We start from the raw sequence: 45,695 nt of genomic DNA, 5'->3' as shown, positions 1-45,695 counted from the left end.
TAGCTATGGAGCAAAAAGCGGCATAAACACCGTAACCGGTGTCCGGGATTACTTGACCAGATCAGCCTCGCTCCTACTGGATTTGCGCAGATACATCGATCGCGATTGAAACTGTAGGAGCGAGGCTTGCCCGCGAAGGCGATCTAACGGTTAAAAGCCCACATTCATTGGCCGAAACCCTGTAACTAGGGGTTTTCCCTATACTGCGCCCCCCCTGCACCTACGGCATTTGCGCCTTGAACGCGGCACTTTAATCCTGCACCATTCCGCCCCTGCTTTTTCAAAGGACGGAACTCAAGGCATGCTGGACGCAAACGCAACCCATATCTCCCTTACGCTCGAAGGCGTTTCCGTCGACCTGCAGGTGCTCAGCTTCGTCGGCCGCGAAGCCCTCAACCAGCCGTTCTGTTTCGACATCGAACTGGTCAGCGCCCGTCCCGACCTGAAACTCGAAGAGCTGTTGCACAAGCCCGGTTGCCTGACCTTCGGCGCCACCGGCCAGGGCAAAATCCATGGCTTGGTCTATCGCATCGAGCAAGGCGATTCCGGCAAAAGCCTGACGCGCTACAGCATCAGCCTGGTGCCGCAACTGGCCTACCTGCGACACAACCACGACCAACAGATTTTCCAGCAGTTGAGCGTGCCGAAGATCATCGCCCAGGTGCTCGAAGCCCGGGGCATTCTGGCCGACGCCTACAGCTTCCAGCTCGGCGCGATCTATCCCGAGCGCGTGTACTGCGTGCAGTATGACGAATCCGACCTGCACTTCATCCAGCGCCTGTGCGAAGAGGAAGGCATTCACTTCCACTTCCAGCACTCGGCCAACGGCCACAAACTGGTGTTCGGCGATGACCAGACAGTGTTCCGCAAACTGGCGCCGGTGCCCTACCAGCAAGACTCCGGCATGGCCGCCGAGAAACCGGTGATCAAGCGCTTCAACCTGCGCCTGGAAACCCGCACCACCCGCGTCAGCCGCCGCGACTACGACTTCGAAAAACCACGGCTGCTGCCTGAAGGCGCGGCCAAAAGCGCATTCGCCCCGGACCTCGAAGACTACGACTACCCCGGCCGCTTCACCGACCGCGCGCGCGGCAAGCAACTGGCGACCCGTGCCCTGGAACGCCATCGCAGCGACTACCAACTCGCCGAAGGCAAAGGCGACGAACCGACCCTGGTCAGCGGCCACTTCATGGCCCTGAGCGAACACCCGCGCGCCGAATGGAACGACCTCTGGCTTCTGCTGGAAATCGTCCACGAAGGCAAACAGCCGCAAGTGCTCGGCGAGAACATCACCAGCGACGTCACCCATAACAAGGACGACTTTCACCAGGGCTACCGCAACCGCTTCCTCGCCACGCCGTGGGCCGCGCATTACCGGCCCGCCCTGGAACACCCGAAACCCAAAGTGCTGGGCAGCCAGACCGCCATCGTCACCGGCCCGCCGGGCGAAGAAATCCACTGCGACGAATACGGCCGGGTCAAGGTGCAGTTTTTCTGGGACCGCGAAGGTCAGTCCGATGACAAAACCAGCTGCTGGCTGCGCGTCGCCACCGGCTGGGCCGGCAACGCCTACGGCGGCATCGCCATCCCGCGGGTCGGCATGGAAGTACTCGTCACCTTCCTCGAAGGCGACCCCGACCAGCCACTGATCACCGGCTGCCTGTACCACAAGGAAAACGTCGTCCCTTACGACCTGCCGGCGAACAAGACCCGCAGCACCTTCAAAACCCTCAGTTCCCCGGGCGGCAAAGGCTACAACGAGTTTCGCATCGAAGACAAAAAAGGCGCGGAGCAAATCTACCTGCACGCCCAGCGCGACTGGGATGAAAACATCGAGCACGACCAGAAGATTCGCATCGGTAATGAGCGGCATGACACCGTTGAAGCGAATGTTTTTAGTGAGTTCAAGGTGGAAGAGCATCGCCTTACTCATCTCGATCGCAAGACCGAAGCGCGGGCGGATGATCACCTCACCGTTGGCGTGACTCAGCATTTGAAGGTGGGGACGGCGAAGTTTGTCGAGGCGGGGCAAGAGATTCACTACCACGCCGGGGAGAAGGTGGTGGTTGAGGGTGGGATGGAGCTGACGGCCAAGGCTGGTGGCAGCTTTGTGAAGATTGATGCGGGTGGTGTGACGATTAGTGGGGCGGAGGTCAAGACCAACTCGGGCGGTGGGCCGGGGGCCGGCACTGGGATTGGCATCCTCGACCCGCTGACTCCTGTCATTGCCGATCAAGCTCGTGCAGGTAGCTTGCTCAAGTCGAAAGTTAGTGAACGATACGACGAACAACTTAAATTCGTTACGCGCCGTGGGCAACCTGTGAAATCTGTAAAAACAGCTTTGATTGTGCCGTCCGAAACAGCACCGCAAATATCGAAAAGCGACGCTAACGGCCTCCACCCTCGCGTGCAAACAGACGCCGAAGAACCGGTAAAAGCCCACCTGGTGTGGGATGAATTGATTGTGCCTTCTGGTGCAGATGACTATGAGGCGAGCAGAAAGAAATGAGTGCTCAACCAATTACGACCTTTAAAACCAATGACAAAGAATGCTCTGTCCACGAAGTCGTCTTGGGCTGCGATAAGCTGTGGGCTATGGGGCAAGAAGAAGCCATACGCCGCTTAAGCAAAAAACGCTCATCGGGCTCGAACAAGTACGAACTGATTTCGGACTTTAGCGCTCGCGCCGCGAGGATTGCCGCCGCTTACGCCAGTTTCTATCTTGAACAGGGCGAAGATGGAAAACCGGAACTCAAGGGCCGTTTCTATTGGATGGGCCTTGCGGCATTTGCCAGCAAGCAAGTGAAATGCGGTCTGGACTTTATTCCGAATGATCCTTATCTGGCACTGACGCCCCCTGTAGTGCAACCACCACTACGCATTGGTAAAAGCGCACTGGGAAAAGGCAATTTTTGGTTGTTTCAGGACATCTTTGTCTGGCATTGGTTTTACAGTAAATATAAAGAACAGTTCGATGAGTGTGCGCCTGAGCGTAATGCGCGTAGTTGCGAGGGACAGATCAAGACCAACATTGATAGCTTGCCTTGGGCTGATGAGGCGCTTGCTACGCTTGGCAATTTGCATGTTACGGATGATGTAAAAAAAGGTTTTGAAGCCATCAGCTTATTCGAGGGCTTACCCGATAGCCCGGATCGAAGAGATGCGCAACTAGCTTCCCTCATAGCAATTGCAGATCACGAACAACGAAAAATCCTACAGCCGTTAATTTATGAAAACAAACCGTTTAGGGCAACATTAAAAGTCCAGGCGGGTTTCGAATGGGCTCCCTTTGTCCCGGTAAGAGTTGCAGCATTTAGCACGGCATGTGACGTAAAAAACCCAGAGCTCAGGGTGCAGATGTCGGAAGGCAATTTATATGACGAAAGTGATCGAATGAAATTCATCGGCGCCATCGCAAAGCAATACCATAAGCTGATGGGAACACGAAAAGGCTACATGGAAGCCGAGATACGCACTATCTCAACCTGGGCAAGCGCGCAATGAAACTTTACTGGATAGTCACCTCTTTCGTTATTCTTACTGCATGCAGTGACAGTGAATCAAATATGAAAAACAAAATAGCACCTATTGAAATAACCCTTCATGCTCCCATACAGAATATTTTAGATAGCAGCACGACTGAATTCTCCCAAGAGTGCATGAAGGACTTGGAACTATGCTGGTATAAAATAGACAGATCAGCAAATGACCAAAATCTCCCTGATGTCTTAGTAAAAAATGCTACCAGCACGATCGACATCGAAAAAGCGACAAATATTACAATAGCAATTGACGAAAGAGTCGGAAATAGCATAGAGAACATAGACATCACTCTAAGAGGCCTTCCGGATAACAGCACCCACGAACAATACAGAGACTTTATTTTTCAATTAATTAAAAACATAAAGTCATCTGGCTGGAAACGTTACTATTTTCCTAGTGCACCGCGCATCTCGGGATCACAAGCAGCAAAGATTGATACTCCCGACAAGGTACTGGGACATTACACATCGAGTCATCCTTGGTTAGATCCCGATTTCCTAACGGATATCGACCACTGGCTGAAAATTAGTCCCTTTTACAACTGGTACTTCTACAACGAAGGGGCATATCTGCATCTGAAGGCTTGGCGCCACGATTCCAAAGACAACCCGACTAAAACAGGCACCTATCTGATCACCATGGAATTCATGACCGAGAGGGAGTATTGGGTATCAGGATTTAGTGAAGATAAGGATAAAGCTCGATGGACAGAGCTGCTGCCAGCGCGCTTGAAAAGCTATCAAGAAACACGTCGCATCATAGAAGAAAAGGCTCGTGCCAAGGGCATAGAAATAGATGAATCCTATCAGGACCCACCCATTCACGCGCTGAAATGATAAATGATTCAGATACAGACGCGCCCCCACATCGCCCACACAAGTCTAATGAGATAACACTTTTTAATAAACAAACCAGCGGCTCACTGTCGCTGGTTTGTTTGTAAATATCTGGCGATAAACAGGCACTTTCCAGCCCATCATCCGCTGCTGCGCAACCTGCAACAGAGCCAACAAATAAAGCGCTTGAGCAAAGTTCGGCCCGCCCCAGCTCAATGCAAATATTAGGAATGAAATGAAATTCATTCATTTGGGCATAGTAGTCCTACTTGCAACCAGCCCTGTTTTTGCACAATCGCCCAAGCCAATTATTAGCTGTCTTTTGTCGGACGGAACACGGGCATCATTGGTAGCTGAATTATCTGCAGACGGTAAACGTCTATTTGTGAATCTCGACAAAAAGACACAGCCCGCGTTCACCGATATGCCCGACACTGATTTTTTCGGGGTAGTGATCATGGCGAAGTGCGCCCCCTCCAGTTTGATATTTGCGCTCAACTATGGCTCGCCATATTTGAAAGGTGTTGTTTTACGCAAAACCCTCTCAGTCATTCCATCGAACGAATCGATTTTGCAGAGAAGTCCCTGCCCCGCTGTCTTTATCGTGGGCAAGAGCAAATGCGGCTGGTGATTCCAAATATCGGGAACGAGGTCTCTGGAAAATTTCTGGTCTATGACTATTTCGCAGGAAAAGGGCAATCAGAGGAGGCAGGTAGTGTTGATGTTCGGCCAGACACCCATGGGTTCAAGGTTTTACGCCTGAAATGAACGTTTCATCCCATCGACTGCCGTCGGATATCTAGCTTCAAAGCCTACCCCACAGGAGGCAGGCTTGTTTTTGAAGGTGCAGCGTCAGATCGGCGCTTTCCACCCCATCATCCGCTGCTGAGCAACCGTCAACAGATCGCAACCATCCTGAGTCAGCAGATAAAGCGCATGGGTAATGTGCGGAATGTCCTGAACATCGCCATGCTTGAAGCATAGGCAGTGGAGCGTTTCAAGTAACTGGCTGGAGGCTCGGATGCGCTGCAACGCGGCTTCGAGAATATCTTGGGGATTGGCTTCTGTGTCGATCACCAAGGGATTTGAGTCGGTAATGCTGCTTTTAATTGAACGATAACGATCTGGAAACGGATCTAAAGTTTGCATAGTGATTACTCGATTGTTTGTAAGTAACCGCCAGCACCGTGACCAAACGATGGAGGCGGACTGTGTACAGGCTTGGTCAACCGATAACAACCAACCGGCTCGCCCGAAGGCGTCCCGCACACAGCCGCCATAGAACGCACTGCGAGGACAAAGATGTCCGCAGGGCGAATGATGGCACATATGTGCGTTGTTATCAGGTGACCAAACCTGTTCGCTGATTTTGCAGCGATGCCAAACAGTAATCGCTACAAGTCAAGCGCCGAAAGACGACAAGGCATCCAAGCGTGTAGGAACGAGCCGAAGCTCCCTCAGTTTTTTTACCTACATGAAACCTCTGTCAGAAACTCCTCACGACAGGCGGCATGCAACCGGGTTAACCATCGCTTAACCCCACGGTCCAAAGCTTTACTGGACCGCACGCCCTCAGCCCCGTCTGACGCCCAGTGCGGCAGGTTCGACGTTCTTCAGTCGAACTGACGTCCCTCTGCACTGGAGACCCACCATGAACATGCAAACACTACTGATAACCACCGCCCTCGCCTGCACCGCGTTCGCAGGTTTCGCTCAGGCCAACGAGACGCCGTCGTCCCAGGCCGTGCCCTATCGCTACGGCATGCCGCTGCATGTGGGCAAGGTGATTTCCATGACCGAGCCGTCGACGCTGGACTGCAAAGTGGTCACGGCCAACATGAAATACATCGATAGCGTCTCGGGCAAGCCTGCGGAAATCACCTACCAAAAATTTTCTGACGCGTGCAATTATCAGAACTGACAGAAGGTTCTGATTCGGCACTGGGCGGTAGGCCTGTGAGGGGGCCGACGCTATGCTTCGGCGTCTCCCTCACTGCCGAAAGTCATGCCGGGCCGGGTATTTTGCTGGCGATACTGGTGGAGTTGGCACTGGGCCTGGGGTTTATCCAGACCCGGCGTGTGTTGGTCGAACTGGGTGAAACGGCCGGTTAATGGGCTTTTGACGTCGGGTGCAACAGCTGGCTATGCCGGTTGTGCTCAAGGTCGGTGCGTAACTCGGCGATCAGATTGTTGATCTCCCTACATCCATTGAGGCGTTGAGCATCTATGCCGGTGACGCACAGGTCGAGATGGTCAGTCTCGACGTCTGAATACACCTTGACGGTCATCGACAGGTCCGGCGACAGCGTGCATTGGCAGCGTTTCGGGAGAAAACTGCTTTCAACGATATTGCGTAGTTCCAAGGCAGAAAGAAACATGGCCACCCTCTCGGTTTGTGAGATTGCCAATCAAAAATCAATGTCGGTCGGAGCTCGAATCGCCCGTTGTATTTCTTCCTTGGGGAACCTCATTGTTTCAGCGTCCCAACCGTCTTCTTGTTTCAGCGCTGACTCAGTAAGGATCGTGGCCAGCTCAAGACAGCTTTAGCATAAAACATGCCCGAGATTTCGCTCTGCGCCTCGTCGGCAAATCAAGGATTTGGGAGAAATGGCAATACATCGCGTCATGCAAAATGCAAGAAAGGGCTGTTTCAAGGCCTGCATTTTGCAAACACCCCGATGGCGGGTTTGCATTGGGTGAGGACGGCAGTGAGAATACGGCCCATTCATTCAGTATCCGCTGACCCCACACACACGCAAGGAGGCATTATGGGTGCTTTGCCGCTTAACAGGACCGTCGGGCTGATAATTGCCGTTTTGTCGTCCGTAGCCCACGCCGCAACCCTGGAAGACGTCGCGCCGTATCCCAAGCCTGAGAGCGGCTTTACCCGCCAGGTCATTCATCTCACCCCGCACCAACAGGAAGAGGGTTATGAAATCGAGATTCTGGCCGGCAAGACCCTGACCGTCGACTGCAACCGTCAGCGCCTGGGCGGCATGCTTGAGGAAAAGAACCTTGAAGGGTGGGGTTACCCGTATTACCGGCTGGAAAACGTCATCGGCCCAATGAGTACGCGGATGGCGTGCCCGGGCGGCAAGAGCAAAAAGGACTTCGTGCCGGTTGTCGGTGACGGTTTCAGGCTGCGTTACAACAGCAAGCTGCCGATCGTGCTCTACGTGCCCAAGGACGTCGAAGTGCGCTACCGGATCTGGTCGGCGTCGAGCCATGTCGAGAAAGCCGTTCAGGAATAACCGGCCCAGCCCTCACGCCGACACGCCGCTCAACGCGGCACGCTCGGCCACATGCCGCAAACTGTCGAAATTGATGTTCGCGCCGGAGTCGATGGCCACCAGGGTCCGCCCCCTGGCACCGGTGCGTGCCACGTATTGCTTGATCCCGGCCACGGCCAAGGCGCCCGAAGGTTCGGTGATCGAGCGGGTATCGTCGTAGATATTCTTGATGGCGGCGCAGAGTTCGTCGTTGCTGACGGTCATGACCTCATCGACGCAAAACCGGCAGACCTCAAAACCATGAGCGCCGATTTCAGCGACAGCCACGCCATCGGCGAAGGTGCCGACGGTTGGCAGCACGACCCGTTCGCCAGCCTGCAATGCAGCCTGTAAACAAGCGGAGTGTTCCGATTCAACGCCGATGATGCGGACTTCAGGACGCAGGTATTTGACATACGCGGCGATACCGGCGATCAAGCCACCGCCGCCCACCGGAACGAAGATCGCGTCCAGCGGCCCTTGGTGTTGGCGGAGGATTTCCATGGCGACGGTGCCCTGCCCCGCGATCACGTCCGGGTCGTCGAAGGGCGAGACAAAGGTGCGACCGGTTGTCCGTGCGAGGTTCAGCGCATATTCCAGGGCAAACGGAAAACTCTCGCCGTGCAACACCGCATCGGCACCCCGGCTGCGAACCCCGAGTACTTTCAATTCCGGTGTCGTGCAGGGCATGACAATGGTGGCGGCAATCCCCAACTCCCGGGCCGCCAACGCTACGCCTTGGGCATGATTGCCCGCCGAGGCGGTGATCACGCCACGGGCCTTCTGTTCGTCGTTCAGGTTCACCAGTTTGTTGTAGGCGCCACGAATCTTGAAGGAAAACGTCGGTTGCAAGTCTTCGCGCTTGAGCAGGATCTGATTGCCCAACGCCTCGGACAAGGCCGGAGCCGCTTGCAACGGCGTGCGCACGGCGAGTTCGTAAACCGGCGCGGCGAGGATTTTTTTCACGTAGTGCTCAAGCAAGCTCTGCTGGGCGGGGGTGCTGCTCATGGTCGTCTCCTTTACGGTATCCGGTTTATGCGGTCGGTGTAGGAGCTGCCGCAGGCTGCGATCTTTGCTTTTGAAGATCAAAAGATCGCAGCCTGCGGCAGCTCCTACGCGGGTTGCATGTGCCCGGTAAGCTCAGAACCCAAGAGACAGAAAGTAAAAACCCGCCTCTAGGGCGGGTTGGGTGCTGCAGTCATGAGCTAGCCCGCCAGATAAGGAATGGCGGTAATAATGCTTGGCTGGCAGCGCAATACGGTGGAAGTCATGGCTGGAAATTAGCCGGACGCTGATGGCAAGTCAATAGCCAATTTTCAACGACCGCTGTAGGCTGGCGATTCTGCTCATTGTCCCAAGGAAGGAAACCATGAACTCTGTCGCCCTGCCCCTCATTGCCCTGATCGCCTTCGCCGGTTACACCGTTTCGGTGATGCTGCACGCAGAGCAGTCGTTGCTCGACTTCGGCATCAGCCTGATGTCGCGGCCCGATACCGCGCAGGTGGTGATCGATTTGTACCTGTTGGCGACGCTTGCCGGTATCTGGATGTACAAGGATGCGCGCAAGCGTGGGCAGTCGGGTTTGTCGGTGGTTCCCTATCTGTTGGTGACGGCGATTTTTGTGTCTGTCGGGCCGTTGTTGTATCTGGTGGTGCGGGGTCTTCAGGAACGGAAAAACTCTGGCGAGGAAGCACAAGAGGCCTGATTCAGGAGTTGTTGTGCTATTGATATCGCCTTCGCGAGCAAGCCCGCTCCCACATGATCTTCTGTGAACACATAATTTGTGAACACCCGAGATTAAATGTGTGTGCGGGCTTGCTCGCGAAGGCGATCTGACGCGTGCCAACGGCGACTCACCAGGCTTGACCGCGACGCTTCAGTTCGAGCCGGCGGACGAATTCTTCCAGCACTAACGAATACAGATCGTCCTGCAAGTAGGCGTCTTCGATGCCGGCGTCCATGTTCGGGTTGTCGTTGACTTCGATCACCACCACTTTGTCGCCGGACTGTTTGAGGTCGACGCCGTAGAGGCCGTCGCCGATGAGGTTTGCGGTTTTCACCGCCAGATCAACCACCGCTCGCGGTGCTTCGTGAACCGCCAGGGTGCGGCATTCGCCGTTGATGTCCTGGCCTTTGGCCTTGTGGTTGTAGATCTGCCAGTGGCCCTTGGACATGAAGTACTGGCAGGCAAAAATCGGTTTGCGATTGAGCACACCAATGCGCCAGTCGTACTCGGTGTAGAAAAACTCCTGGGCGAGCAACAACACCGAGTGCTCAAACAGCTCGGCAGTCGCCTCGAGCAAGGCTTGCTGGCTTTCGACCTTGATGACGCCTCTGGAAAAGCAGCCGTCGGGAATCTTCAGCACCAGTGGAAACCCCAAACGCTCGCCCACCCGCTCAAAATCTTGCGGTCGTTCCTTGTAGAGGATTTCAGTGGCGGGCATGCCCAGTTGGTGGCTCTTGAGCAGGTCGGTCAGGTACACCTTGTTGGTGCAGCGCAAGATCGACGCCGGGTCGTCCATCACCACCAGACCTTCGCTCTCGGCTTTTTTCGCGAAACGGTAGGTGTGGTTGTCGACGCTCGTCGTCTCGCGGATCAGCAGCCCGTCGTATTCGGCGATTCGGGCGTAGTCCTTGCGTTCGATCAGCTCGACATCGATGCCTAACGTCTTGCCGACCCGGACGAAATTCTCCAGCGCCCTAGGGTTGGACGGCGGTAGCGCTTCTTGCGGGTCGTGCAATATTGCCAAGTCATAACGGGCTAGACGCCGGGAACGCGGCATGCGCCAGATCTTGCGACTGAAACTGTCCAGCGCATTAGCGAACTGATCTTCCTGATCTTCACGCAACTTATGCAAGGCGCCGGACTTTACCCCTTCAACGTGCCAACCGTTAGTTCGACGAAACTCAACTAATAATATCGGACAAGGAAACACTTCAAATAACTGCCGTGCCAGATCCTGCAACGGCTCGATAGGAGTCTTGCCGAAATACAGTGTCAGGGTAAAACCTTCGGTATCGCTGTAAAGATGATTGCTGAGGGCCTTTTCCAGGGTTTTATCCAGATCGTCCAGGGCCAGACCGTACAGGGATTTTCGAGTCAGTTCGCTGATGGTCCGCACCGACGGGATAACCTTGTGCCCTCGCGCTTCGGCCAGCAGCGAGCAGTAATAACCGTGCCCAAGATACTTGTAACTGCGGCACAGATTGATCACCTGGACCCGTTTGCCCTGCTCGTTGGCGCGGGTCTGTTCGAGGTACTCCTGGGCGGTGACGATGTCTTCGCTGGGAAAGTAGGAGGCCCAGTCTTCCTTGCGCTCGACGATGATCATCAACTGGCTGGAAGTTCTGATCGAGCCATTTAAATAGTTTGCAGAAGTTATTGCTGCCGGTAACTTTTGCTCAGATACTTCGCGCCAATGGCCTTGTACCGCTGACATAGTGATTGATCCGTTGGAGAACAAGACCTTTCCTATTAAGCACGAACTTTTTCGAAAGTCCCGTTTCATTACGCAACTTTTACGGCGGCCATATGAACCCTGTTTTTCGCTTGGCGGTAGTTGAAGACATACCGGCATTGCTGGCACTCGAACAGCAATGTTTCACCACGGATCGGCTCAATAGCCGCAGCTTTCAATGGATGATCACGCGGGCTCACGGGCAATTGCTGGTGGCCCAACGTGGCGAGCATTTGCTCGGTTATGCGGTGGTGCTGTTTCACCGGGGCACGTCACTGGCGCGCCTGTATTCGATTGCGATTGGCCTTGATGCTCGCGGCAGTGGACTGGGCAAACGATTGCTCGAACGTGTCGAGGCCTGCGCCCTTGAGCACGACTGCGCCTACCTGCGATTGGAGGTGCGTATCGACAATCGCGCAGCGATTGCCCTGTATGAACGCAACGGCTACCGACGTTTCGCATTGATTCATGACTATTACCAGGACCATGCTGACGCGCTACGACTGGAAAAACGGATCCTCCAGCACCGCGACTCACGCAGCATCAAGATGCCTTACTACCCGCAGACCACCGAGTTCACCTGCGGTCCGGCCTGCCTGTTGATGGCCATGGGCGCGCTGCAAGAGGATCGAGCACTGGAGCGCAGCGAAGAACTGCAAATCTGGCGCGAGGCGACCACGGTGTTCATGACGTCTGGCCATGGTGGCTGCAGCCCTCAAGGTCTGGCGCTGGCGGCGTGGAGGCGTGGCTTTCGGGTTCGGCTGCAACTGAGCATGGCTGGGCCGCTGTTTCTCGACGGTGTACGCGATGCGCATAAAAAAGACGTAATGCGCCTGGTACACGAGGAGTTCACGGCGCAATTGCAAGATACCGACGTGGAGCGAATGATTGGCGGACCACTGGATCTGCCACGGTTATTGCACGATGGTGGACAGCCGCTGGTATTGATCAGCAGCTATCGCCTGACCCGTTCCAAGGCGCCGCACTGGGTGTGCGTCACCGATTGCGATGAAGAGTTCGTCTTCCTGCACGATCCGGATGTGGACCACAGTCAGCATCGTCAGCCGATGGACTGCCAGCACTTGCCGGTCAGCCATGGAGAGTTCGACAAAATGTGCAGTTTCGGGCGGGGAAAGCTGCGGGCAGCGGTGATTCTGTATGCTCCACGGTGAAACTCCCTGTAGCAGCTGGCGAAGCCTGCGTTCGGCTGCGCAGCAGTCGTAAAATGATCCACCCCGGTGGCTCAGGTAGACCGAGGCGCCAAGATAGACGACTGCTGCGCAGCCGAACGCAGGCTTCGCCAGCTGCTACTGGGAGTTGGTTACTTCAAACCAACCTTGTACAGCACCCCGTCATCTTCATCGGTCAACACATACAAATACCCATCCGGCCCCTGCCGTACATCGCGAATACGTTTGTTGAGTTCACCGAGCAACCGCTCTTCGTGAACAACTTTGTCTCCATCGAACTGCAGGCGAATCAGCTCCTGGCTCACTAGCGCACCGATAAACACGTTGTGCTGCCAGGCCTTGAAGCGATCGCCGTCATAGAAGGCCATGCCGCTCAGGCCGGGGGAATTTTCCCAGACATGGTGCGGGCCCACAGTGCCTTCGGCGGTTTCGCCCTTGGCTTCCGGGACAGGCAGGCCGGAATAGTTGATGCCGTGGGTTGCCATCGGCCAGCCGTAATTTTTGCCTCGTTCAATGATGTTGATCTCGTCACCGCCCCGGGGGCCGTGCTCGTTTTCCCAGAGTGTGCCGCTCCAGGGGTTGAGGGCCGCGCCTTGCGGGTTGCGTTGGCCGTAGGACCAGATTTCCGGGCGAACGCCTTTTTGCCCGACAAAGGGATTGTCCTTCGGCACCTTGCCGTCCGGATAGAGCCGCACGATCTTGCCTTGCAGCTTGTCGAGGTCCTGCGCCGTGGGCCGGTCGTTATTCTCGCCCAGGGTGATGAACAGATAACCGTCGCGGTCGAACACCAATCGCGAGCCGAAGTGATTGCCAACCGAGAGCTTGGGCTCCTGACGGAAGATCACCCTGAAATCCTTGATCGCCGTCAGGTCATCCGACAACCGTCCGCGCCCGACCGCCGTGCCGGCCTTGCCGCCTTCACCGCCCCCTTCGGCGTAAGACAGATAGACCATGCGGTCTTGCTTGAAATCGGGCGACAACACCACATCGAGCAATCCGCCCTGCCCCTTGGCCCAGACCTGAGGCACGCCATTGAGCGGACCCGAGAGTTTGCCGTCAGCGCTGACCAGCCGCAGGTTGCCGGGTCGCTCGGTCACCAGCATCCCTTGGCGGTCGGGCAGAAACGCCAGCGCCCAGGGATGCTCCAGGCCTTTAACGATTGGCGTGAGCTCAAGGGTGCCCTGTTCGCTTTTAAAATCCTGTGTGGGCGCCGCGAGGGCGGGCGCCGTGACTGTCAACAACGCGCTGGCACAGAAAGTGGCCAAGAGGGTTTTACGCAACATGCACGATTCCTTTTGTCGTCAATAGGGCTGGCAAGACTTCTGTCCTGCCGTTCAACGGTAGTTGCGGTCCGAGTCCCGGGGCGGTGGATTGGGAATGAATTTCGGTTGGCCAGTGGGCGCCGGTCGATCTTGCGGATAGCGATTGCCGATACCGCCGTTATCGAGCGTTGGCGGTCGTGGCACAGGCACCGTGCTCGGCCCACGGATCACGGGAATGTTGGGTTGCGTGCCTTGCATGCTGTTGGGATTGGCCCGGCGAATCGGGTTGTTGTAGGGATTGTTATTGGTGCTGCCCGGCAGGTTCTGCGCCAGCAGCAAGGGCGAGGACAGCGATGCAGCGTCTGCCAGAGCCAAAGGGCTCAGTACGCCACTCAATGCCAGCGCGATGACGCCGAGCACACATCGGTTCATGGGGACCTCTCTAAATGAGCGTGCCATGCTTCATGGATGAATAGAGCCACGCTACGCCCAGGGTCCGGATTTGTTAACTAAAACCTCCGCCACAAGATGTAACACGAGGTTAATCGTACCGCCGATCCGCCCGCAGGACCGGGCCGCCGCCGACTGAAACTTTTGCTCTTGGCCACAGGTCACCTGAACATCAATCGACTGACGAGAGCACGACGATGGCACGGGCAATCTGGAAAGGCGCAATCAGTTTCGGTCTGGTGCACATCCCCGTGGCACTGGTCTCGGCGACGTCTTCCCACGGGGTGGATTTCGACTGGCTCGACAGCCGCAGCATGGAGCCGGTGGGCTATAAGCGCGTGAACAAAGTCACTGGCAAGGAAGTCACCAAGGAGCACATCGTCAAAGGGGTCCAGTACGAAAAGGGGCGCTACGTGGTGCTTAGCGAAGAGGAGATTCGTTCGGCCCATCCCGTGTCGACCCAGACCATCGACATTTTTGCCTTTGTCGATAGCGAGCAAATCCCCCTGCAAAACATCGATACGCCTTACTACCTGGCCCCGGATAAACGCGGCGGCAAGGTCTATGCGCTGTTACGCGAAACGCTCAGCAGAACCAACAAGGTCGCCCTGGCCCGCGTTGTTTTGCACACCCGCCAGTACCTGGCCGCCCTCATGCCGCTGGAATCAGCCATGGTGCTGGTGAAGCTGCGCTGGCCCGCCGAGGTGCGCAGCCTTGCTCAACTGGAACTGGGCAGTGAAGTGACCAAGCCGGATCTGGCCAAGGGTGAGCTCGATATGGCCAAACGGCTGGTGGAGGACATGAGCGCCGACTGGACGCCCGAGGAGTACCGCGACAGCTTCGAAGAAAAGATCATGGCGCTGGTCGAGACGAAGGCTCATGAAGGCAAGATCGAAACCGTCGAAACCGCTACGGGTGAAGAGGAACGCAAGACGGCCGATGTTATCGATTTGACTGAACTGCTCAAACGTAGTCTTGGTGGCAGGGGTGGCGGTAAAACGGCCAAAGCCAAATCTACTGCGGAGAAGAAACCTACGAAACGGTCTAGTGGCTGACCGATCATTAGGCGGTGAAAATACTGGCCTCTTCGCGGGCAAGCCCGCTCCCACAGGTTCGGCGACGTTCACAGAATTTGTATTCGACGCGGATACTGTGGGAGCGGGCTTGCCCGCGATGGCGTCATGCGCCACACCGCAAAACTCAGATCAAAACAAAAATCGCCAGCAACCCAGCAAAAACCGCCCACTTCTCCAGGTAGTAGCGAGTGCGGTTACGTTTCTTGAGCGCTTTGCCGCGCAGGCGAATCTTGTAGATTCTGGCGAACAATCGGTTGATGCCACCAACCTTGTCGCCCGCATCGTTCGGCGCGCCCGCCGCCGCCATCACCGTGCGGCTGAACCAACGATTGAACGCCGCCGCCCAGCGATACTTCATCGGCCGCTCGATGTCACAGAACAAGATGATGCGGTTCTGCGCGGTGGTGTTTTCGGCGTAATGAATGAAGGTCTCATCGAACATCACCGCTTCGCCGTCGCGCCAATGGTAGTTCTCACCGTCGACGTTGATGTAGCAGCCGGCATCGTTCGGCGTTTCCAACCCCAAGTGATAACGGTAGGAACCGGCATATGGATCGCGGTGACGGACCAGTTTCGAACCCGGTGGCAGTTCGGCGAACATCGCTGCCTTGATCGAGCCGATGCTTTGCACCAGTTCAGTCGTGCGCGGGCAAAGCTTCGCGGCCGACGGGTGACTGTCGCCATACCATTTGAGATAGAAACGCTTCCAGCCACTTTTGAAAAACGAATTGAAACCAACGTCGTCGTATTGATTGGAACGCTTGATCTGCCCGGCCTTGAGCAGATTCTGGCCTTCGGCGCGAATCTCTTCCCAATGAGCCTGCAAAGGGCTCAAGTCGGGAAAGTCTGCCGGGTCTAGATAAGGCTTGTTGGGCGTTTTGGAGAACAGATAAAGGAAGCAATTGATCGGCGCCAGAAACGTAGAGTGGTCGCTTAGTTGGCGGCCTAATTTGTGGCGCACTTTTCCACGCAAGTGAACATACGCGACGGAGATGACATAAATAGCGGTAATGATGAGTTTCACGAAAATCGTCACACGTCAGAAAGTGAACAAACTGCGTCCCGATGGCGCGTTCTTGAGCCATGCCGATGGTCGGCATGATGATGAAAGATGGCATTTTAGCCACACTTTGTAACTAATAGTTAACCTTCAACTGTGAAAATGTGTGCACGTCAGGAGCGCGGATCATCCAGTTAGTTGGAACCGTTCTCTCGATAGTAGCTTCATGCCATACCACCATTCGTCGCCTATGTAAACATGGCGTCCAATACGCGACAGTGTCTGGCTCAGGCTTTGCAGAAGCCGGACGTAGCAGCCCCAGAACGACGTAATTCTGACGCGACTGCAATTAAATTAACGCTTAGGACTCCAGCGAAACGCTTGGTCAGTCACCGGGAGATGTAACGTGTCAACTCTCAATGAAATCGCAGCGAACCACGCGAGAATGGCTAAGGCAAAAGAAGAAGAGTCGACCGGACTGAATGAGCGGCACCTGCAAATAGTGGGAAGTTTCGAAATCCCGTCCATTGATGAACAACAGCACATTCCACTGCACCTCATCACTGGAGGGCAGGACAACCACCTCGGACAAGCCACTGGCTACGTGCTCTGAGTCTCGACCTGGTTCAGTCGCTGGTTTTGTCGCACGCCGCTCAGCGTGCGACAAAGCAGAGTTTCAACGGCTGCCAGCCAGTCGATCTTTACCGGATCAGTTGCCTCGGCTGAGCTGCACATTCTGGCTTGTGCATTCGGAGGTGCTAACAGTACCCATGAAAGCATTCATCTTCACGGCACACTTCTCGATGTTCAAGCCATTACGCCCATCGCTCGATATGTTGGTGACATAGGGGCCAGCAGTTGTGCAGCCGGCCAAAACAGCAAGCAAGCCCAAAGCAATGATATTGAGTTTCATATGAGTCCTTTCGAGCAGTGGCCGGAGCCAATTGGTTCGCCGAAACGGCTCAGTAAGCAATAGTCGATAACTTCAGGAACGCCAGTATCCCGAGGTCTGGAGCGGATAGCGCGCAGGAAGCACTGCGCTTGGGAAATGTTATTGGTGCCCACCCTGACCAACTGCTGGCCATTCAGTAATCCATCTGAAACACACCTGGCCGGGCAAGCGGAGCTGACTTTACCCACAGCAGCGCCCAGTGTCCCGAACACAACGCTGAACAAAAATAACATTCGCCAGACCCCGGTTCTGCACGAACCCAGGGCCGAACCTTGAAGAAGCCTGCGACACGTTATCGCCCACCGTACAACTGCCGTCACACTTATGCGACAATATGCGCAACGTCTGGCATGAATCCCGCCTTTTTTGCCCAACAGCTTGGACACAGCGTCCAGATGCTGCTCTCGACTTATGCGCGCTGGTTGAACGCTAGCGGTGACTGGGGAGAGATGGAGAGAAACTCCAGAATGTCCCAGGTATGGCCCAAGCGCCAAATGCGCAGCTCGCAACCCATTGATAGGTAAAGTAATTGATCTCCACAGCTAACATCACGATGCAGTTCGGCGCCAAGCCGCTATTCGAAAACGTTTCGGTCAAATTCGGCGCCGGCAACCGCTACGGCCTGATCGGCGCCAACGGTTGCGGCAAGTCGACCTTCATGAAAATCCTCGGTGGCGACCTCGAGCCGTCCGGTGGCCAGGTCATGCTCGAGCCGAACGTGCGTCTGGGTAAGTTGCGCCAGGATCAGTTCGCCTACGAAGAATTCACCGTGATCGACACCGTGATCATGGGTCACGAAGAGCTGTGGAAGGTCAAGGCCGAGCGCGACCGCATCTACTCGCTGCCGGAAATGACCGAAGAAGACGGCATGGCCGTGGCCGAGCTGGAAACCGAATTCGCCGAAATGGACGGCTACACCGCCGAATCCCGTGCCGGTGAATTGCTGTTGGGTCTGGGTATCGGCATCGAGCAGCACTTTGGCCCGATGAGCGAAGTGTCGCCGGGCTGGAAACTGCGCGTGTTGCTGGCGCAGGCACTGTTCTCCGATCCTGAAGTGCTGTTGCTCGACGAACCGACCAACCACCTGGACATCAACACCATCCGCTGGCTGGAAAACATTCTGACCCAGCGCTCCAGCCTGATGATCATCATCTCCCACGACCGTCACTTCCTGAACAGCGTGTGCACCCACATGGCTGACCTGGACTACGGCGAGTTGCGCCTGTTCCCGGGCAACTACGACGAGTACATGACCGTGGCGACCCAGTCCCGCGAGCAACTGCTGTCGGACAACGCTAAGAAGAAAGCGCAGATTTCCGAGCTGCAATCGTTCGTCAGCCGCTTCTCGGCCAACGCCTCGAAAGCCAAGCAAGCGACCTCCCGCGCCAAGGCGATTGACAAGATCCAGCTGGCCGAAGTCAAGCCTTCGAGCCGTGTGAGCCCGTTCATCCGTTTCGAACAAACCAAGAAGCTGCACCGTCAGGCGGTCATCGTCGAGCGCATGGCCAAAGGCTTCGACGGCAAGACCCTGTTCAAGGACTTCAGCTTCCAGGTTGAGGCCGGCGAGCGCGTGGCGATCATCGGCCCGAACGGTATCGGTAAAACCACCCTGCTGCGCACCCTGGTCAACGAACTGACCCCGGATGCCGGTACCGTGAAGTGGACCGACGCCGCGGAATTGGGCTACTACGCCCAGGACCACGCTCACGACTTCGAAGACGACTGCAACCTGTTCGACTGGATGGGCCAGTGGACCCAGGGCGGCGAGCAAATCGTTCGCGGCACCCTCGGTCGCATGCTGTTCTCCAACGACGAGATCCTCAAGTCGGTCAAGGTCATCTCCGGTGGTGAGCAAGGTCGCATGCTGTTCGGCAAGCTGATCCTGCAAAAGCCGAACGTGCTGATCATGGACGAGCCGACCAACCACTTGGACATGGAATCCATCGAGGCGCTGAACCTGGCGCTGGAGAACTACCCGGGCACGCTGATCTTCGTCAGCCACGACCGTGAGTTCGTATCGTCTCTGGCTACCCGCATCATCGAACTCAGCCCTAGCGGCGTGATCGATTTCAGCGGCACCTATGACGACTACCTGCGTAGCCAGGGCGTTGTGTTCTAAATAGCTGCTGAAACAGAAAAGCCCTGTCCTGGTGACAGGGCTTTTTGCATTTCAGGGCCAAGGGATGATTGGGTGCTGACACCTTCGCGGGCAAGCCTCGCTCCTACAGGTCCCGAGTTGTTCACATTACGCGTGAACGACACAAAACCGTAGGAGCGAGGCTCGCCCGCGAAGAGGCCCTCGATAACGCTGAAAAATTCAAAGGCCAATATAGTTAGCCTGCTTCCTTTTATTCCCCACCCACGCCATGATGCTGTTCTCCTGCCGCCGCCCGCGAACGAGCGCTCATGTCTGTGCAGCAACTGCCCCCGCAAAGCTCCGTTGCGATCACTCTGCAGATCGTCTCCATCGTTTTCTATACCTTTGTTGCCTTCCTCTGCATCGGCTTGCCGATTGCGGTATTGCCGGCGTATGTGCATGAACAGTTGGGGTTCAGCGCCATCGTGGCGGGGCTGACTATTGGCTCGCAGTACCTGGCCACTCTGCTCAGCCGGCCCATGGCCGGACGGCTGTCGGACAGCATCGGAACTAAACGGGCGATTGTTTACGGGTTGTCGGGGATTGCGTTGAGCGGCGTGCTGACACTGCTGTCGACCCTGCTGCAAAGTCTGCCGTTGTTGAGCCTGATCATCTTGATCGCTGGCCGCTTGTTGCTGGGGATCGCTCAAGGGTTGATCGGGGTCGGCACGATCAGTTGGTGCATGGGCAAGGTCGGTGCCGAACACACGGCACGTTCGATTTCCTGGAACGGAATTGCCTCATACGGCGCTATCGCCATCGGCGCGCCGCTGGGCGTGGTGATGGTCGCCGAACTGGGGTTCGCCAGCCTCGGGATCGCGCTGTCGTTACTGGCCTTGATGGCGCTACTGTTGATCCGCAACAAACCTTCGGTGCCGGTGATTCGCGGCGAGCGCCTGCCGTTCTGGGCGGTGTTCGGGCGTATTGCCCCCTTCGGCGCGAGCCTGAGTCTGGCGTCCATCGGTTACGGCACACTCACCACTTTTATTACCCTGTATTACGTCAGCCTTGGCTGGAGCGGCGCGGCTTATTGCCTGACGGTATTCGGGGTCTGTTTCATTCTGGCGCGGCTGTTGTTCATATCCAGCATCAACCGTTTCGGCGGCTTCACCTCGGCCATCGCCTGCATGACCATTGAAACTGTGGGGCTGGTCCTGCTGTGGCTGGCGCCTTCGACGGGTTATGCCTTGATCGGCGCCGGCCTGACCGGGTTCGGCTTGTCCCTGGTGTATCCGGCGCTGGGGGTGGAAGCGATCAAGCAAGTGCCCAATTCCAGTCGCGGAGCAGGATTGGGTGCTTATGCGGTGTTTTTCGATCTGGCGCTGGCGATTGCCGGGCCGCTGATGGGTGCCGTGGCGTTGAACCTGGGGTATTCGTGGATTTTCTTTAGTGCGGCGTTATTGTCGATAACCGGACTCAGTTTGACCTTATTACTGAAACACCGCGCGATGGATTAACCCCACCGCCCTGTAGCAGCTGGCGAAGCCTGCGTTCGGCTGCGAAGCAGTCGTAAATTCAGTCTTCGCAGTATTTCAGGAAGACCGTGTAAAAGCTTCACGACTGCTTCGCAGCCGAACGCAGGCTTCGCCAGCTGCTACAAAGGTTTGTATTGTTTACTGATCCGCGGTCTGCATACCGGCGCGGGTGGGTTTGCCCAAGGCATGGGCGAAGAACCGTCCGGCTTCGGAAATCATGTTGCGGTGAATGTCCTTGCGGTCGACGCCGTCGGCATCGGTGCACAGCGCCGGCATGGCGGCAATCTGTTCTTCGTTGCACGGTGCCATGAACACGAAATGCCCTGCCCCGGCCAGCAATTTGAAGTCCGGTGCGGTCGGCAATTTGCGTGCAAGCGCCGCAGCGTTTTTGTCGAACGCCACCAGTTTGTCGCCATCGCCGCTGTACAGCAGCACCGGCACATGCACGTCGGCCAGGGTATGGCGGCCGAACTTCAGACTCAGCGGCGCCATCAGCAACAAGGCATGCACGCGCGAGTCCGCCACTGGCTGCAAGTCATCGCGGTCGACAATCAGTTCGCCTTGCGTGTTGCAGGCATCGTGATCATCCGGGCGCTCCTGGCAATAACGGCGCAGGCGATCCAGATCCGGAGTGGCGCCGGACAGGATCAGCGCAGTCTCACCGCCCGCCGAATAGCCAATCACCCCGACCTGCCGGGCATTGACGAAAGGCGCGAGCATCCGGTCGCTCAAGGTCGCGGTAATGGCTTCGGAGATCTGGATCGGCCGCCCATACAGGTTGCTCAAGGTGCCGAGACGGCTGTGGTCTTTGGAGTTGTCGCCAGGATGGATCACCGCCACCACCACAAAGCCCTTGCGTGCCAATGAGGTGGCGAGGTCGTGCAGGGCCAGCGGGGTTCCGGTGTTGCCGTGGGACAGCATCAGCATCGGAAAACGTCCGATGGCGACTTTGATGTTTTCACCCGCTTCGACCGTGTAGCCCTCGAGCGTGCTGGAATGTTCCTTTTCACTGGACGGGTAAAAAGCGATGGCACGCATCGGCTGCAAGTCCAGCGGATCGAGGAACGTCATCTCATGGAAACCGACGCTCCAGTGAGGATGTGGCGCAGACGCGGCGTGCACCAAACTCAGACTGCCGAGCAGGCAAATCAGCAGCGTTGCACAAAGACGCACCATGGGATGCCCCACCTTGTTACTGACCGCGGATGTCAGCCCTCGATCGCATAACCCGGGCCAGAAACTGATAACCGCCAGAAACAAAAAACTCCGTACCTGGCCATCACGATGACCAGAATACAGAGTTTCAGGGGTATTGCCCGAGCTGTTTGACGTCTTTACGCACGCCTTACGCGGCGGCGAACATTTGCTCGCGGATGTGCGCTTGAGCGTCGCTCATGGCTTTGGTGCGCACTTCATCACCGTAGGCCAGGCCATGGGCGCGGACGAACTCGATGTCGGTGATGCCGATGAAGCCGAACAGCACTTTCAGATAATCTTCGTGCGCAACACCGGTCGCTTGACCGGCATGCAGACCACCGGCAGTCGAGACGATGACGACTTTCTTGCCGCCGCACAGGCCTTCAGGGCCGGCTTCGGTGTAGCGGAACGTCTGACCGGCTACGGCGATGCGGTCGATCCAGGCCTTGAGTTGGGTCGGGATGGAGAAGTTGTACATCGGCGCGGCAATCACCACAGCATCGGCGGCGAGGAATTCGGCCAGAGTCGAGGCACTCAGATCCGCTTCGTGCTGTTGCGCGGCGTTGCGCAGTTCAGCGGCGGTGCCAGCGGCGACCAGGGTGGTGGCGGAGAAATGGCTGATGGCATCGGCGGCCAGATCGCGGTAAGTCACCACAACGCCAGGCTCGGCGGCTTGCCAGGTTTTGACGACTTCGCCGCTCAGCTGACGGGAAGCCGAGTTGTCACCCAGAATGCTCGAATCGATATGCAGTAATTTCATGTGGGATCTCCAAGGTGAGGATCGCCACCGGGCGATCTGATGGAGACAATCCTACCGACGAAACCAATGGCTGATTAGTCGGCAACAATGCGATAGTTCGTCCCATTGATAGAACAGTCGAGTTTAAATCATGCAGGACCTTAACGACCTCTACTACTTCGCCAAGGTGGTCGAAGCCGGTGGCTTCGCGGCAGCCGGGCGTTTGCTGGGCATTCCCAAGTCGCGGTTGTCGCGACGTATCGCCGAGCTGGAAGAACGCCTGGGCGCGCGCCTGCTGCAACGCACCACCCGCCAACTCAACTTGACCGCCGTGGGCGAGCGTTACTTGCGCCATTGTCAGGCGATGTTGCTGGAGGCCGAGATGGCCGATGAAGCGGTGGCCAGTATGTCCAGCGAACCCCGAGGGCGCTTGCGAGTGTCCTGCCCCGTGGGGTTGGCTCACCAAATGCTGCCTGGGGTGATCAGTCACTTCCTGGAGAAATTCCCTCAGGTTCAGCTGGAGGTCATGTTGCTCAACCGTCGGGTTGACCTGATCAACGAAGGCGTCGATGTCGCCTTGAGGGTGCGGGATCTGGGTGATGAAGATCCATTGCTGGTCACCCGCCGCCTGCGTCAGGCCCAAATGCTGATGGTTGCCAGCCCGGCATTTATGCTCGGCCGTCAAATCAATCATCCCGAAGACCTGAAAAACCTGCCCGTGCTCGGCGCTCTGGAAACCGATCGCATGGTGCACATTCGCATACTTGATCAACAGGGCAAAAGCTACGACCTGAGTCTCGAAGCGCGATTGGGCTGCGAAGATTTCATCGTGCGCAAAGCCTGCACTCTCAACGGTCAGGGCTTTACCATGCTGCCCATGATGTATTGCGAGCAAGAGCTGGAAAACGGTTCGCTGGTGCAACTGCTGCCCGACTGGTCATTGCCGGGCGGCTGGCTGCAAGCCGTCTACCCTCATCGACGCGGGGTGATGCCGGCGGTGCGTGCCTGGATCGACCATTTGGTCGAATCATTCAATGTTTGCGGGGACAGACTGTTATGAAAGCGGGACGAATGAGCGAAGAGGACGTCGCGCAATATTGCCTGGCGCTGCCCGGCGCGCGGGAGGATTACAAGTGGGGTGGCGTGCGGGTGTTTTCGATTGCCGGGAACAAGATGTTCGCCTTGCAGAACCTGCGGGGACAGTCCCTGGCGTTCAAGGTCGACAAGGACCTTTTCCTGGGCCATTGCGACCGGCCGGGCATTCACCCGGCGCCGTATCTGGCCCGGGCCCAGTGGGTCATCATGGAAACGCCCTACCCACTGGGCACCGAGGAACTGCAAGGCTTGCTGCAACGTTCCCACCAATTGGTGGTGAGCAAATTGCCCAAACGCACGCAGGTCGGCTTGCTGCTTTAAAGCGCTTTAAAACAGCGCAAACAGGTTAGCGCCCAGAAACAGCTGGTCGATCCAGAACACCTGATGCATCAGCACGATGAGCCAGAACACCAACTGAAACGAGACTTTGCGGGTCTTGTGCCGAAACGCTTGCTGGGCCAGCAAGGCGCCCGGCCAACCGCCCGCCAGCTCCACCGCGTGCAAGACGTTCTCCGGCGTGCGCCAGCTGTCGGCGCGGGCCTTGTGCTTGTCGCTCCAGTACAGAAAAAACGCCAGCACGCTGACGATGCCGTAGGCCGCGAGGGGAATCATCGACACCCCGCGCAGCCACAGCGACACCGAGCCAAACAATGGCACTGCGCACAGCGCAACGAATACCAGCAGTTTCAGCCGCAGGTTCTGAATGGCGCCCCCGGACTTGCGCCCGGCGTTGTTGCGCGAGCTGGAGTCATTCATGGCTTGACTGCTGTCCAGTCGACCCAACCGAATTGCCAGGTGGCCAGGATCACCAGACCGAACACAATGCGATACCAGGCGAATGTCGCGTAGCTGTGACTGGCAATGAATATCAGCAAACCACGGACGGCGATCATCGCAAAGATGAAGGCCGTGATGAAGCCAATGGCAAACACCGGAAAATCAGCCGGCACAAACAGATCGCGGTATTTATAGCCGGAGTACACCGCCGCGCCGACCATGGTTGGCATGGCGAGGAAGAACGAGAACTCGGTGGCCGTCTTTCGCGATAACCCGAACAGCAAACCGCCAATGATTGTCGAGCCGGAACGCGAGGTCCCCGGGATCATCGCCAGGCATTGGGCGAAGCCGACTTTCAGGGCATCTTTCCAGGTGATGTCATCAACGCTTTCAGCATGCACTTCATGCTGGCGGCGTTCGGCCCACAACATGACGATCCCGCCCACGACCAATGCGGTGGCCACGGTAATCGGGTTGAACAGATACTCGTGGATCAGATCGGCGAAAATCACCCCCAATACCACGGCCGGCAGGAAAGCAATCAACAGGTTCGCGGTAAAGCGTCGAGCGCTGGGCTGCGTCGGCAAACCGATGACCACGTCGAAGATCTTGCGGCGGAACTGCCAGACCACAGCGAGGATCGCGCCGAGCTGAATGATGATGTTGAAGGCCATGGCCCGCTCACCGCCGAAGTTGAGCAAGTCCGCCACAATGATCTGGTGCCCGGTACTGGAAATGGGCAAGAACTCCGTCAGCCCTTCTACCACGCCTAAAATCAATGCCTGAAAGGCCGTCCAAAGATCCATCAATCCCCCAAGAAGCCATGCCCCCAGGCATGCTTCGTCAATAATTTATAAGCGCTGACTGCGATCAACCCTGGCTGAATCCCCGCGCGCAAGATCCACACAAAACCGTAAAAATGGCGTGAAAAGAGACTTGGGCTCAGGTTTTTCCGTGCGGGGCCGAAATCCTATCAGACACGCCTCATTTACGCTGCCGCGTAATACGGCCTGAGTCGGATAGGCCCGATCGGCAAAGTGTGGTTGGATGCTGGCGATCGTTTATGACAAGAACAAGAAAACCGGAGTAACAGCGTTATGAACAGCTTGCGCAGTGTGTCGATCAGCCGACGCTTGTGGCTCATCTTGATCGTGGCCGTGGTGATGCTATTGACGTTGGGCGTGTTGATGCTCAAGCAGATTCACGAGGACCTCTATCAGGCCAAGGTCCAAAAGACTCAGCACGTGGTGCAGACCGCCAGTGGCATCCTCACCTATTTCCACGGCCTGGAAACCACCGGCACCCTCACCCGCGACGCCGCGCAAAAACAGGCACTGAACGCCGTGCGCGGTTTGCGCTACGACCAGAATGACTATTTCTGGATCAACGATCTGACGCCAGTCATGATCATGCACCCGACCAATCCGAAACTTGATGGCCAGAATCTCTCGACGATCCGCGACCCGGACGGTTTCGCGTTATTCAACGAGATGGTCGCCATCGCCAAGGCCAAGGGCGCCGGCATGGTCGACTACCGCTGGCCAAAACCGGGCGCCAGCGCGCCGGTGGAAAAAACCTCCTACGTGAAACTGTTCGAGCCCTGGGGTTGGGTGATCGGTTCGGGCGTGTACATCGATGACATGCAGGCCGAGTTTTATGCGCAGGTCTGGAAGGCCTCTTTCGTGGGCCTGGTGATTGCCCTGATCATGGCGCTGCTGGTGATCATGATTGCCCGCAGCATCGTGCGCCCGCTACAGGAAACCGTGAACGCCATGGCCAACATCGCCAGCGGTGAAAGCGACCTGACCCGCAGCCTCGATACCCATGGCCAGGACGAAGTCACGCAATTAGCCCGGCACTTCAACGCCTTCACCGCCAAACTGCGCCTGGTGATCAGTCAGCTGCAAGTGTCCGCCGGTGCGCTGGGCCAGTCTTCCAATGAACTGGGCAACGATGCCGCGCAGGCCCAGCAACGCAGCCAGCAGCAGTCGCAGCAAATGGAACTGGTGGCGACCGCGATCAACGAAGTGACCTACGGTGTGCAGGATGTGGCCAAAAACGCCGAGCACGCGGCCAGCGAAATGCGCGATGCCGAGTCTCAGGCGCAGCAGGGGCAGGTGAATATCGACGGTAGCTTGCAGCAGATCGACAAGCTGTCGTCGACCATCGATCAAGCCGTCGAAGTGATTCGTACGCTGGCCGCCGAAAGCACGCAAATCGGCAGCGTTCTGGAAGTGATCCGCTCCATCGCCGAGCAAACCAACCTGCTGGCCCTCAACGCCGCCATCGAAGCCGCCCGGGCCGGTGAGCAAGGTCGCGGGTTTGCGGTGGTTGCCGATGAAGTGCGCCTGCTGGCCCAGCGCACTCAGAAGTCGACGGCGGAAATCCAGTCGATGATCGAACGCCTGCAAAGTCATTCCGAAGCGGCGGTCAAGGTGATCGGCGACAGCAGCCGTGCGTCGCAACTGACCATCGAGCAGGCCGGCCTGGCGGGCGCCAGCCTGAATGCCATCGGCCAGGCCTTGCGCAACCTCAACGGGTTGAACGCATCGATTGCCAGTGCGACCTTGCAACAGGCCCACGTGGTGGAAGACATCAATCAGAACGTCACCCAGGCCGCCGGGTTGTCCCACAGCACCGCACTGGCGGCCGAACAGTCGAGCGTGGCGAGCGTTCACCTCAAGGAACTGAGTGAGCAGTTGAACGGGTTGCTCAAGCAATTTCGGGTGTAACTTTTCTCTATACCCAACGCGGTCCTCCCTGTAGGAGCGAGGCTTGCCCGCGAAGGCGGTGTGTCAGGCGACATCCATATTGACTGTGCCGCCGTCTTCGCGGGCAAGCCTCGCTCCTACAGGGATTGGCAAGCCCAATCCCCCTCAATCCGGGTACAATTCGCCCCCCTCTTTTTTACAACACCAAGGAACCTCCATGTCCGGGCTTGAACTGTTTGCTGCCGCCCTCGGCGTGATTGCCGTCTGGTTGACGGTCAGACAGAACCCTTGGTGCTGGCCGATCGGTCTGGTCATGGTGCTGCTGTATAGCTGGGTCTTTTTCGAGGTGAAGCTGTATTCGGACATGCTGCTGCAAGTGATCTACGCCGGTTTGCAGATCTACGGCTGGTGGCAGTGGACTCAGGGGAGCGCGACTCATGGCAAGCGGCATGTCACCCTGCTCGATGGCAAATCCATTGCGCTCGGGCTGGCCGTCGGCGCCGTCGGCAGTTTGCTGCTCGGCGCCGCGATGGCCCACTGGACCGATGCCGCCCAGCCCTGGCTCGATGCGGCACTGACCGGCTTCAGTTTGGTGGCGCAGTTATGGATGGCGCAAAAACGTCTGCAATGCTGGCCGCTGTGGATCGCGCTGGACATCATCTTTGTTGGCCTGTTTATCTATAAAGCGATGTACCTCACCGCCGGCCTCTACGGTTTATTCGCAGTGTTGGCTGTGTACGGCTGGCGGACGTGGCGCGTCGATCCGGCGTTGCGCACATGAAAGTACTGGTGCTCACGGGGCCTGAATCCAGTGGCAAGAGCTGGCTGGCGGCCGAACTGCAACAGCAATTCGGCGGTGTTCTGGTGGGCGAATACGTGCGCTGGTTCATTGAGCAGGAAGCGCGAGACACCTGCCTGGCCGATATCCCCGACATCGCTCGCGGTCAGCTGCAATGGGAAGACGACGCCCGTGCCCTTGGGCCGCCGTTGCTGATTCTCGACACTCACTTGCTGAGCAACATGCTCTGGAGCCAAACCCTGTTTGGCGATTGCCCGGCCTGGCTTGAGCAGGCCTTGCTGGCTCGGCACTATGACTTGCACTTGCTGCTGTCGCCCGAACAGGTCGACTGGACCGATGACGGGCAGCGTTGTCAGCCCGAGCTGGAGGAACGCCGGGCTTTTTTCAACGCGACTCAAGCATGGCTGGAGCAGCATCGACAGCCTGTTCAAGTGCTTCAGGGCGATTGGGCCGAACGCCGGCTTCAGGCATTACACGCCGTCGCGTTACTGCTCGATCGCTGACGGGGCCGAGACACCAATCTGTAGCAGCTGCCGAGCCCGCGAGGCTGCGTTCGGCTGCGTAGCCCGCGAGGCTGCGTTCGGCTGCGTAGCAGTCGTGAATCCGGCTAACTCGGCTTACCTGACAAACCGCATTCTCTGATTTTACGACTGCTACGCAGCCGAACGCAGCCTCGCGGGCTCGGCAGCTGCTACAAAGAGTGCGTCCCTGCTGAAATTGCTTAACCGATTGGCACTGGCCAAATAACCCCAGCACTAGTTGCGTAATTTTTGCAAATACGTCCGCTTCTGAAACACCCCTCCCCCTCGAACAGCCCGTTCCAACGCTGGTCATCGTTTTGTCACGCGAGATGTTAAAGCGTTGATACATCCCGGACAAAGCGTGGATCCATTGCGATTGCGATCTCAAATCACATTGCCGTCCCGGCGCTCGTCTCAGCCCTGAAACACCGCACTTCATCGATCCACTGGCCTTGATCGATAACCCTCTGAATCAAAACAACAATCAAAAACCGGCACAGCTTTCGCTCGCTCCTTCACAAGGCTGACTAGAGCCAGCCCACAATAAAGAAGGAATTGCCGCCGTGGGGACATTTGATAACAGCATCTATAGCCTCCTGCTGATTGGATGCGCACTGGGCTCAAGCCTGCCCGTACAGGCTGACAACGGCATCATTATTATCAAGCGTGATGTCCAACCGCGCATGGCAACGCGTGCGCCGGTGATTCCCGACCCTAGCCCCACGACCGCCAATGCCAACCCGTCCAGACAAATTCTCCAGCAAACGAACGAGTTGAGCGACGGCGACTTTGCCAACGTCGCCACGGGTGCAGGCATCTCCCGCCTGGTCACTCAAGGCACCCACAACAACCTGGGCGGCAATTTCACTAACCAGACTCAGCTTTCCAATCTCCCCGCTGGACGTTCGGGAAACTCGGGCAACGGTATTGCCAATATGGTCAATTCAAATATCCAGCAAGGCCTGGGTGCTCTGAAAGTCGTAACGGGAGACCGTTAAGATGAATCGTACGCTGCTGATGATTGTCATGTTTTGCAGTGCATCGACCTTTGCCCAGCCTCCCGTCATCAATAACGCCGAAATCGACGGTTCGGGCATGCAGCACCAGGGCAACCTCTCGGTTAACCAAGCGGCGGGCGATCATCTGCAACAGGCCAACGCCCGGGCCATTGCGATTGGCAACAACGCCAGCGCCACCACCCAGATTCGCCAACGGCTGCGTACGCAGGTCGACCCCGGCATCGATGCTCGATCCAGTATTCAAGGCGACTCCTTCAGCCACGGCAACGGCGTACTGGGCGTCAACCAGAGCGCGGGCGCCAGCAACCAGCAAGCCAATGCCCTGCGGATAAGCATCAGTAAACAACCGCAAAGTATCGACGACAGCGTCCTCATGCAGCAGAACGTGACGCTGATCAACAACTCCGATCCAACTGACTCTGCGCCAGGCAACCGCCAGGTCGCTACCAGCGATCAGGCCTTCACCGGTAGTCGTGGGGTGATCCAGTTGAATCAGAGCTCCGGGGTGGGAAACCGAACGGCCAACACCCTGAGCGTACGGGTCATGGATTGACCCAAAAAGGTAGATACAACACTTAACCTAAAATAAGTACGGAGAATCACCATGAAACCTTCGATGGCACTCAAGCCTCTGGTTTTCGCAATTGCTGCGGTCATGGCTGTTGCTGTACAAGCTGGGCAAAACGATCGGCATCGTCCCCCTCCTCCAACAAAAATCCCTGTGTATGCGACTGCGGATGCGTGGGATAACCAAAGCAGTACCGACAACAGCATCCGTAACGAAGGGACGATCAACGAAGCTGAAATGAACAGCTCTGCCACAGGCGCCAGCGGCAACGTCGGCGTCAACGTGGCTGCAGGTAGCGGCAACCAACAAGACAACGCGTCCGCCATTGCAAATGCTGCCTCAAACTCCAGTCTGGACAACAGCTTCGTGTTCGGCACTGCGACAGCCACCGCCGACGTCACGCAGTACAGCAACAATAACACCGTCAACAACTTCGGCAGCACCGCCTCCGCCGTGATGAACGGATCGGGTAATGGCGGCAGCGGTAATATGGGTATCAACATTGCTGGTGGCGACCTTAACCAGCAGAAAAATACCATGGCCATTGCCAACACCAATGCCCCGCTCGGTAACGCAACAGCCACCGCCTCTGCCGATCAACAAGGTCCTGGCCTGGTAGTGAATAACTACGCCGATCGGACGACCCGCCTGGATACGATAACCGTTACCACAACGGCCAGCGGCAATTTCTCTCGCGATAAGGCTTCCAATTTGAGCGTTGATAGAAGCGCTTCTTCGAGCTTTGATGTGAGTGGTTCCAGGAGTTCTGATGCCAGTGGTTCCAGGAGCTCTGATGTAAGCGGCTCCAGGAGCTCGGAGAGCAGCTCTACTCGCAGTGCTTCTTTGAGCGCTAATCTGGATGCTGCCGCGAATGCCACCAGAACTGTTACCTGGAACAATGGCAATGGCGATCGCACCCGCACTCGGAGTGTCGACGTATCGGTTGACGCATCGGTCGATGCAGATTTCGACGCATCGCGCGAAAGATCGAGCAGTTCCTCGTTCGAAAGATCGTTCGATAAATCGTGGGCAAGATCGTCCGACTCCTCGTTCGAAAAATCGGGCAGTAAAGAGTCCGAATCTTCGTTCGACAAATCGAAAACGTTCAGTGAAAGCAGTTCGTTTGATTTGAGCAACACCTACTCCTATCAAGTGCTGACTCCAACTGGCTGGGCAAACCCTGTGACCAACACTGCAACCCTGAACGGTTCGGTGAATGGTGGCAGTGGCAACCTGGGCGTCAACGTGGCTGCTGGTGTGGGTAACCAACAAAGCAACTCGCTGGCCATTTCCAACAACTCGTTCTGATTGCTGTCTCTGAAGGCCCCCTCACGGGGGCCTGTTTCAACACAACCAGAAGGCGTCTTTCCATGCGCATTATCGTCTTGGCAATTTTGCTTTGCGTGGCCAGTGTGATCGAGGCTGCACAAATGCCGCTTTCCGTCCTCCCCGGTGGCGCGGTGGTGTACAAGCCGATCCAGAGCATGCGCGAGCGTAAATTTGCCGACCTGGTGCAACAGAAAACCGACTTCAGTTGTGGCGCGGCTGCGCTGGCGACCATCTTGCGCCAAGCCTATTGGCTGGATGTGAATGAAGAACAGATCATCGAAGGCATGCTGGCACACTCCGATCAAGATCTTGTCCGCGTCCAGGGCTTCTCCATGCTCGACATGAAGCGTTACGTGGAAAGTATCGGCATGCGAGCCCGTGGCTATCGGGTAGCGCCGGAAACGTTGAGCGAAATCAGAATTCCGGTGGTGGTGCTCCTTGATATCCGAGGCTACAAACATTTTGTGGTCATGCAAAAAGTCCATAAGGGCTGGGTATACATCGGAGATCCGGTACTTGGTCATAAACGCTACAAGGTCGACGACTTTGTAAAAGGCTGGAACGGCATCATCTTTGCCGTCATCGGTCAGGGCTACGACAAAACCAATGCGTTGCTCGACCCACCCATGCCACTGACCGCCAAGAACCGCATCAATACCTTCACTCCGGTGCGAGACGCAGAGTTGATGGACTTCGGATTCATCCAAAGCGACTTCTTCTAATAACAAGGAGCACGACGCTCCGGGAGCATCCAATGAAGACTCCAATCTGGCTGGTCGTGGTTTGCCTGGCCGCCAGCCTCCCCACCCAGGCACAGACATTCAAACCCATTGAACTGAAGGATCATGAATTGGCGACCCTGCGCGGCCGTTATGTCATGCCGGGGCGGATCATCAGTTTCGGCATTGTCATGACCAGCACTTGGCAAAATGCCAACGGTGAAGTGATCGGGGCAACTTCCTCGATGCAAATTCAACAATCGACCATCAAGCCACAGTTCTATGTGTCGATGATCGACGAACGAGGGGATGGCTTGGCGCGTTCGCAAGGTACCGGCACCGTCACGGGCGGCAACGGTCTCAACAGCACCGAAGGCGTCACTCAAGTCGTGCGTGCTGCCGGCGACCATAACGCTGCCTACAACAACGTTCATATCAACGTCACAAAGGCTAGCCAAGCTCCAGCAACGCAACAGCAGGGCCAGGCGTTAGCCCCAGGCTCGACGTTGGTCGGCGCCAATGGCGCGGGCTCGTTGAGCGTTTCCTCGACCGGTACGGGTGTGCAACTGAACATCGTGGCCACCAACAACCAGGGCAGCACCGTACAACGCCTGGGCCAGGGTGGGCTGATGCAGAATACGACTTTGCTCGGCGGTGGTAATCAGGTCAACAACCTCACCTCTCTCAATGTCGTGCTGCGTGACAACGTATCGACAGCCGGGTCGCTGAACGGCAACCTGGACCAGCTCAAAGGTCTTCGCACTCAAGGATTCTGATCTACGCTCAGTCTCATCAGATGTAGTCAGAAAGGGACGGCTAACCCATGCACCGATCGTTGACGTTCAGAGCTATCATTTGTTTGAGTAGCCTGGCGCCGGCAACACTGCTGTACGCAGCCCCGGACCCCCAGGTCGAAGCACTAAAACAAGAACTCATGGAGTTGAAACAGCGTTACGAAGCACAACAGAACGCGCTGATGGTACTTGAGCAACGCGTTCGCCAAGTCGAAGAAGCACCTGCGACCCCTGCGCCCAAACGCCTGACCAAATCCCCCGCGGAGACGCCCAGGAGTGGTCAGACAGTGGCTGCCGGTGCGCCGGGAACCACGGGCAGTTCATACGGCCAATCGCTCAAGGATGATTCGCAGCCCGCGCAGAGCGTTTCCAACCTGTATGACGAAGCCAGCGGCTTCTTCGGTGGCGGCAAGTTCAGCCTCGAAACCGGCCTGACCTATACGCACTACGATACCCGTGCATTGGTACTCAATGGCTTCCTGGCACTGGACGCGATTTTCCTCGGTAACATCAACCTCGACCGTATCAAGGCGGATAACTGGACTCTGGACCTGACCGCCCGCTACAACACGGGAGAACGCTGGCAGTTCGACATTAACGTCCCCGTGGTGTATCGCGAATCAACGTATTCCTCCGGTGGCGCAGGCGGCGCAGGGCCGGTGACGTCGGACGCAACCGTGACCCGCGACCCGACCATCGGCGATGTGAACGTTGGGGTTGCCTACAAGTTTCTGGATGAGTCGGCCAATCTGCCCGACGCGGTCTTTACACTGCGCGTCAAGGCGCCGACCGGTGAAGACCCTTACGGCATCAAACTGGTCAATGACCCGAACAACGATAACCTCTCAGTACCCGAGGAGTTGCCTACCGGCAATGGTGTCTGGTCGATCACCCCGGGTCTATCGCTAGTCAAGAGTTTCGACCCGGCCGTGCTGTTCGGCAGCCTGTCCTACACCTACAACATGGAAGACTCTTTCAGCGACATCAGCCCTCAGGTCAACTCCAAGGTGCCCGGGGACGTGAAACTGGGCGATTCCTGGCAGATCGGCGCCGGTATTGCATTCGCCTTGAACGAGAAGATGAGTATGTCGTTCTCGTTCACCGATCAGTTCGCCAGCAAGAGCAAGATCAAGCCGGATGGTGGCGACTGGCAATCGATTTCCAACAGCGATTACAACTCGGCCAACTTCAACATCGGCATGACCCTGGCAGCAACCGATAACCTGACGATCGTTCCCAACCTGTCCATCGGACTGACCGACGATTCGCCAGACTTTTCCTTCAGCCTGAAATTCCCGTACTACTTTTAAGCACAGACCTGTAGGAGCGAGGCTTGCCCGCGAAGAACGATGACGCGTAATACCTGAAAAACCGCGGTGCATTCTTCGCGGGCAAGCCTCGCTCCTACAGAAATTTCGCTTAACTGACTGGCATTGGGCTTGCCCGCTCCCACAAAGTCTGTAGTGCCTGGTTAAAATGGAAAAGGCCCGCTGCGATGGATGTCGCAGCGGGCCTCTTCGTTTCACCGCGCCCTAGCGGATTTGGTGCTTGTGCAGCAATCGGTAAAAAGTCGGTCGCGATACGCCCAGGACTCTGGCGGCGACGCTCAGGTTGTCGCTGTGCCGGTTCAACACATCGCACAGCGCCTGACGTTCGGCGCGGGTCTTGTAGTCTTCAAGGGTGCCCATCGGCGTAGCGGTGGCGTGTTGACTGATCAACCCCAGGTCTCGCGCCTCGATCTGTCGTCCTTCGGCCAGCACCAGTCCGCGCCGTACCCGGTTGGCTAACTCGCGGACATTGCCGGGCCAGTCGTGCTTGCCCATGGCGATCAGCGCGTCTTCGCTGAAGCTTCGAGGACGACGGCCGGTTTCCTGGCTGTAGAAATGAGAAAAGTGGTTGGCCAACATCGAGAGATCACCATGGCGTTCGCGTAGCGGTACGGTGATGACTTGCAGGACGTTCAAGCGGTAGTACAGATCTTCGCGAAAGCGTTTCTTCTCAATGGCCGCTTCAAGGTCGACATTCGTCGCCGCCAATACCCGCACATCCACCGGAATAGGCTGGTGGCCCCCTACGCGCTCAATGTGTTTTTCCTGCAGGAAGCGCAGCAGATTGGCTTGCAGTTCCAGGGGTAGATCACCGATTTCATCGAGAAATAGCGTTCCGCCGTTGGCCGCCTCTATCCGCCCGACCTTGCGCTGATGAGCGCCGGTAAAGGCGCCCTTCTCGTGGCCAAACAGTTCGGACTGGATCAAGTGTTCGGGAATCGCGCCGCAGTTGATCGCCACGAACGGTTTGCTGTGACGCTGGGATTGTCGATGCAGGGTGCGAGCGACCAGTTCCTTGCCAGTTCCGCTTTCGCCGCGGATCAGCACCGGGGATTCAGTGGGTGCCAACTTGCTGAGCAATTTGCGCAGTTCGCGAATCGGTTTGCTGTCGCCGAGCAATTCATGTTCAGGCTGATCGATATGGATCGTGCCCTGGCCGCGCAGGCGTGCCATGCCAAACGCGCGACCCAAAGTGACCTGAACCCGTGAGACATCGAACGGCAGAGTATGAAAGTCAAAAAACCATTCGCAGACGAAGTCCCCGACATTTTGCAAGCGCAGGACCTCTTGATTCAGCACCGCAATCCACTCGGTACCGCTATGGGTGATCAATTCCTTGACGGCTTCCGGGCGTTCCAGATGGAATGGCTGCAAACGCAACAGGCCGACATCGCAAGTTCGCTCAATGGCGTTTTTCAGGGTACAGCTGTCAACATCCCAACCCACGGCGCGTAAACCTGGCAACAATCGGTGGCAATCATCGCAAGGATCCACTATTAACAGACGTCGTAAGACAGGCGGTTCTATCATGACTGTTCCTTGACGCCAAATTTAGGAAATATTAGTAAAAACAGTCATTTGGCGGGCTTCGATGTAACACTAGCAAGAATTTGACGCGAGCTTGTATCGATTGCTTATAGGGTTGTTTGCTTATTAGTTATAAGAAGTCACTTGGTTAGTGGCCTAACGAGTTGAACCTTTCATTCAGCTTTCAGAAAGGGCCTGAATATCAAATCAATGAAAGAAAGTTGAGATTTCTTTTGATTGTGTGTGACCTAAACCCCGGTTGCGGGCATCAGTACTAGTAACCAGCCGAACGGTAAGCCCAACCGACGGCACATCACTTGTTTGGGCATACAGAGAGAAGATCCCATGAACGCCCCGCTCCGTTTCAACGAAGCACTTTTGATTGCCGACCGCGCATTCCAACCCTTTCAATGCGTGGCTTGGGCACCACAAGATGGTAATGGCGAGCTCAGCCTCACTATCATCGATCGCACTAATACGTGCATCAGCCGTAAACAAATCCCCAGCAGTGCCTATTCCGATCCAGAGCAACTCGAACACGTGCTGGAAGAAGCTCGTGCCGAGTTGAGCCAGGAAGGTTACACACTGCAATCATGGTCGATGCCGCACTAAGCGTTTTCGCGGATTGCCGCCCGGCAATCCGCGCCCCCCTTCTTTTTAGTTGACGATTTTCTACAGTCAGCTGCGCAATACCCTCCCCTGTTTTCAACTTCTAGCCGCCGGATTACTTGGCAGGCTTTTCAGTGGTTCGAAAAGACATTGTTCTGGCACAAAACGCTCCACTTCCAGCCCATGAAAACAGTTGTGCGCCGAGTCATTCAGGGATTGAATGTTTTGCTCATGTAGTCACGCTCCGGGCATCCGGATAAGGACGACTGGCAAGGAGATGCATGCATGTCACCCCAGACTGCTTTTGCCTTACCTGCAACCGTGAATGGCGCCGAACGACTCGATACGCGTTTCGCTGGCACCGGCAAGACTCAAGTGTATTTCGCCAGCAGTATGTTCAGCATCGCCAATGACGTTGCGATTGACCCTCTCGGCCGGTTGCTGGTGGCGGCAAAGGTCGGTACGCCGGGCGGCCACCGCTTTGGCCTGGCCCGCCTGCTTGCAGACGGTTCGGCGGATCTGGCATTCGGCAAACAAGGCAGCATCAGCGGGCAGTTCGCACTCGGCTTCGAGGCCATGGCCGGCAAGGTGCGGGTGTTGGCCAACGGGCACATTCTGGTGGCCGGCCTGCACTACGAAAATGCTCACCGTACGCTGCCCGCCCTGGCGATGTTTGATCAGCAAGGCTGCCCGGTCCAGGGTTTTGGCGACAATGGACGCTGCGTGGTGCGCCTGCCGGGTGATCTTTCCCGAGGCGCTCGCGATGCCTGGTTACCGCCCGGCGTGCCGGGCGCCGAAGCCTGCGATGTCTGCGTGCAGGACGACGGTCGAATCCTGCTGCTGGCCAATCATCACTTCGAACTGGCCGATCACGTCGGCATGCTGATACGACTCAACGCCGACGGTTCGCTGGACAGCAGCTTCAACGGTCGCGGTTTCGTCATGGTCCGGCACCTGTTGATGAACACCTGGCTCAGCAGCTTGATGGTGCAGCGCGATGGTCGGATTCTGGTGAGCGGATCAATCAATGTTCCCGAGGAAGGCCTGCTGGCGCGTTATCACCCGGATGGCCAACTGGACGACAGCTTCGCCGTGGATGGTTTCATGACCTTCAAGGCACGCGAGCGCAGTGCTCAGGTCTGCCAGATCGTCCAGCATGACAACGGCGACTTGCATTGCTTTGGCAGCAGTCGCGACCCTATGCACTGCCTGTCTCTGAAACTACACAGTAATGGCCGACCGGATTTTCATTGTAACGGTGGCCAGCCAAAGCTATTGGGCGTCGGCCGTAGCAACTGCTACTGGACCGCCGCCAAGACTCAGCCGGACGGGCGTGTACTGACAGTCGGAGCGACGGTTGGCGGGGTCGAAGTCGACCTCATTTTTGCCCGATATTTACCCAGTGGGCAACCGGATCGCAGTTTTGCCAAGGGCATCGGCTGGTTTCGCACACGCCTGAGTCCCGCTCCGTTTACCGCAACTTCACTGGCCATTCAGGCCGACGGCTGCATCGTCATCGGCGGCTATTCACTGGACGGAAGCTGCCGCGCGGTCGTCGCGCGTTATCAGTGTTAGGCCAACGTCATTCCTGCACTTGATCTTCTGTTGTTCTTACGGCAAGTTGCGCGCTTCTTAATACAAGGAGTAGCCGATGTCCGGCTCAATGGCCCAGGCCTTCGCGCACAACTTTCTAGGGCACTCACCCCGCTGGTACAAGGCGAGCATTGTCGGCTTCCTGATTCTCAACGCCTTGGTGTTATGGACGGTCGGGCCGGTGGTGGCCGGCTGGCTGTTGGTGCTGGAGTTCATCTTCACCTTGGCCATGGCGCTCAAGTGTTACCCGTTGATGCCCGGCGGGTTGCTCCTGGTCGAAGCACTGCTGCTGAAAATGACCACCCCCCAAGCGCTCTATGACGAACTGGTGCACAACTTCCCGGTGATCCTGCTGCTGATGTTCATGGTGGCAGGCATCTACTTCATGAAAGACCTGCTGCTGTTTCTCTTTTCGCGCCTGTTGTTGGGGGTTCGCTCCAAGGCGCTACTGGCATTGATGTTCTGTTTCCTGTCCGCGTTTCTGTCGGCATTTCTTGATGCGTTGACCGTGACTGCGGTGATTATCAGTGCGGCAGTAGGTTTCTATTCGGTGTATCACCGTGTCGCCTCGGGCGGCGATCCGCGTCAGGACAGTGAGATCAGCGATGACCGCCACTTGCCCACGCTCCATCATGGCGACCTTGAACAGTTCCGCGCCTTCCTGCGCAGTCTGCTGATGCACGGCGCCGTCGGTACCGCGTTGGGAGGTGTGTGTACGCTGGTTGGCGAGCCGCAGAACCTGCTGATCGGCCATGAAATGGGTTGGCACTTCGCCGAATTCTTTTTGAAGGTCGCACCGGTGTCGTTGCCGGTATTGGCCGCCGGCCTGGTGACCTGCGTGCTGCTGGAGAAACTGCGCTGGTTCGGCTATGGCACGCTGCTGCCGGACAACGTGCGTGCAGTGCTGGCCAATTACGCCGACGAAGACAACGCCGCACGCACTGCACGTCAGCGCGCTGCGTTGCTGGTTCAGGGCGCGGCGGCGCTGATTCTGATTGTCGGGCTGGCGTTTCACGTCGCCGAAGTCGGCCTGATCGGTTTGATGGTGATCGTGCTGATCACCGCGTTCACGGGCATTACCGATGAGCATCGCATTGGCAACGCCTTCAAGGATGCCATGCCGTTCACGGCGCTGCTGGTGGTGTTTTTCGCAGTGGTGGCAGTGATTCACGATCAGCAATTGTTCACGCCGCTGATCCAGTGGGTGCTGGCGCTGCCGGCAGATCAACAGCCGGGCATGTTGTTTATTGCCAATGGCTTGCTGTCGGCCATCAGCGACAATGTGTTCGTGGCGACCATCTACATCACCGAAGTGAAGCAGGCGTTTCTCTCCGGCCACATGAGCCGCGAACAGTTTGAAACCCTGGCGATTGCGATCAATACCGGCACCAACCTGCCGAGCGTGGCAACGCCCAATGGTCAGGCGGCGTTCCTGTTCCTGCTGACCTCGGCGATTGCACCGCTGATTCGCCTGTCGTACGGGCGGATGGTGTGGATGGCACTGCCTTACACGGTGGTGATGGGCGTGTTGGGCTGGTATGCGGTGAGCTTTTGGCTTTGAGGTGATCGGTCTGACGCCTTCGCGGGCAAGCCTCGCTCCTACAGGGTTAGCGTCGATCATTTGATTGTGAGCCGACACAAACCTGTAGGAGCGAGGCTTGCCCGCGAAGAACGATAACGCGGTTCAGACCGGATTCAGGATAAACCGCTCGATCGCCTGGGCCGCGCCGTCTTCGGTATTGGCCCCGGTCACCACGTCGGCCTGACGCTTCACCGCCTCTTCCGCCTGCCCCATGGCGATCGATAACCCGGCCCGGTGAAACATCGCCGGGTCATTGCCGCCGTCACCGAGGGCGGCGGTCTGTTCCAGCGGCACACCGAGAAACTCGGCCAGTGTCGCCAATGCCTCGCCCTTGTTAGCCAGCATCGCCGTCACGTCCAGATAGATCGGCTGTGAACGCGAAACCTGCGCCTGCCCTTCGACCTTGGGCAGTAACTGCGCTTCCAGTTCGATCAACAGTTCGGCGTTGTTGCTGGCCGCGACGATTTTGTCGATGCGTGCCAGGTAAGGCTCGAAATTCTCGACCACCACCGGCGGATAACCCAAACCATGCTGCTCGCGTGGAACCATCGGGCCGTACGGGTCCTTCAACAGCCAGTCGCCACCACTGAACACCCACACTTCGATGTCCGGCTGATCGGCAAACAGCGTCAGCGCCGTCAGCGCTGCCGTCGCTGGCAAATAATGCGCAACCAGTATGCTGCCGTCCGGGTTGACGATGGTACCGCCATTGAAAGCCGCCGTCGGCAGATCGACACCCAGGGCTTCGATCTGCTGCAACATGGCTTTGGGCGGACGCCCGGTGGCCAGGCTGAACAGCACGCCTGCCTCGCGCAAGGCGCGGACAGCTTCAATCGTACGCTGACTGAGGCTGTGATCGGGAAGCAGTAAAGTGCCGTCCATGTCGCTGAGCAGAAAGCGGATGGGCTGTTGCGTGACGTCACTCATCCGACGCTGTGCCAGACACGACCATCGCGGGTCAGCAGCTCGTCAGCGATCTGAGGCCCGTCTTCGCCGGCCGCGTAATTCTCAACTGTTGCGTCCTGCTGCCAGGCGTCGAGGAATGGCTGCACCGCGCGCCAGCCGTTCTCGATGTTATCGGCGCGCTGGAACAGCGTCTGATCGCCGGTCAGGCAGTCGTAGATCAGGGTTTCATAGCCGGTCGATGGCTGCATCTCAAAGAAATCCTTGTAGGCGAAACCGAGTTCGATGTTGGCCATGTTCAACGCCGGCCCCGGCCGCTTGGCCAGCAGGTCGAACCACATGCCTTCGTTGGGTTGAATCTGGATCCGCAGGTAAGTCGGCTGCAACTCGTCGACCTCGGTGTCGCGGAACTGCGCATACGGTGCCGGTTTGAAGCAAATGACAATCTCGGTGTCGCGCGCGCTCATGCGTTTGCCGGTGCGCAGGTAGAACGGCACGCCGACCCAGCGCCAGTTGTCGATCATGACTTTGAGCGCGACATAGGTTTCGGTCGTGCTGTCGGGCGCCACGTTGGCTTCCTGGCGATAACCGGGCAGCGGCTCGCCACCAATCTCGCCGGCGGTGTATTGGCCGCGCACCGAGTTGGCTCGCGCTTCCTCGGTCGTCCAAGGGCGGATCGCGCCGACGACTTTGGCTTTTTCGCCGCGTACCGCATCGGCGCCAAAAGCGGCCGGTGGTTCCATGGCCACCATCGCCAATAATTGGAACAGGTGATTGGGCACCATGTCCCGCAGGGCGCCGGTGACTTCATAAAAACTGCCACGGGTTTCCACGCCGACGGTTTCGGCGGCGGTGATTTGCACGTGGTCGATGTAATGGTTGTTCCAGAAGGCTTCGAACAGGCTGTTGGAGAACCGGCTGACCAGAATGTTCTGCACGGTTTCCTTGCCCAGATAGTGATCGATCCGGTAGATCTGCTTTTCCGTCATCACTTTGAGCAAGCACGCGTTCAACGCTTCGGCGGTGTGCAAGTCGGAGCCGAAAGGCTTTTCGATCACCACCCTTCTGAACGCTTCAGGGGTTTCCTGCAGCAATCCGGCAGCACCGAGACGCCGCACCACTTCGCTGAAAAAACGCGGCGCGGTGGCCAGGTAGAAAATCGCATTGCCAGTGCCGCTGGCGTCGATTTTCGCCGCCAGCGCTTGATAGGTGCGTTCGTCCAGGAAGTCGCCCTGGACGTAGCTGATGTGCTTGGCCAGTTTGGCCCACAACGCCGGATCAAGGGCGTGATTGCCCTTGCCGACCTTGGTCGCCACTTCCGCCCGAATGAAATCTTCGAGTTTTTTGGCGAAGGCTTCGTCACTGATGGCGTTGTGATCAACGCCGATGATCCGCAGTCCATTCCCCAGCAAACCGTCGCGACTCAGGTTGTACAGCGCCGGCATCAGCAGGCGCTTGACCAGATCACCATGGGCACCGAACAGAAACAGCGTGGTAGGCGGTGCGGGTTCTGCCTTGGATTTCCTGCGGATCACATGAGTCATTTTTTTGAAGTCTCCACGTGGCCGCCGAAGCCGAAGCGCTGGGCCGAGAGAATCTTGTCGCCAAAGGTGCCTTGCCCGCGCGAACGGTAGCGCGAGAACAGCGAGTTCGACAGCACCGGTACCGGGACCGATTGCTCCATGGCCGCTTCGATGGTCCAGCGACCTTCACCGCTGTCAGCCACCGAGCCTGAGTAACCGTCGAGTTTCGGGTCGCTGGCCAGGGCGTCGGCGGTCAGGTCGAGCAGCCAGGACGACACCACGCTACCACGACGCCAGACTTCGGCGATGTCAGCGACGTTCAGGTCAAAGCGCTGATCTTCCGGCAGGTTGGTGCTGGCCTTGGTCTTGAGGATGTCGAAGCCTTCGGCGAAGGCCTGCATCATTCCGTATTCGATGCCGTTGTGGATCATTTTCACGAAGTGGCCAGAACCGGCCGGGCCCGCGTGGATGTAACCGCGCTCGGCGCGATCGTCATCGGACTGGCGATCCTTGGTGCGTGGGATGTCGCCCATGCCCGGGGCCAGGGTTTCAAACAGCGGATCGAGGCGCTTAACGGTCTCGGCGTCGCCGCCGATCATCATGCAATAACCACGCTCCAGGCCCCAGACACCGCCGGAAGTGCCGACGTCGATGTAATGCAGGCCTTTTTCCGACAGGGTTTTGGCCCGGCGGATGTCGTCCTTATAGAAGGTGTTGCCACCGTCGATGATGGTATCGCCCGCTTCAAGCAAGGTGCTCAGGGTGTCGATGGTGTCTTCGGTCGGTGCGCCGGCGGGCAGCATGACCCACACCGCGCGTGGTTTGGCCAGGCCAGCGACCAGGGCTGGCAAGTCGGCAACTCCGGTGGCGCCTTCTTCAGCCAGGGTCTCGACAAAGGCAGTATTGCGGTCGTAAACAACGGTGGTATGCCCGTTGAGCATCAGGCGCCGCGCAATATTGCCGCCCATGCGGCCCAGTCCAATAATCCCGAGTTGCATGTACTGATGCTCCCTACTACAAATAAAGTATGTCAAAGGTTATAGCCCAACGCGACTCATTCGAGTTAGTCCAGCGTATGGGGATGAAGTTTCCGGGCATTGTGCCCGATCCAGACTGATAACGTCTGGAATCGTGCCGAAGACACAACGACCATGAAAAATAAAAAAGTTCCCTTCAGGGGCAAAAGAAATCAAAATTGGCGCCGATAGTAAGTGAGCACCCGAACTCGGGAGCCAACTTACAGTTGAGACAGCCATTTGCGAGGTGAGCAATGGGCACCGTACACACAGCACTGCCAGCACAAACCCTTTACGTCACGATCCGTCGCGATGAACTGCGCCAGTTGAAAGACGAGCGCGACCAGTTGAAACGGGAAGTCGCGCAATTGCGCCTGCTGTCCCAAGGCAATCAGGCTCAGCCCTTGCCTGTCACCCAACGTGCTCCCCACGCCTGACCCCCGGCCCCTCAAGCTGTAATGCGATCTGTAGCAGCTGCCGAGCCCGCGAGGCTGCGTTCGCCTGTAGCAGCTGTCGAGCCCGCGAGGCTGCGTTCGGCTGCGAAGCAGTCGCGAGTCCGGCTGACGCGGCCTACCTGACGTATTGCAAGTTCTGATTCAACGACTGCTTCGCAGCCGAACGCAGCCTCGCAGGCTCGGCAGCTGCTACAAAAAAGCGTTTCGTGCCCGTTGTTTCCGACTCGCTGCAACCCAGCCCGCTGCTACAACTCACAAAGTTTTCACACCTTCTTGTCGATACTCCGGCCCATTGTGGCCGCTCGGTGGTATCCGCGCGGCGTCCGTTCGTCTGTGACAGGGAGAGTGCCGACGGCCGAAGTAATTATCAGGCTGGAGTGGTGAATGGCTTTGTTTAAACGCAGCAAAACGTCTGCGAAAGGTTTTGATTGGGCAGGATTTCTCTGGTTATTTCTGTTCTTCTGGTATTTTTCGGGCATTACCCAACTGCTGATTCAACTGACGGGCACCTCTGGTTTTACCGGGTTCCGCCAGGCCTTTGTGATGAGCGCTATCTGGCTCGCCCCGATGTTGCTGTTTCCCAAACAGACACGTGTGATGGCCGCGCTGATCGGCGTGGTGCTGTGGGCCTGTTCGATGGCCAGCCTCGGCTATTTCTTCATCTATCAGCAGGAATTTTCCCAGAGCGTCATCTTCATCATGTTCGAATCGAACGTGTCTGAAGCCGGCGAGTACATGACCCAGTATTTTGCCTGGTGGATGGTGCCGGCGTTCCTCGCCCACACCGCGTTCGCGTATTTCCTCTGGACCCGCTTGCGTCCGGTGTACCTGCCACGTGGACAGGCGCTGGTCGCGGCGACGGCGATTCTGCTGGCGGTGGTCGGTTACCCGATGATCAAGCAGACGTTACGCACCGGCAGCTTGGCCGGCGGCTTCGAGAAATTCGAAACCCGCATCGAGCCCGCGGTGCCGTGGCAGATGGCCGTGGCCTATCACCGTTACCTCGATACCCTGGCCGGCATGCAAGCCATGCTCGACAGCGCCAGCAAAATTGCCCCGCTCAAGAACCTCACCGATTCGATGGCCAATCAGCCGGCGACCCTGGTGCTGGTGATCGGCGAGTCCACCAACCGGCAGCGCATGAGCCTGTACGGCTACCCTCGGGAAACCACCCCGGAACTGGACAAGCTGAAGGATCAACTGGCGGTTTTCGATAATGTCATTACCCCGCGCCCTTACACCATCGAGGCGTTGCAGCAGGTACTGACGTTCGCCGACGAAGAAAACCCCGACCTTTACCTGACGACACCGTCGGTGGTGAGCATGATGAAACAGGCGGGTTACAAAACCTTCTGGATCACCAACCAGCAGACCATGACCAAGCGCAACACCATGCTCACGACCTTCTCCCAGCAGGCCGACGAGCAGGTGTACCTGAACAACAACCGCAACCAGAATACCGCCCAGTACGATGGCGACGTGATCGAGCCGTTCAACAAGGCTTTGGCTGACGCGGCGCCACGCAAGCTGATCGTTGTGCATTTGCTCGGCACGCACATGAGCTACCAGTACCGCTACCCGCCGACCTTCAACAAGTTCACCGACCGCAACGGTGTTCCGGAGGGCGTGCGTGACGATCAGGTGCCGACATACAACAGCTATGACAACGCGGTGCTGTACAACGACTTTGTGGTGTCGAGCCTGATCAAGGACTACGCCAAGTCTGATCCGAACGGCTTCCTGCTGTACCTCTCCGACCATGGCGAAGACGTCTTCGACTCCGTTGGCCATAAAACCCTGGGCCGCAACGAGAGCAAACCGACCGCGCCGATGTACACCATTCCGTTCATGGCCTGGGCTTCACCGAAATGGCGCGAAACCCATGACTGGAGTTTTGCCGAAGATCTGAGCCGGCCGTACAGCAGTTCTCAGCTGATTCACACCTGGGCGGATCTGGCAGGCCTGAGTTTCGATGAGCTGGACCGCAGCAAAAGCCTGGTCAGCGATAGTTTCAAGCCTCGGCCATTGATGATCGGCAATCCTTATGAGCGTCAGCAGCGGCCGTTGATCGACTTCAGCCTGATGAAACCCAAGGGTGCGCCTGTCGCTCCGGCGGTCGTTCAGCAGTAATGCTTTTGTAGGAGCCAGCGGTGCGGCGATCCGACTTGCCTGTCAGTTAAGGCGGAATCTGTAGGAGCGAGGCTTGCCCGCGAAGAATGCACCGCGGTTTTTCAGGTATTACG

The 45,695-nt window shown here is 57.3% G+C and carries 45 protein-coding genes and 2 pseudogenes; 30 read left to right on the top strand and 17 right to left on the bottom strand.

All coding sequences use genetic code 11. The features are described from left to right. Window positions 1–301 precede the first annotated feature (301 nt). From NHU87_RS26970 to NHU87_RS26960, 3 genes are all read left to right on the top strand, one after another. A complete protein-coding gene (locus NHU87_RS26970) occupies window positions 302–2,509 on the top strand; it encodes a type VI secretion system Vgr family protein (protein ID WP_253554223.1) in 2,208 nt (735 codons plus the stop codon). Further along, on the top strand, window positions 2,506–3,504 hold the full coding sequence (locus NHU87_RS26965; protein WP_253554220.1) for a DUF2515 family protein: 999 nt from the start codon (window positions 2,506–2,508) through the stop codon (window positions 3,502–3,504). The genes NHU87_RS26970 and NHU87_RS26965 overlap by 4 nt, the downstream gene beginning before the upstream one ends. A 62-nt stretch (window positions 3,505–3,566) precedes the next feature. Then, complete coding sequence (locus tag NHU87_RS26960; protein WP_253554217.1) at window positions 3,567–4,379, top strand: hypothetical protein; 813 nt, start codon at window positions 3,567–3,569, stop codon at window positions 4,377–4,379. 63 nt (window positions 4,380–4,442) lie between these two features. Here the strand turns inward: NHU87_RS26960 and NHU87_RS26955 are convergent, their stop codons facing one another. Beyond that, the gene (locus NHU87_RS26955) at window positions 4,443–4,625 is read right to left on the bottom strand and encodes a hypothetical protein (protein ID WP_253554214.1); all 183 of its coding nucleotides are present in this window, start codon (window positions 4,623–4,625) and stop codon (window positions 4,443–4,445) included. Between NHU87_RS26955 and NHU87_RS26950 the strand changes: the two genes are divergently transcribed. Continuing rightward, a complete protein-coding gene (locus tag NHU87_RS26950; RefSeq protein ID WP_253554212.1) occupies window positions 4,615–5,010 on the top strand; it encodes a hypothetical protein in 396 nt (131 codons plus the stop codon). The genes NHU87_RS26955 and NHU87_RS26950 overlap by 11 nt on opposite strands. Before the next feature lie 221 nt (window positions 5,011–5,231). Here the strand turns inward: NHU87_RS26950 and NHU87_RS26945 are convergent, their stop codons facing one another. Then, window positions 5,232–5,528 carry a hypothetical protein gene (locus NHU87_RS26945; protein WP_253554210.1) on the bottom strand — a complete coding sequence of 99 codons (297 nt, stop codon included), beginning with the start codon at window positions 5,526–5,528 and terminating at the stop codon, window positions 5,232–5,234. Between the two features lie 502 nt (window positions 5,529–6,030). Between NHU87_RS26945 and NHU87_RS26940 the strand changes: the two genes are divergently transcribed. Next, window positions 6,031–6,300 (top strand): DUF2790 domain-containing protein, encoded by a 270-nt coding sequence (locus NHU87_RS26940; protein WP_253554206.1) that lies wholly within the window; start codon window positions 6,031–6,033, stop codon window positions 6,298–6,300. A gap of 35 nt (window positions 6,301–6,335) precedes the next feature. Then, window positions 6,336–6,491: a hypothetical protein gene (locus tag NHU87_RS26935; RefSeq protein ID WP_253554229.1), complete on the top strand. Its 156-nt coding sequence runs from the start codon at window positions 6,336–6,338 to the stop codon at window positions 6,489–6,491. On the opposite strand, the gene NHU87_RS26930 is transcribed toward NHU87_RS26935, so the two are convergent. Further along, entirely contained in the window at window positions 6,488–6,757 is a 270-nt protein-coding gene (locus NHU87_RS26930; protein WP_048393539.1) for a DUF1652 domain-containing protein, read from the bottom strand. The genes NHU87_RS26935 and NHU87_RS26930 overlap by 4 nt on opposite strands. A 390-nt stretch (window positions 6,758–7,147) precedes the next feature. On the opposite strand from NHU87_RS26930, the gene eco reads away from it, so the two are divergent. Continuing rightward, on the top strand, window positions 7,148–7,630 hold the full coding sequence (eco, locus tag NHU87_RS26925) for a serine protease inhibitor ecotin (protein ID WP_253554203.1): 483 nt from the start codon (window positions 7,148–7,150) through the stop codon (window positions 7,628–7,630). A gap of 30 nt (window positions 7,631–7,660) precedes the next feature. Here the strand turns inward: eco and ilvA are convergent. Further along, window positions 7,661–8,656, bottom strand: a pseudogene (gene ilvA / locus NHU87_RS26920) (threonine ammonia-lyase, biosynthetic); the annotation flags it as partial. A gap of 361 nt (window positions 8,657–9,017) precedes the next feature. Between ilvA and NHU87_RS26915 the strand changes: the two are divergent. Continuing rightward, a complete protein-coding gene (locus NHU87_RS26915; protein ID WP_253554197.1) occupies window positions 9,018–9,353 on the top strand; it encodes a DUF2834 domain-containing protein in 336 nt (111 codons plus the stop codon). A gap of 148 nt (window positions 9,354–9,501) precedes the next feature. On the opposite strand, the gene NHU87_RS26910 is transcribed toward NHU87_RS26915, so the two are convergent. Then, window positions 9,502–10,980 carry a RimK family protein gene (locus tag NHU87_RS26910; protein WP_253554228.1) on the bottom strand — a complete coding sequence of 493 codons (1,479 nt, stop codon included), beginning with the start codon at window positions 10,978–10,980 and terminating at the stop codon, window positions 9,502–9,504. Between the two features lie 200 nt (window positions 10,981–11,180). On the opposite strand from NHU87_RS26910, the gene NHU87_RS26905 reads away from it, so the two are divergent. Further along, window positions 11,181–12,278 carry a GNAT family N-acetyltransferase/peptidase C39 family protein gene (locus NHU87_RS26905; RefSeq protein WP_253554195.1) on the top strand — a complete coding sequence of 366 codons (1,098 nt, stop codon included), beginning with the start codon at window positions 11,181–11,183 and terminating at the stop codon, window positions 12,276–12,278. Window positions 12,279–12,427: 149 nt separating this feature from the next. Here the strand turns inward: NHU87_RS26905 and NHU87_RS26900 are convergent, their stop codons facing one another. Both NHU87_RS26900 and NHU87_RS26895 read right to left on the bottom strand, forming a co-directional pair. After that, window positions 12,428–13,579: a PQQ-dependent sugar dehydrogenase gene (locus NHU87_RS26900; protein WP_253554187.1), complete on the bottom strand. Its 1,152-nt coding sequence runs from the start codon at window positions 13,577–13,579 to the stop codon at window positions 12,428–12,430. Between the two features lie 51 nt (window positions 13,580–13,630). Beyond that, complete coding sequence (locus NHU87_RS26895; RefSeq protein ID WP_253554185.1) at window positions 13,631–13,990, bottom strand: hypothetical protein; 360 nt, start codon at window positions 13,988–13,990, stop codon at window positions 13,631–13,633. A 215-nt stretch (window positions 13,991–14,205) separates the two neighbouring features. Here NHU87_RS26895 and NHU87_RS26890 point away from each other — a divergent pair, with 215 nt between their 5' ends. Next, complete coding sequence (locus NHU87_RS26890) at window positions 14,206–15,063, top strand: Ku protein (RefSeq protein ID WP_253554182.1); 858 nt, start codon at window positions 14,206–14,208, stop codon at window positions 15,061–15,063. 145 nt (window positions 15,064–15,208) lie between these two features. On the opposite strand, the gene lpxO is transcribed toward NHU87_RS26890, so the two are convergent. Continuing rightward, window positions 15,209–16,108, bottom strand: coding sequence for a lipid A hydroxylase LpxO (gene lpxO / locus NHU87_RS26885; RefSeq protein ID WP_253554180.1), 900 nt, complete (start codon window positions 16,106–16,108; stop codon window positions 15,209–15,211). Window positions 16,109–16,490: 382 nt separating this feature from the next. Here lpxO and NHU87_RS26880 point away from each other — a divergent pair, with 382 nt between their 5' ends. Beyond that, complete coding sequence (locus tag NHU87_RS26880; protein ID WP_253554170.1) at window positions 16,491–16,697, top strand: hypothetical protein; 207 nt, start codon at window positions 16,491–16,493, stop codon at window positions 16,695–16,697. 96 nt (window positions 16,698–16,793) lie between these two features. On the opposite strand, the gene NHU87_RS26875 is transcribed toward NHU87_RS26880, so the two are convergent. Then, the gene (locus NHU87_RS26875) at window positions 16,794–16,997 is read right to left on the bottom strand and encodes a hypothetical protein (RefSeq protein ID WP_253554159.1); all 204 of its coding nucleotides are present in this window, start codon (window positions 16,995–16,997) and stop codon (window positions 16,794–16,796) included. A 308-nt stretch (window positions 16,998–17,305) separates the two neighbouring features. Here NHU87_RS26875 and NHU87_RS26870 point away from each other — a divergent pair. From NHU87_RS26870 to NHU87_RS26860, 3 genes and pseudogenes are all read left to right on the top strand, one after another. Then, window positions 17,306–17,560, top strand: a pseudogene (locus NHU87_RS26870) (integrase); the annotation flags it as partial. 5 nt (window positions 17,561–17,565) lie between these two features. Further along, on the top strand, window positions 17,566–19,155 hold the full coding sequence (locus tag NHU87_RS26865) for an ABC-F family ATPase (RefSeq protein ID WP_080943075.1): 1,590 nt from the start codon (window positions 17,566–17,568) through the stop codon (window positions 19,153–19,155). Window positions 19,156–19,442: 287 nt separating this feature from the next. Beyond that, window positions 19,443–20,630 (top strand): MFS transporter, encoded by a 1,188-nt coding sequence (locus tag NHU87_RS26860; protein WP_253554156.1) that lies wholly within the window; start codon window positions 19,443–19,445, stop codon window positions 20,628–20,630. A gap of 156 nt (window positions 20,631–20,786) precedes the next feature. Here NHU87_RS26860 and NHU87_RS26855 read toward each other — a convergent pair whose 3' ends face one another. Next, a complete protein-coding gene (locus NHU87_RS26855; protein ID WP_253554151.1) occupies window positions 20,787–21,824 on the bottom strand; it encodes an alpha/beta hydrolase family protein in 1,038 nt (345 codons plus the stop codon). A 169-nt stretch (window positions 21,825–21,993) separates the two neighbouring features. Continuing rightward, entirely contained in the window at window positions 21,994–22,605 is a 612-nt protein-coding gene (locus NHU87_RS26850) for an FMN-dependent NADH-azoreductase (protein ID WP_253554149.1), read from the bottom strand. 130 nt (window positions 22,606–22,735) lie between these two features. On the opposite strand from NHU87_RS26850, the gene NHU87_RS26845 reads away from it, so the two are divergent. After that, window positions 22,736–23,644 carry a LysR substrate-binding domain-containing protein gene (locus tag NHU87_RS26845; protein ID WP_253554148.1) on the top strand — a complete coding sequence of 303 codons (909 nt, stop codon included), beginning with the start codon at window positions 22,736–22,738 and terminating at the stop codon, window positions 23,642–23,644. Beyond that, window positions 23,641–24,000: an MmcQ/YjbR family DNA-binding protein gene (locus NHU87_RS26840; protein WP_008069285.1), complete on the top strand. Its 360-nt coding sequence runs from the start codon at window positions 23,641–23,643 to the stop codon at window positions 23,998–24,000. Before NHU87_RS26845 ends, NHU87_RS26840 begins: the two co-directional genes overlap by 4 nt. Window positions 24,001–24,006: 6 nt before the next feature. Here NHU87_RS26840 and NHU87_RS26835 read toward each other — a convergent pair whose 3' ends face one another. Then, window positions 24,007–24,435, bottom strand: coding sequence for a DUF1294 domain-containing protein (locus NHU87_RS26835; RefSeq protein ID WP_253554147.1), 429 nt, complete (start codon window positions 24,433–24,435; stop codon window positions 24,007–24,009). Then, window positions 24,432–25,262, bottom strand: coding sequence for an undecaprenyl-diphosphate phosphatase (locus NHU87_RS26830; RefSeq protein ID WP_253554146.1), 831 nt, complete (start codon window positions 25,260–25,262; stop codon window positions 24,432–24,434). Before NHU87_RS26830 ends, NHU87_RS26835 begins: the two co-directional genes overlap by 4 nt. Before the next feature lie 291 nt (window positions 25,263–25,553). Between NHU87_RS26830 and NHU87_RS26825 the strand changes: the two genes are divergently transcribed. From NHU87_RS26825 to NHU87_RS26785, 9 genes are all read left to right on the top strand, one after another. After that, window positions 25,554–27,188 carry a methyl-accepting chemotaxis protein gene (locus NHU87_RS26825; protein ID WP_253554145.1) on the top strand — a complete coding sequence of 545 codons (1,635 nt, stop codon included), beginning with the start codon at window positions 25,554–25,556 and terminating at the stop codon, window positions 27,186–27,188. Window positions 27,189–27,384: 196 nt separating this feature from the next. Next, window positions 27,385–27,948 (top strand): nicotinamide riboside transporter PnuC, encoded by a 564-nt coding sequence (pnuC, locus tag NHU87_RS26820; RefSeq protein ID WP_253554142.1) that lies wholly within the window; start codon window positions 27,385–27,387, stop codon window positions 27,946–27,948. Beyond that, window positions 27,945–28,469 (top strand): AAA family ATPase, encoded by a 525-nt coding sequence (locus NHU87_RS26815; RefSeq protein WP_253554139.1) that lies wholly within the window; start codon window positions 27,945–27,947, stop codon window positions 28,467–28,469. The genes pnuC and NHU87_RS26815 overlap by 4 nt, the downstream gene beginning before the upstream one ends. 581 nt (window positions 28,470–29,050) lie before the next feature. Beyond that, window positions 29,051–29,485 carry a hypothetical protein gene (locus tag NHU87_RS26810; protein WP_253554137.1) on the top strand — a complete coding sequence of 145 codons (435 nt, stop codon included), beginning with the start codon at window positions 29,051–29,053 and terminating at the stop codon, window positions 29,483–29,485. Between the two features lies 1 nt (window position 29,486). After that, window positions 29,487–30,059 (top strand): adhesin, encoded by a 573-nt coding sequence (locus tag NHU87_RS26805; RefSeq protein ID WP_253554135.1) that lies wholly within the window; start codon window positions 29,487–29,489, stop codon window positions 30,057–30,059. A gap of 51 nt (window positions 30,060–30,110) precedes the next feature. Further along, entirely contained in the window at window positions 30,111–31,382 is a 1,272-nt protein-coding gene (locus tag NHU87_RS26800) for a heme utilization protein (protein ID WP_253554133.1), read from the top strand. A 62-nt stretch (window positions 31,383–31,444) separates the two neighbouring features. Beyond that, a complete protein-coding gene (locus tag NHU87_RS26795) occupies window positions 31,445–32,125 on the top strand; it encodes a C39 family peptidase (RefSeq protein ID WP_253554132.1) in 681 nt (226 codons plus the stop codon). A gap of 32 nt (window positions 32,126–32,157) precedes the next feature. Beyond that, complete coding sequence (locus tag NHU87_RS26790; RefSeq protein WP_253554131.1) at window positions 32,158–32,898, top strand: hypothetical protein; 741 nt, start codon at window positions 32,158–32,160, stop codon at window positions 32,896–32,898. 47 nt (window positions 32,899–32,945) lie between these two features. Further along, window positions 32,946–34,226 (top strand): hypothetical protein, encoded by a 1,281-nt coding sequence (locus tag NHU87_RS26785; protein WP_253554130.1) that lies wholly within the window; start codon window positions 32,946–32,948, stop codon window positions 34,224–34,226. Between the two features lie 222 nt (window positions 34,227–34,448). Here the strand turns inward: NHU87_RS26785 and NHU87_RS26780 are convergent, their stop codons facing one another. Next, on the bottom strand, window positions 34,449–35,774 hold the full coding sequence (locus NHU87_RS26780; protein ID WP_253554128.1) for a sigma-54 dependent transcriptional regulator: 1,326 nt from the start codon (window positions 35,772–35,774) through the stop codon (window positions 34,449–34,451). A 342-nt stretch (window positions 35,775–36,116) separates the two neighbouring features. Between NHU87_RS26780 and NHU87_RS26775 the strand changes: the two genes are divergently transcribed. From NHU87_RS26775 to nhaB, 3 genes are all read left to right on the top strand, one after another. Beyond that, window positions 36,117–36,383 carry a hypothetical protein gene (locus NHU87_RS26775; protein WP_253554126.1) on the top strand — a complete coding sequence of 89 codons (267 nt, stop codon included), beginning with the start codon at window positions 36,117–36,119 and terminating at the stop codon, window positions 36,381–36,383. A 282-nt stretch (window positions 36,384–36,665) separates the two neighbouring features. Next, window positions 36,666–37,955 (top strand): hypothetical protein, encoded by a 1,290-nt coding sequence (locus NHU87_RS26770; RefSeq protein ID WP_253554124.1) that lies wholly within the window; start codon window positions 36,666–36,668, stop codon window positions 37,953–37,955. A 76-nt stretch (window positions 37,956–38,031) separates the two neighbouring features. Continuing rightward, window positions 38,032–39,534, top strand: a complete 1,503-nt coding sequence (gene nhaB, locus NHU87_RS26765; protein ID WP_253554122.1) for a sodium/proton antiporter NhaB — start codon at window positions 38,032–38,034, stop codon at window positions 39,532–39,534. A 123-nt stretch (window positions 39,535–39,657) separates the two neighbouring features. Here nhaB and NHU87_RS26760 read toward each other — a convergent pair whose 3' ends face one another. The 3 genes from NHU87_RS26760 to gnd are packed head-to-tail and all read right to left on the bottom strand — an operon-like array spanning window position 39,658 to window position 42,979. Further along, a complete protein-coding gene (locus NHU87_RS26760; protein ID WP_253554119.1) occupies window positions 39,658–40,482 on the bottom strand; it encodes an HAD family hydrolase in 825 nt (274 codons plus the stop codon). After that, window positions 40,479–42,002, bottom strand: a complete 1,524-nt coding sequence (gene zwf / locus NHU87_RS26755) for a glucose-6-phosphate dehydrogenase (RefSeq protein WP_253554117.1) — start codon at window positions 42,000–42,002, stop codon at window positions 40,479–40,481. Before zwf ends, NHU87_RS26760 begins: the two co-directional genes overlap by 4 nt. After that, window positions 41,999–42,979 (bottom strand): phosphogluconate dehydrogenase (NAD(+)-dependent, decarboxylating), encoded by a 981-nt coding sequence (gnd, locus tag NHU87_RS26750; protein ID WP_253554115.1) that lies wholly within the window; start codon window positions 42,977–42,979, stop codon window positions 41,999–42,001. Before gnd ends, zwf begins: the two co-directional genes overlap by 4 nt. A gap of 272 nt (window positions 42,980–43,251) precedes the next feature. Between gnd and NHU87_RS26745 the strand changes: the two genes are divergently transcribed. Continuing rightward, entirely contained in the window at window positions 43,252–43,434 is a 183-nt protein-coding gene (locus tag NHU87_RS26745) for a DUF6026 family protein (protein WP_052963391.1), read from the top strand. 402 nt (window positions 43,435–43,836) lie between these two features. Beyond that, window positions 43,837–45,582, top strand: a complete 1,746-nt coding sequence (locus NHU87_RS26740; protein WP_253554113.1) for a phosphoethanolamine transferase CptA — start codon at window positions 43,837–43,839, stop codon at window positions 45,580–45,582. Window positions 45,583–45,695 lie beyond the last annotated feature (113 nt).

It is taken from the genome of Pseudomonas mandelii, from assembly GCF_024138395.1.
Taxonomy (GTDB): domain Bacteria; phylum Pseudomonadota; class Gammaproteobacteria; order Pseudomonadales; family Pseudomonadaceae; genus Aquipseudomonas; species Aquipseudomonas mandelii_E.
Note: the sequence above shows the minus strand (reverse complement) of the source record. Positions and strands in the feature narration are given on the sequence as shown.

Excerpts from the sequence above, each read along its gene's own strand:
- NHU87_RS26775 (WP_253554126.1), top strand. The coding sequence starts at position 36,117 with ATGAACGCCCCGCTCCGTTTCAACGAAGCACTTTTGATTGCCGACCGC.
- NHU87_RS26875 (WP_253554159.1), bottom strand. The coding sequence starts at position 16,997 with ATGAAACTCAATATCATTGCTTTGGGCTTGCTTGCTGTTTTGGCCGGC.
- NHU87_RS26890 (WP_253554182.1), top strand. The coding sequence starts at position 14,206 with ATGGCACGGGCAATCTGGAAAGGCGCAATCAGTTTCGGTCTGGTGCAC.
- NHU87_RS26955 (WP_253554214.1), bottom strand. The coding sequence starts at position 4,625 with ATGAATTTCATTTCATTCCTAATATTTGCATTGAGCTGGGGCGGGCCG.
- NHU87_RS26900 (WP_253554187.1), bottom strand. The coding sequence starts at position 13,579 with ATGTTGCGTAAAACCCTCTTGGCCACTTTCTGTGCCAGCGCGTTGTTG.
- pnuC (WP_253554142.1), top strand. The coding sequence starts at position 27,385 with ATGTCCGGGCTTGAACTGTTTGCTGCCGCCCTCGGCGTGATTGCCGTC.
- NHU87_RS26825 (WP_253554145.1), top strand. The coding sequence starts at position 25,554 with ATGAACAGCTTGCGCAGTGTGTCGATCAGCCGACGCTTGTGGCTCATC.
- NHU87_RS26965 (WP_253554220.1), top strand. The coding sequence starts at position 2,506 with ATGAGTGCTCAACCAATTACGACCTTTAAAACCAATGACAAAGAATGC.
- NHU87_RS26770 (WP_253554124.1), top strand. The coding sequence starts at position 36,666 with ATGTCACCCCAGACTGCTTTTGCCTTACCTGCAACCGTGAATGGCGCC.
- zwf (WP_253554117.1), bottom strand. The coding sequence starts at position 42,002 with ATGACTCATGTGATCCGCAGGAAATCCAAGGCAGAACCCGCACCGCCT.
- gnd (WP_253554115.1), bottom strand. The coding sequence starts at position 42,979 with ATGCAACTCGGGATTATTGGACTGGGCCGCATGGGCGGCAATATTGCG.
- NHU87_RS26800 (WP_253554133.1), top strand. The coding sequence starts at position 30,111 with ATGAAACCTTCGATGGCACTCAAGCCTCTGGTTTTCGCAATTGCTGCG.
- NHU87_RS26845 (WP_253554148.1), top strand. The coding sequence starts at position 22,736 with ATGCAGGACCTTAACGACCTCTACTACTTCGCCAAGGTGGTCGAAGCC.
- NHU87_RS26745 (WP_052963391.1), top strand. The coding sequence starts at position 43,252 with ATGGGCACCGTACACACAGCACTGCCAGCACAAACCCTTTACGTCACG.
- nhaB (WP_253554122.1), top strand. The coding sequence starts at position 38,032 with ATGTCCGGCTCAATGGCCCAGGCCTTCGCGCACAACTTTCTAGGGCAC.
- NHU87_RS26780 (WP_253554128.1), bottom strand. The coding sequence starts at position 35,774 with ATGATAGAACCGCCTGTCTTACGACGTCTGTTAATAGTGGATCCTTGC.
- eco (WP_253554203.1), top strand. The coding sequence starts at position 7,148 with ATGGGTGCTTTGCCGCTTAACAGGACCGTCGGGCTGATAATTGCCGTT.
- NHU87_RS26835 (WP_253554147.1), bottom strand. The coding sequence starts at position 24,435 with ATGAATGACTCCAGCTCGCGCAACAACGCCGGGCGCAAGTCCGGGGGC.
- NHU87_RS26940 (WP_253554206.1), top strand. The coding sequence starts at position 6,031 with ATGAACATGCAAACACTACTGATAACCACCGCCCTCGCCTGCACCGCG.
- NHU87_RS26915 (WP_253554197.1), top strand. The coding sequence starts at position 9,018 with ATGAACTCTGTCGCCCTGCCCCTCATTGCCCTGATCGCCTTCGCCGGT.
- NHU87_RS26895 (WP_253554185.1), bottom strand. The coding sequence starts at position 13,990 with ATGAACCGATGTGTGCTCGGCGTCATCGCGCTGGCATTGAGTGGCGTA.
- NHU87_RS26930 (WP_048393539.1), bottom strand. The coding sequence starts at position 6,757 with ATGTTTCTTTCTGCCTTGGAACTACGCAATATCGTTGAAAGCAGTTTT.
- NHU87_RS26850 (WP_253554149.1), bottom strand. The coding sequence starts at position 22,605 with ATGAAATTACTGCATATCGATTCGAGCATTCTGGGTGACAACTCGGCT.
- NHU87_RS26970 (WP_253554223.1), top strand. The coding sequence starts at position 302 with ATGCTGGACGCAAACGCAACCCATATCTCCCTTACGCTCGAAGGCGTT.
- NHU87_RS26760 (WP_253554119.1), bottom strand. The coding sequence starts at position 40,482 with ATGAGTGACGTCACGCAACAGCCCATCCGCTTTCTGCTCAGCGACATG.
- NHU87_RS26950 (WP_253554212.1), top strand. The coding sequence starts at position 4,615 with ATGAAATTCATTCATTTGGGCATAGTAGTCCTACTTGCAACCAGCCCT.
- NHU87_RS26740 (WP_253554113.1), top strand. The coding sequence starts at position 43,837 with ATGGCTTTGTTTAAACGCAGCAAAACGTCTGCGAAAGGTTTTGATTGG.
- NHU87_RS26960 (WP_253554217.1), top strand. The coding sequence starts at position 3,567 with ATGAAAAACAAAATAGCACCTATTGAAATAACCCTTCATGCTCCCATA.
- NHU87_RS26815 (WP_253554139.1), top strand. The coding sequence starts at position 27,945 with ATGAAAGTACTGGTGCTCACGGGGCCTGAATCCAGTGGCAAGAGCTGG.
- NHU87_RS26785 (WP_253554130.1), top strand. The coding sequence starts at position 32,946 with ATGCACCGATCGTTGACGTTCAGAGCTATCATTTGTTTGAGTAGCCTG.
- NHU87_RS26840 (WP_008069285.1), top strand. The coding sequence starts at position 23,641 with ATGAAAGCGGGACGAATGAGCGAAGAGGACGTCGCGCAATATTGCCTG.
- NHU87_RS26860 (WP_253554156.1), top strand. The coding sequence starts at position 19,443 with ATGTCTGTGCAGCAACTGCCCCCGCAAAGCTCCGTTGCGATCACTCTG.
- NHU87_RS26790 (WP_253554131.1), top strand. The coding sequence starts at position 32,158 with ATGAAGACTCCAATCTGGCTGGTCGTGGTTTGCCTGGCCGCCAGCCTC.
- NHU87_RS26830 (WP_253554146.1), bottom strand. The coding sequence starts at position 25,262 with ATGGATCTTTGGACGGCCTTTCAGGCATTGATTTTAGGCGTGGTAGAA.
- NHU87_RS26910 (WP_253554228.1), bottom strand. The coding sequence starts at position 10,980 with ATGATCATCGTCGAGCGCAAGGAAGACTGGGCCTCCTACTTTCCCAGC.
- NHU87_RS26945 (WP_253554210.1), bottom strand. The coding sequence starts at position 5,528 with ATGCAAACTTTAGATCCGTTTCCAGATCGTTATCGTTCAATTAAAAGC.
- NHU87_RS26805 (WP_253554135.1), top strand. The coding sequence starts at position 29,487 with ATGAATCGTACGCTGCTGATGATTGTCATGTTTTGCAGTGCATCGACC.
- NHU87_RS26905 (WP_253554195.1), top strand. The coding sequence starts at position 11,181 with ATGAACCCTGTTTTTCGCTTGGCGGTAGTTGAAGACATACCGGCATTG.
- NHU87_RS26855 (WP_253554151.1), bottom strand. The coding sequence starts at position 21,824 with ATGGTGCGTCTTTGTGCAACGCTGCTGATTTGCCTGCTCGGCAGTCTG.
- NHU87_RS26795 (WP_253554132.1), top strand. The coding sequence starts at position 31,445 with ATGCGCATTATCGTCTTGGCAATTTTGCTTTGCGTGGCCAGTGTGATC.